The following is a 57,671-nucleotide window of genomic DNA, read 5'->3' on the forward strand; positions in this document are numbered from 1 at the left end:
GAATGATTGGTGGGGGCACGGTTGGTCTTGGGCATCATGGTTACGGCTGGCAGGTGGGTCCACGGGCCCTACCTTGGCCGGAGTTTTCGTTTTCTACTGAATATGTGGCGCCAAAACAAGCATCCTGCAGCAATTTCTGCAGTCGAAACGGAATCGTCGGGCCTCGGTCGGGCAGGTGGACGAACGTGCCTGCCGTACCCTTGATGCCGATGACGAACGGTGCCCCCTCGAATCATTCCCCCCGCCACGCCTCCGTCGACCCGATCGACGACTCCGCCGCCGCACGCCAGGTGCGCAGCGGCGAGGTGCCTGAAGCGCTGCGCGCAGATGTGCGCTTCCTCGGCGAGCTGCTCGGACGCGTTCTGGCCGAGTCCGGCGGACAGGATCTGCTCGATGATGTCGAAAAGTTACGCGCTCTGACGATCGATGCCTACGAGCGCAACGGTGAGGCATCCATCGAGGATGCCGAGGCTCTCGTGGAGAGCTTCAGCCTCGACCGTGCAGAGCAGGTGGCCCGTGCGTTCACGTGCTACTTCCACCTCGTCAACCTGGCCGAGGAGCGGCACCGCGTACGCGTTCTGCTCGCTCGCGACCCGTGGAGCACCGACGGGCACCGGCCGGCGGAATCGTTCGCGAGTGCGTTCGCCTCGCTCAGCGACGAGGTCGGCGACGCCGAAGCGCGCGAGCGCGTCGCGAACCTGGAGTTCCGTCCCGTGCTGACCGCGCATCCGACCGAGGCCCGCCGTCGTGCCATCGCGTACGCCATCCGCCGCATCAGCGAGCTCGTCGCCGAGCATGACGACCCGCGGCTCGGTGCGCTCGCGCAAGCGGAGAACGAGCGGCAGCTGCTGGCCGAGATCGACACCCTGTGGCGCACCGCGCCGCTGCGCTCCAACCGCCCGACGCCGCTCGACGAGGTGCGGACTGCGATGAACATCTTCGACCAGACCCTCTTCCAGGTGCTGCCGAGGGTGTACCGGCTGATCGACGAGCGGCTGGCGGGACCGGATGCCTCGCCGCGCGTTCCCGAATCCCATGCTTTCGTGCGCTTCGGCAGCTGGATTGGCGCCGACCGCGACGGCAACCCGTTCGTCACGTCGAAGATCACCCGCAAGGCCGCGGCCATCGCCTCCGAGCACGTACTGCTCGGCCTGGAGCGCGCCACCGACCGCATCGGACGCACGCTCACACTCGACGCGGGCGACACGCCGGCCAGCCAGGAACTGCAGGACCTCTGGCGCCGGCAGCGTGCGCTCAGCGAGGAGCTCACGGCAGATGTCGCCACCCGCTCCCCCAACGAACCGCACCGCCGGGTGCTGCTCGTGGTGGCCGAGCGCATCGGCGCCACTCGGAGGCGCAATGCCGACCTGGCGTATGACGGACCGGATGCCCTGCTCGAGGACCTGCGCATCGTGCAGCGGTCACTGGCTGAGGCGGGTGACCTGCGCAACGCGTACGGCGAGGTGCAGCACCTCATCTGGCAGGTGGAGACGTTCGGCTTCCATCTCGCGGAGCTCGAGGTGCGGCAGCACTCCAAGGTGCACCGCCAGACACTCGAGGCCATCGCCGCCGGGGCGCACGGCGACGAGGACCTCGACGACCAGAGCGCCGAGGTGCTCGAGGTGTTCCGCGTGATCGCGCACCTGCAGAGCCGCTACGGCGTGGATGCCGCCCGCCGCTACATCATCTCATTCACGCAGTCCGCCGACGACATCGCCAACGTGTACCGGCTGGCCGAGCACGCGCTCGGGTCGTCCGAAGCCGCTCCGGTGCTCGACGTCATCCCGCTGTTCGAGACGTTCGACGACCTCAACGCGTCCACGGACATCCTCGACCGCATGATCGAGATCCCCGAGGTGAAGAAGCGTCTCGAGCAGTCCGGGCGCCGCCTGGAGGTCATGCTCGGCTACTCGGACTCATCCAAGGATGTCGGTCCCGTCTCCGCCACGCTCGCCCTGTACGACGCGCAGGCCCGGATCGCGGACTGGGCGAAGCGCAATGACATCGTGCTGACACTGTTCCACGGTCGCGGCGGCTCGCTCGGTCGTGGCGGCGGCCCCGCCAACGAGGCGGTGCTGGCGCAGCCGCCGGGATCCGTCGACGGACGCTTCAAGCTCACCGAGCAGGGCGAGGTCATCTTCGCCCAGTACGGCGACCCGGTCATCGCGGTGCGGCACCTCGAGCAGATCGCGGCGGCCACGCTGATGGCATCCGCTCCCTCGATCGAGGAACGCAACGCCCGCGCCGCCACCGAGTTCTCCGAGCTCGCTGCACAGCTGGACCGGGTGAGCCGCGAACGCTTCTTCCGGCTCGTGCGCTCGGAGGGATTCGCCCCCTGGTTCGGGCTCGTCACCCCGCAAGAGGAGATCGGCCTGCTCGCACTCGGCTCCCGGCCGGCGCGGCGCGGTCTGTCGCTGGAGTCGCTCGAAGACCTCCGCGCGATCCCGTGGGTCTTCGCCTGGACGCAAGCACGCATCAACCTCACCGGATGGTTCGGCCTCGGCTCGGCGCTCGCCGCCGTCGGCGACGAGAAGCTGCTGAGGGATGCCTACGACCGCTGGCCCCTGTTCCGCACCATGATCGAGAACGTCGAGATGTCGCTCGCGAAGACCGACGAGCGGCTCGCCAGGCGCTACCTCGCTCTCGGCGACCGGCAGGACCTCGCCGACCTGGTCCTGGACGAGATGGCGCTGACGCGCGAGTGGGCGTTGAAGACGAGCGGGGCATCCGAGCTCCTGGCCGACCGCCCGGTGCTGCGCCGCGCCGTCCGGCTGCGCAGCCCGTACGTCGACGCTCTCTCTCTGCTGCAGCTGCGAGCACTCCGAGCGCTGCGCAGCGACGCGGACGCCTCCACCATCGACGACACCCAGCAGGACGAGCTGCGCCGCCTGCTGCTCCTCGCCGTGAACGGTGTGGCCGCCGGCCTGCAGAACACGGGCTGAGGTCGGTGGCGGCGTAAGCTCACCCTGGCGACGAAAGGGGACGGATGCGCGCAACGGTGAAAGACGTCGCAGCGCTCGCAGGCGTATCGCCCAAGACCGTCTCCAACGTGATCAATGGCGTCGTGTTCGTGCGTCCCGACACCCGCGCACGCGTCGAAAAGGCGCTGACCGAGCTCGACTACGTGCCGAACCTCAGCGCTCGCGGCCTCCGCAACGGCCGCACCGGTGTCATCGCGCTCGCGCTGCCCGACCTCGCCACCCCGTACTCGGCCGAGATGGCGCACCACTTCGTGGAGGCAGCGCACGAACGCGGCTGGGGAATCCAGATCGAGGAGACGGGTGCTCGCCCGGAACGCGAGGAGCAGCTGCTCTCCCGTGCGCGAGCGCAGATGGTCGACGGGCTGGTGCTCAACCCGATCGTCTCCGACGAGTTCGCACTGCCCGACGACTCGGCGCACCTCCCGCCCGCCGTGCTGATCGGCGAGGTGGAGCAGGACAGGCTCGACCAGGTGCGCGTCGACCCCGATCAGGCCGCGTACGACATGACCACCATGCTCATCGGCCTCGGCCACCGACGCATCGCGGTCCTCGGGTCGCCCGTGCGCACGAACACGTTCACGGCGCGACTGCGCACCGCGGGATACCGACGCGCACTGGCCGACGCGGGCATCCGCCACGATCCCGTCCTCGAGATCGGCTGCGACGACTGGGAACCGCACGGCGGCGCCTCGGCGATGGACGCGTTCCTCGACCGCTCCCCGCTCCCGGATGCCCTGTTCTGCTTCACCGACTCCCTCGCGATCGGTGCGCTGAGCGCGCTCTGGCGACGGGGCATCCAGGTGCCGCAGGGCATCTCGGTCGCCGGCTTCGACGACATCGCGCACGGTGAGTACGCGTCTCCCCCGCTGACCACGGTGTCGTTCGACAAGCGCGCGTTCACGGACGCCGCACTGGACCGGCTCGAGGCACGCATCACGGACCGCGCCCGGGATACGACGCTCATCACGGTGCAGCACCGCATCATCGTGCGGGAGAGCACCCGCGCGGTGTGACCCGCGCGGGTGCTCTCGGTCAGCCCTTCAGGCCGCTTCCCGTCACGCCCTCCACGATGCGGCGCTGGAAGATGAGATACAGGATGATCAGCGGCAGAGCGGCGAGGATCGCGCCGGCCTGGATGTCCGCATAGCGCTGCCCGAAGCTGCCCTGCACCGTGGCGAGTCCCACCGGGATCGTCATCAGGTTCGGGTTGGAGAGCACGAACAGGGGCAGCAGCAGGTTGTTCCAGACGCCGACGAACGTGAGGATCGTCACGGCCGCGACCACGGGTCGCGACAGCGGCATGATCACCGACCAGTAGATCTTCCACCGGCTCGCACCGTCGATCCGCGCGGCCTCCTCCAGCTCACGCGGGATGCCGTCGAAGAACTGCTTGAAGATGAACACCGCGATCACGGCGGGCACCTGCGGGAAGATCACCGACCAGTACGTGTTCAGCAGGCTGAGCGCGTTCAGCTCCTGGAAGATCGGCACGATGAGCACCTGGCTCGGAATCATGATGCCCAGGATGATCAGCAGCAGCACCAGGTTCGACCCGCGGAAGCGCAGACGCGACAGCGCGAACGCCGCCATCGAGGCGAAGAACACGGTGAGCACCGCGGTGACGACCGACGTGATGGCGCTGGCGATGTACCAGTTCCAGATGTCGCCGGATTGGAAGTACGACGCGTACGACGCCAGCGTGGGGTTCCAGTTGCTCAGGATCGCCGAGGCGCCGAGCGCCGCCGTTCCGTTGTCGGTGAGCGAGGTCTTCAGCGCGAACAGGCTCGGGATCAGCCAGATGATGGCGAAGACGATGAGCACGATCAACGCGACGATGTTGAACGTGCGTCCGCTCACCCGTGAGGTGGATGTCTGGCGCGCGGGCGCCGCACCGGAGACCGGGGACTTGAGACGCGGACGTGGGGTCGAGATCGCCATGTCAGGCCTCCTTCTTGGCTGCGGAACGGTCGGTGAGCTGGCGGATGATCGCGATCACGATGATCACGATGAACAGCAGCACGCTCGCCGCCGATGCCGCACCGAGCCGGTTGTCGGTGAACGCGGTGCCGGTGATGAGCTGCAGCGACACCTGGGTCGAGATGCCCGGCCCGCCTCCCGTCATCAGGTACACCTGGTCGAAGATCTTGAGGCTCGCGATGATCTGCAGCAGCACGACAAGGGTCGTGGTGCGACCGAGCATCGGGATCGTGATGAACCGGATCTGCGACCACGCGGAAGCACCATCGACCGCCGCCGCCTCGTACAGCTCGCGCGGAATCTCCTGGAGCCCCGCGAGGTAGAGCACGAAGTTGAAGCCGAGCGTCCACCAGACCGTGGCGATCGCCACGCCGATCATGGCCGTGTCCGGGCTGGAGAGCACCCCCGAGCCCGGAGCGATGCCGAACCACGTCTCGACCAGTGCCCAGAGCCCCGTCGTCGGCGTGAAGACGAAGACCCAGATCAGGGAGATCGTCGCCGACGGGAGGATGAACGGCAGGAAGAACGCGAGCCGGAAGAACCACTGACCCCGGTTGAACCGGTTGGTCAGCACCGCGAACACGAACGCGAGGATGACCAGCGGCGGTGTCGTGTAGAGCGTGAACTGCAGCGTGTGCAGCAGCGAGCTCCAGAAGTCCGGCCGGGTGAGCATCTCCACGTAGTTGGCGAATCCGGCGAACGAACCGAGCCCGGTGCGCACCATCGACGTGTTGAAGAAGCTCATGACGAGCATGTAGATGGTGGGGCCGAGCAGGAACGCCAGGTAGAAGATGCCGAACGGTGCGAGGAAGAGCCAGGCGCTGCGGCCATCCTTGCGTTGCAGCGGTGAACGATAGGTCAGGCCCGAGTTCCGTTCGGCGCGTGGCCGAGGTCGGGCGACGGTTGCGGTGGTCACGACGGTGGTACCTCCGAGAGAAAATGTGCGATCTAGAGCGGGCTTGGCGTGTTCAGATACACGCTCAACTGGGACTTGATGGCCTGCAAGGCATCTTGAGGGGACAGCGAGAGCTGCTGCACGAGCCCGAGCTGGGCGCCGACGATGTTCTCGAACGTCGAGCCCGAGCCGCCGTACCACGCCGGGTCGTCGTACACCGCGCTGGAGGCGACGGATGCGTAGTCCGACTGCGGCTTCAACGCCTTGTACGCAGCGCTGCGCGCTACCGGCTGGTACGCGGGGATGTGGCCACCCTTCGCCCAGGTGAGGCTCTGGTCGAGCATCGAGCGGATGAACAGCATCGCCTGCTTGCGCTGCTCCGGCGTGCGGTCCTTCCTCGGCAGCACGAACGTGTGCGAGTCCGCCTGGGTCGCCGCCCTGTCCCAGAGCGTCGGCACCGGCACGATGCCGAACTTGAGCCCCTTCACCGACTGGGCGGTCGTGATCTCCCACTCGCCCTCGAGGTAGAGACCCGACTTGCCGGTGAACATGTACGACTCCGCCGTCGCGTAGTCGAGTCCGCTGTTGACCCAGCCCTTCTTCACCCAGGACTGCAGCCGGCTCGTGACGTCGTTGTAGACATCCTCATTGACGGTGAGCTTCGACCCGTTGTCGGAGAGGAAGGGCGTCGCCGAGGAGTGCTGGTTGTAGAACGTCCAGAACACACGCCATGGCGTCGCCGTCTCGCCTGCCACGTTGGCGATCGTCATCGCCGGGCCCTTCGTGACCTTGCTGATCGCCGCGAGCGCCGCCTCGAACTCGTCCATGTTGTTGAGCTTCTTCAGCGTGCCGGTCGAGTCCATCAGGCCGGCCTTGCTGCAGACGTCGTCGTTGTAGAACATGACGAGCGGATGCGTGTCCAACGGCACCGCGATGTTGTGGCCGCCCGTGCGCTGTTCGTTCCACGGCCGGGTGCTGAAGTCGGAGGCGCTCAAGCCGACGGATGCCAGATCGTCGTCGGTGATCGGCTCCAGCAGACCGCCGTCCCACAGCGGTTTGGCTCGGGTGAGGTGCGAGACCGCGACGTCCGGCGGCTTGTTCCCGACCGTGGCGAGAGTGACCTTCGTGTAGTACGGATTGCCCCACGCGAACGTGGTCGCCTGGAGCGAATCGGGACCGTACTTGTCGCGGTAGCCGGCCTCCATCGCCTGCATGCGCGTGCCGTCGCCGCCGCCGAACAGGTTCCAGTACACGAGCGTCGAGGTGGGGAGCCTGGTGCCGAAGAGACCGGCGGCCACCGTCGTGCCGATGTTGCTGGAGCATCCTGCCAGGAGCGGTACCGTGGCGGCGCCCAGCCCAGCCGCGAGGAATGCCCGACGGCTCAGGCCTGTGCTGCTTCGTGCCATCTCGTTGACGACCTCCTTGTCGTGCGCCGCGTCGGCGGCGTTGGGGGTGAAGGGGAGCGCGAGCGCTCATTTCAACGTGGTAAAGGTAGCATTCGAATCGCGCAGCGCAAGCCCCTCGATTAACGCGAGTTCGCCGCGGTGCTGCGCACATCTTCGTGAGTCCTCCCCTCGTACGCGGGACACGATTGGATGACTGCGGACCCGGGCAGGACAATTTCCGCTTCGAGCGCGCCTTCCGGCTTCGCTCCGCCAGTTCAACGATGTAATGTGGGCGCTGGTTTGCGAACTGCGGGCGGTGCCCGCTCACGCTGACGACGCGCACACGACAGACGACGCACAACGACAAAGGAGTTCCATGTCCCGCGCCACCATCACCGTCGACCGCGACTTCACGGCCGGTCCCGTTCCGAGGCGGATCTTCGGCAACTTCGTCGAGCACATGGGCCGGTGCGTCTACACCGGCATCTACGAGCCTGGCCACCCGGATGCCGACGAGAACGGCTACCGCCTCGACGTGCTCGAGCTCGTCAAGGAGCTCGGCGTCACGGTCGTGCGCTACCCCGGCGGCAACTTCGTCTCCGGCTACAACTGGGAAGACGGGGTCGGCCCGGTCGACCAGCGTCCGCGCCGTCTCGACGGCGCATGGCACACCGTGGAGACCAACGCTTTCGGTCTGCACGAGTTCGCCGGCTGGGCGAAGAAGGCGGGCGTGGAGATCATGGAGGCCGTCAACCTCGGCACTCGAGGTGTGGAGGCGGCCCGTGAGCTGGTCGAGTACGCGAACCACCCCGGCGGCACGTATCTGAGCGATCTGCGGAAGAAGAACGGGGCATCCGAGCCCTTCGACATCAAGCTGTGGTGCCTGGGCAACGAGATGGACGGCCCGTGGCAGATCGGCCACAAGACGGCCGACGAGTACGGGCGCCTCGCCCAAGAGGCCGGCAAGGCCATGCGGCTGGTCGACCCGTCGATCGAGCTCGTCGCCAGCGGCAGCTCCAACCGCGGCATGCCCACCTTCGGCTCGTGGGAGCAGACCGTGCTCGGCCACACGTACGACGTCGTCGACTACGTCTCGCTGCACGCGTACTACGAGGAGAAGGAAGGCGACGCGGCGAGCTTCCTCGCCTCCGGCGTCGACATGGACCTCTTCATCGAGGGCGTCATCGCCACGGCCGACGCCGTGCGCGCCAAGGGCAAGCACTCCAAGCACATCAACCTGTCGTTCGACGAATGGAACGTCTGGTACCAGACCGCTCGACAAGGCGACGACATGCCCGCGACGATCGAGGCGCGCGGCGGGTGGTACGAGCATCCGCGGATCATCGAAGACGAGTACAACGTGACGGATGCCGTCGTGGTCGGCACCCTGCTCAACTCGCTGCTGAGGCACGGCGACCGTGTGTCGATCGCCAACCAGGCTCAGCTCGTCAACGTGATCGCACCGATCCGCAGCGAGGAGAACGGACCGGCCTGGCGGCAGTCGATCTTCTGGCCGTTCGCGCGGATGTCCGAGCTCGCGAACGGCGAGATCCTGCGGCTGTCCACCACGAGCGACCGTTTCGAGACGGCGAAGTACGGCGACGCCGACATCGTCGACGCGAGCGCGACGTGGGACGAGGAAAACGGCCGGGTCGCGTTCTTCCTGGCCAACCGCGGACTGGACGAGGCTGCCGAGGTCACCGCGACGCTGCGCGGTTTCGACACAGCGCGCATCACCCGTGCAGAGGTGCTGACCGTGCCGGAGGGCGCGGATCGCTTCACCAGCAACAACGAGCAGAACCAGGACCGGGTGGGCCTGAAGCCGCTGAGCGACGTGAGCGTCGACGGCGGAACCCTGCACGCGACGCTGCCGCCGCTCTCCTGGGCCGTCGTCGAGGTGGAGGTCACCAAGGCGTAGCGCGACGCATCCACGCCACTCCCGCGCGGTCCGCGAGGTCCGCGCCGCGGCCGCGAGACTGGGCGTATGAGCCGAGACCTGGCGCAGTGCGCCTAGGCTCGGCCCATACGCCCAGTCTCGTGTGTAGGCGGAGACGGCCTCAGCGGCTGGGCGCTCGGGGCGTCCCGGCGAGCACGGCGTAGGCGAGCGGAACCACGGAGACGCTCATGAGCACGATGCCGAGCGGCACGACGAACTGCAGCATCAGGATGCCGCCGACCAGGAACGCGGCGAACAACACCGCGCCGACGGCCCTGCGGATGAGCCGCTCGATGCGGCTCAGGCGTCGGTCGATCGCGGGCGTCGCCACCGAGACGGTGCCGGCATCGATGCGCGTGATCAGCTGATCGGCCCGCTGCGGCAGCCGCAGCACGATGCCGGCCGCCGCGAGCGCTTCCCGCGCGACGGAGCGCACGACGTTGCCGCTCTCCTCGCGCAACAGCCTCGTGGCGTACGGCTCGATGGCGTCCCAGATGTTGAACTCCGGGTCCAGTGAGCTGCAGACGCCCGACGTGAGCGACATCGAGCGGATGACGAGCAGGAAGTTCTCCGGCAGCTGGAACGGAAGCGAGCGCACCACAGCACCGAACTCCTGGCCGAAGTCGCGGAACTCGCGCTGATCCACCTTGCGCAGCTGTGCGAATCCCATGCCGCCGAATCGATCGAACAGCCGGGTCATCGCCCGCTCCAGCTCTGCGGTGTCGGCAGTGGGCAGCAGGATGCCCACCTCCTGGATGCTCGAGATCAGCAGTCGGCCATCGCGGGAGGCGACGGCGATGAGCAGCCGCCTCAATCCGTCGCGCAAGTCGTCGGTGACCTCGCCCATCATGCCGAAGTCGACGAACGTGAGCCGCCATTGCGGGCCGGTGCCGGCATCCGTGACGGGAGTGACGAAGATGTTGCCGGGGTGCGGGTCGGCGTGGAAGTAGCCGTGGCCGAAGAGCTGCTCGAACATGACCTCGGCGAACACGGCAGCCACCTCGGACGGATCGATGCCGGCGGCTCGCAGTCCGTCGACGTCGTTGATCTTGATGGCCGAGACGTCAGAGAGCGTGAGAACGCGGCGCGTGGTGCGCTCCCACACCACTTCCGGCACGTTCACCCGCGGGTCGTCGGCGAACATCTCCGCGAACCGTTCTGCGCCCATCGCCTCGTGCAGGTAGTCGATCTCCTCGAGGCTCGTCTTCGCGAACTCCGCGACCAGTGCACGAGGGTCGACGTGATCGGAGACGACGCGCAAGCGGCTGAGCCACCCGGCCACGCGGCGAAGGGCGGCGAGGTCGACATCGACGATGGTCTGGATGCCCGGGCGCTGCACCTTCACGACCACGGCGTCGAACCCGGTCTCGACGGCATCCCACTCCACGAGCCGTGCCGGATGCGCCTGCCCGAGCGAGGCCGCAGCCACCGCCTGCTCCCCGAACCACGAGTACGCCTGGTTCAACGGAACACCCAAATCGGCCTCCGCGAGCTCCCGGATCGCGGAGAAGGATGCCGGTGGCACCTCGTCTTGAAGCCCGGCCAGCTCCGCGGTGATCTCCGGCGGCAGCACATCCAGTCGCGACGACAGGAATTGCCCCACCTTGATCATGAGCCCGCCGAGCTCCACGGCGAGCACGTGGAAGCGCTGGGCGACCCTCGTCATCCGGGCCGAGCGACCGCGTTCGGCGACCCGCTCCAGACCGATGCGCACGAGGAACACCTCGTACCACCAGGTCTGCACGAGGTAGCGCAGCGCGAACCGCAGGATGCGACGGTAGCGGGAACGAGCGGCCCCGTTCTCGGTGGACGGGGCCGCTCGCGATCCGGATGCCGGCGGCATCCGTCTCAGTCCTGGGCGAGGATCGAGTAGAGCTTGCGCCGGGCGTCGTCGAGCACCGCGACGGCCTGGTCCACCTGCTCGCTCGTCCCGGTGCGACGCACCTGTGCGGCCGCATGCGCCAGGTCGACGACGGACTTGGGCAGAGGGCCGACACCGAGCAGATCGTGCAGGCCGAACGTGTCCCAGGGTGCCGCCTTGCCCGTGGAGGACTCGGTTGCGGCCCGCCCGCTCTCGGTGAGCGAATAGGTCTTACGGCCGTCCGCGACCTCCTGGGCGAGGAGTCCCTCGTCGACCAGGAGCTGCAGTGTCGGGTACACCGAGCCGGCGCTCGGCTTCCACGCGCCACCACTGCGCTTCTCGATCTCGGCCATGAGCTGATAGCCGTGCATCGGCTTCTCCGCCAGAAGCGCGAGCACGGCCGCTCTCACGTCGCCATGCGCGGCGCGCGGCATCCCGTGCTGTTTGAGCATCGAACGGAGCTGCTCGAACAGGTCGGACACGTTCGGGCCCGCTCCTGACTCTCCGCCGAAACCGCGTGCGGAGAAACCGCCGCTCATGTAGGAACCGACCATGATTTCCTCCGGGACACTTCGCATCACTCGACATATCGCGATATATCGCTCACCCTAGCCACTCCTGCTCCGGAATGGGCGGAAAGAGGCGCACTTCCAGGATGCCAGCGACCGCCGGGTGCAGCACAAGCACCCGGCGGTCGACTAACGCGAGTCAGTGACCCTTGGCCTTGCCGGCCGCCACCTTCATCACAGACCAGCCGATGACGGCTCCCGTGCTGTCCTGCACAGACAGGTCGTAGTCGCCCTTGGCGAGTGACGCCGGCAGTCGCAGGTGCAGAACGCCGTCCGCGGGCACCTTCACCCAACCATCGCCCACGAGCTTCGGCGCGCCGTACGCCCAGACCGAGACCCACTGGCCGGCGCGTCCGGCTCCGAGCGAGATGTCGATCGGATCGTCGGCGTGGTAGGCCTTGTCCTTGAAGTCGACCTTGCCCTTGAGCGGCTTGGTCAGCTTCGAGGCGGGTGCCGCCGCCGGATCGGTCGTCGGCTTGCCGTCGGTCGGTGCGGCCACCGTCAACGGGATCGTGACCGTGGTGCGCGACTCCTTCGCCGTGAGCACGAGGGTGCTCGGGCCGGAGGCTCCCGCTGGGACGGCGAAGCTCACCGTCGCGGCACCCGACGCGTCAACCGGCACCGATCCGAGGTCGACCGAACCGTTCCAGCTCAGCTGGAGCGAGGTGTTCGCCGGGCTGCCGAGGCTCGTCAGGTTGAGCTTCTGCACACCGAAGCTCACCTGCTGACCCGGCTGCAGGACATCCGTCGGAACGTCCGTGACCGACACGCCCCTGTGCGCGAAGCTCGGCGAAAGCGGGCTGTGGTCGGTGATGTAGCCGATCCAGGCATCCCGGTCGATGAGCCCGGAGTCCCGTGTGTCCGCACCGTCGGCGAACACCCGGAAGTTGTCCCCGCCCTGCAGGAGGAACGAGAACGATCCGATCCGGTACGACTTCGCGGGATCGATGGCGGCACCGTTCACGAGGATGCTCGTGATGCGGTCGCCCTCGGCCCTGGTCGCGTCGTAGGTGTAGCTGACGTTCTTCGACAGCCCGAGGTTGAGGAACGGGCGGCTCGGCACGGTGCCGTCCGCGTTCCGCTGCCACTGCTGTTCGAGAGCCTGCTTGAACTGCGCCCCTGTGAGGGTCGTGGTCCAGAGGTTGTTCACGAACGGCAGCACCGCGTTCGCCTGCGCGTACGTGACCGTCCCGTCGGTTCCGTAGAGCAGTTCGGCGCGAAGGCCGCCAGGGTTCACGACGCCGATCTCGGCGCCGCCCTTGTCGGCGGGCGAGAGGGTCGCCAGCAGCGAGTCCGCAACCAGATTGCCGAGCGTTGACTCGCTCATCCGGTCGTCCCGAGCGCCGTTCAGGTACGCGGTCGTGATGTCCTTCGTGACCGAACCGACCTTCTGGCTGCCGATCACGTCGGCTGCGGCGAGCGCCTTGTCGACGATCGTCTTCACCTTCGCGACCCGCGGATAGGCGGCGACGAGCGAGGCATCGCTGTCGGTCGTGCGAGCGACGTTGCGGTCGGTGTGGCTCGTGACCGCCTTGGTGTCGCCGTCGATCGTCAGGGTGATCTGACCGATGTTCTCGCCGTAGCTGCCGGTCTGAACGATCGGCCGGGTCGCCCCGTCGACGCCAGGCACCGCACCCTCCCACGCATACTGCTTGTGCGTGTGACCGGTGAAGATGGCCGAGACCTTCGCACTGGTCTTGGTCACGATGTCGGCGAAGGCGCCGCCTGCGGCGACCTCCTGATCGATCGTCGCACCCTCGGGCTGGCCGAAGCCGGCGCCCTCGTGGTATTCGGCGACGATCACGTCGGCTTCGCCGTTCGCGGTGTCACCGTCGGTGAGCTGGGCGGCGACGCGGTTCACCGCTTCCACGGGATCGCCGAAGTCGAGCGTGGAGATCCCGCCCGGCGAGACCAGGGTCGGGGTCTCCTCGGTCACGGCGCCGATCACGCCCACCTTGATGCCGTCGACCGTGAACACCTTGTACTCCGGCAGCGCAGGCGTCGTCGTGCCCTTCAGGTAGACGTTCGCACCGAGGTAGTCGAAGTCCGCCGCATCCTTCACGCGCCCGGTGAGGTCGCTGAAGCCCTTGTCGAACTCGTGGTTGCCCACGGTGCTCGTCTTCAGGCCCAGCGCATTCAGCACGTCCAGAGTGGGGATGTCACCCGCGGACGCCGAGGCGAAGAGGGAGGCACCGATGTTGTCGCCGGCCGAGAGGAAGAGCGTGTTGCTCTCTCCGCCCTCCGCGCGCAGCTTCTCGACCGTGCCGGCGAACTTCACCGTGTTGCCGTCGATGCGACCGTGGAAGTCGTTGATGTTCAGCAGGTTGAGCGTCACCGGCGCTGCCTTCAGACCGAGCCCGACGACGATCGGGTCGTGGTCGCTTGAGCGATACGGTCCCGATTCGTAGAAGTTCGTGGCGTTGTAGTTGTACCGGCTGTACTCCAGGGCGACCGACTCGACCGAGTTGATGTTCCAGACATCCGCGCCGGTGATCGTCGTGTTCGCGGCAGGTGAGGCGAGCACGTGATCGAGCGAGCCGACAGTGCCGTCGAACGCGTACGTGGCCTTGGCCGTTCTGGTGCTGACCTGGTCGACGTAGCCGGCATCCGTCAGGACCTTGATCGGGTCCTCGTTGAGGTAGGCGTTGAAGTCGCCGATCAGGAGCACCTTGTCGAGCCCGAGCGTCGACTTGCGCTCGTCGGCGAACGTCACGAGCGCCTGCGCCTGCTTGACGCGAGAGGCGTTGGATGCTCCCTGGCCGTCGCCCTGGTCGGCGTCGACGCCGGAGCCGGACCCCTTCGACTTGAAGTGGTTGACGATGGCGATGAACGCGGACGAGTCGGCACCGCCCACCTTCTTGAACGCCTGCGCGAGCGGCTGACGAGCATTCGAGAACGCCGCGTCGTCGAGGATCTTCGAGTCGCCGACCAGCGCTGCGATCGACTTCTTGTAGATGAAGGCGGTGCGGATGACGTCTTCCGTCGCAGGCAGCTTCGACGGCGACGGCACGAAGGCCCAGACCTGGCTGCCCGCCGCGGTGTTGAGAGCACCGACGAGCGTCTTCACTGCGTCGTCGCGGTCGAGACCGAAGCGCGCGGAGTTCTCGATCTCCTCGAGGGAGACGACGTCGGCGGTCAACGCGTTGATGGCCGCGACGATCTTGTCCTGCTGCCGCTTCAGGTTCGCCGCGTCAGCGGCACCACGAGCGTCGCAGCCGCTGTTGACCGTGATCTTGTTGCCATCCCGGTCGGTGTAGAACGTGCACCCGGTGAGCTGGTCGCCGGTCGTCGTGAAGTAGTTCAGCACGTTGAAGGTGGCCAGTCGCAGGTCACCGCCGACGTTCGCCGGTGCAGCCGTGCGTGTGTTGCCGAATGCGGCGGGCTGAGTCGTCGCCGCGTTCGCCGGGGTGAGCTCCGATGTCGGCTGGAACTTCCAGGCGTTGTTGCGGTAGTCGAGCACGACCGGCGCGGTGAACGTGACCGGGGCACCGACGCGGACCGGATCGGTCAGTGAGAGGTACGGCAACGGCTTCGACTTGTTCGCCGCGCTGAGGAAGTTGGTGGATGCTCCGTCGTCGAGCGTGACGGCTCGTGCCGCGTTCTCCGCTACGGCCGCGGTGTATTCCGGAGTGCCCGGCCGGGCGGTCTCCGTCGGCTGCACCAGCGGCTTGTCCCCCGCCGCGAGCCCGATCTCGCCGTACTGATTCGCCGAGTGCACGTCGGTGACGGTGAACGCCCCCTGGGGTGCCACGAGCATGCCTTCGAGGCTCTCGCGCTGTGCATCGGTGGCGGGAAGGCCCACGGATGCCGGCAGCGGCGCGGTCACGGAGCTCGCGTCGAGCTTGTCGACCTTGCTCGCCGTGATCTCGGTGAGGCCGTTGTACTCGCTCACGGCGCCTGTCACCTGCACGTAGTCGCCGGCAGCGACGCTCGACGCGGACAACGCTCCGAACACGAACACGGCGTCTGAGGCGGTGTGCGTCGCGAGATCGATCGCACCGCCGGTGCCCGGTGTCTGAATGTAGAAGCCGTTGAAACCGCCGGTCGGGTAGTTCGCCGTGACGACTCCCGCCGTGGTGACGGACTGTCCCGCCTTCGGGCTGACGTCGCCGGTGCCCTGGATCTCCGCGATGGCGATCGTGCCGGGCGGTCCAGGATCCGTTCCGGTGCCAGGGTCGGTTCCGTCGCCGGGATCAGTTCCGTCGCCGGGTCCTCCATCACCGGGCGCAGCCGCCGTGTTCTCCGGCGTGATCGTCGCGCTGAGCGAGAAGTCGACGCTGTTGTCGTCGGTATCGGCGAAGCCGGTGCGGTTCAGCGACTTGACATCGGTGTTGCCGCTCGGCGCCATCGCACCCTTGGCGCCCTCGAAGGTGTTCGACGTGCCGTACCCGAGGAGGTCGACCACGGCAGCGTTGCCGGTGACCGATCCGGTTGGCAGTGTGAGCGCCGTTGTGCCCTTGGCGAGGATGAGCGTTCCGGCGGTGCCGCTCGGGTTGAGGGCGGCTCCGGCCACGTCGGGCGCCGGAAGCGCCGCACCGTTCGCGCCGTTCGACGCTCCGGCCACCAGGTAGTGGCCCTTGGCTGCGATGCTGCCGGTCAACGCGACGACGCTGCTGGAAGCCCCGGTGCCGGTCGCCGAGCGATATTGCAGGCTCCAACCGCTCAACTGCACTGCCGAGTCACCCGGGTTGTACAGCTCCACGAACTTGTTCGCGTAGGCGGCGCCTGCGCTGCCACCCGACAGGTACGCCTCGTTGATGACGACACCCGCGCCGTCTGTGCTCGCGAACGCGGGGGTCGCCCCCAGCGATCCTGCCGCGAGCCCGGCTCCGACGGCGACCGCTGTGACAGCGCGCCACAGCTTGCCTGATCTGCTTGACATCTCACTCCTAGGGCGGGAACGAACTCGGTTGAGCCCGCGGCCACCTTAGGAATCGCAGAGAACGGCCGTCGGTCTCCTGAGTGAACATACAGACAACTCGGCTGCGTGCCCACGGCTGTTCGCGAGAAGGCTCACTTGAGCACGATCGTGCGCGCAGAGCGTCCGATCCGTTCCGGCGCCGGGCATGGCGCCATGCTCATCAGAGCACCTTGGACAGAAACGCCTTCGTCCGTTCGTGCTGCGGATTGGTCAGCACCTGCCGAGGGTCTCCCGCCTCGACGATGACACCGCCGTCCATGAAGACGAGCGAGTCGCCCACTTCGCGTGCGAATCCCATCTCGTGCGTCACGACGACCATCGTCATGCCGGTCTCGGCCAGCTCCCGCATCACATCGAGCACTTCTCCGACGAGCTCGGGATCGAGTGCGCTGGTCGGCTCGTCGAAGAGCATGAGCTTGGGCTCCATCGCCAGCGCCCGCGCGATCGCGACCCGCTGCTGCTGGCCGCCGGAGAGCTGCGACGGGTAGTGCGAGGCGTGGTTGCCGAGGCCTACTCGGGCGATCAGTTCGCGACCGCGTGCGACGGCATCCTGTTTGCGGATGCCCTTCACCCGCACCGGCGCCTCCGTCACGTTCTCGAGAGCCGTCATGTGCGGGAACAGGTTGAAGTGCTGGAACACCATGCCGATGTCGCGGCGCTGAAGGGCGGCCTCGCCTGGCTTCAGCTCGTAGAGCTTGTCGCCCTTCTGGCGGTACCCGACGAGCTGGCCGTCGACGTAGAGCCTTCCGGCGTCAATGCGCTCGAGGTGGTTGATGCAGCGCAGGAACGTGGACTTGCCGGAGCCGCTCGGCCCGATGACGCACATCACCTCGCCGCGGCGCACGTTCAGGGTGATGGACTTCAGCACCTCGTTGCTGCCGAAGCTCTTGGAGACCGCGCTCGCCTCGACCATCGGCGTCGATGCCTGCGCATCGGCGGACCCCGCGCTGGGGCGCGTCGTCGCGTCGCTCATCCCTTTCCTCCGATGTCGATGCCCACTCCTGCGACAGCGCCCGATGCGCTGACGCCGGCGTCCGCTGTTCCCACCGCGGGCCGGCCTCGCCCGGTACCGCGTGAGAACCGCTTCTCGAGGAAGTACTGCCCGATCATCAGGATCGAGGTGAAGAACAGGTACCACAGCGACGCCACGATGAGCAGCGGGATGGGCGTGAACGTCTCCGCGGAGATGTCGCGCGAGCGGCCGAACAGGTCGAGCGTGAACGGCACGGCCGCCACCAGGGTGGTGGTCTTCAGCATCGAGATGACCTCGTTGCCGGTCGGCGGGATGATGACGCGCATCGACTGCGGGATCACCACCCGGCGCATGGTCTGCCACCACGACATGCCCAACGCCTTCGCCGCCTCCTCCTGGCCCGGGTCGACGGAGAGCAGGCCGGCGCGCACGATCTCGGCCATGTACGCCGCCTCGTTGAGCGAGAGCCCCACCACGGAGATGAAGAACAGCGGCGGAACCCACGTGATCGGAATGGTCGCCCAGGTGTGCACGAACGGGATCCCGATCACGAACGTGTTGTAGATGAGCGTGATGAGACCCCAGAACACCAGCTGCACGTAGACAGGCGTGCCGCGGAAGATCCACAGGTACAGCCACGCGACGGCCTTCAGCACGGGGTTCGGCGAGAGTCGCATGACGGCGAGGATGAGCCCGAGGATGATGCCGATGATCATCGAGTAGACGGTGAGCTCGAGCGTGATGAGCGCCGCCTGGCTGATGCGGATGTCGAAGAGGTACTTGGCGACATCCGGCCATCCGAACGCCTTGCGCTGCGCGGCGTCGAGCACGAACAGCACCAGCAGCACGATGAGGATGACGGCGATGGCGATGCGCCATGGATGCCGCAGCTTCACCGCTTTGATCGCCTCCGGGCGCTCGGTGGGCACGGACGCGGTGGGAACGCCGGGCGAGGCGGACGTGGCGCCGTCCGCCTCGCCGCGCTGTTGCGAGTCGCTCATCGGCTTACGACGACGCCTTGGATGCCGCGTTGATCTCGATGGTCTTCACGCCGCCGTCGTCGACGCCCCACTTCTTGAGGATCGTCGTGTAGGTGCCGTCATCGACCAGCGACTGCAGCGTCTTCTGGATCACCTTCGTCAGCGGCGCGCCCTTGTCGACCGCGATGCCGTACGGAGCGATGTCGAAGGTCTTGCCCGCCTTCTGGATCTTGCCGCCCTGCTTGCTGATCGCGTACTCCGTGATCGGGGAGTCGGCGCTCATGGCGTCCACCTGGCCGAGCACCAGAGCGTTGGTCGCCTGGTCCTGACCGTCGTACTTGAGCACCTGGATGGCCGGCTTGCCGGCATCCGTGCACGCCTTCGACTTGGCGGGAACCTCGTCGGTGTCCTCGTAGGTGCCGGCCTCGACGGCGACCTTGAGCCCGCACGCGTTGTCGGGATCGACCGTCTTGCCCTTCAGCGACGCCCACAAGATGCCCGCGTTGTAGTAGTTGACGAAGTCCACCTGCTTCTCGCGCTCGGTGGTGTCGGTGAACGAGGAGACGCCGATGTCGTAGCGGCCGCCCGTGATGCTCGGGATGATGTTGTCGAACTTGGCGATCGTGTAGTTCATCTTGACGCCGAGCTTCGCTCCGATGGCGTTCGCGAGGTCGATGTCCCACCCGATGGGCTTGCCGTTCGCGTCCTTGTACTCGTTCGGTGCGTAGGTCGCGTCGACGCCAACGGTGATCTGGCCGGACTTGGAGATCGTCGACGGAAGCGTCTTCGCGAGCGCGTCGTCCTTCTTCACGCCGTACGGGTTGGACGCCCCGGAACCTGAGGTCGACCCGGAGCCGGAGCCGGAGTTGTCGACGCATCCGGTGAGCAGGAGCGCCGTGGCGATGGCGACCACCGGGAGCGCGTATCGAATTCGCATGGATGTACCTTTCCTCGTCTTTGAGGCGCGGCGCGTGCTGTGTGAACGCCGACGGGATCGTAAGAAGAGACGACTGACTGACGAGAGTCTACGTAAGTCAGAGGCCGGCTCTGGTCACGATCGGGTCCGAAGCGCCTCGCGAAAAGGCTATGGTGCCCGCATTTCACGAACGTTTCGCGTCCGGCACCCCGGACGCCAATTTCACGCGCCGACTGCAGGTTTCCTGCGCGGCCCCTGAGGTGCCCTACGTGTAGAGGCGCACGGGGCGCTGCGGCTCGTTCGGCGCGACGCTCGCGTCGAACTGCTCCCCCGTCTCCAGGGACTGCCGGATGCGCCGCTTCTCCTGCACGCTCGAGGTGATGAGCGGCAGCCCGCGCCGGATCGACGTCTTGATGCGCTCAACGAGAAGCGGCGACTCGATGCGGTAGCCGTCGAAATCGGACTCGTGCGCGTACACCCCGACCGGAAGCGTCAGTGCCTGGAAGAACCCGAACAGCGGGCGCAGCTGGTGCTCGACGATGAGCGAGTGACGCTCGCTTCCGCCGGTGGCAGCCAGCAGCACGGGGGTGTCCACGAGCGCGTACTGGTCGACGAAGTCGAAGAAGTGCTTGAAGAGGCCGGTGAAGGATGCCCGGTACACCGGAGAGGCCACCACCAGCAGGTCCGCGGTCTCGACGCGGCGCAGCTCGTCCTCGACGGAGCGCGGCAGCGCCTTGCGGTCGAGCACGCCCGCGAACTGCGGGCCGACATCCGTGATGCGGATCACGTGAGGCTCGACCGGCAGCTCCTCTCCGAGCTGTCGCAGGACCTCGTCGATGAGCACGTCGGTCTTCGACGGGTTGTGCAGGCTGCCGGAGACGGCGACGACGCGAAGCGGCTCGGTCATGTACGTCTCTCCTCTCGTCGGGCACGGCGGGTCCGGCCTTTGCCGGCGTCCAGGGCATCCGAGTGCTCGGCTCCGGATGCCCTACCGACGATAGGCGGCGACGTCGTGACGTGCAGAAGCGCACGTCACACGACGACACGCACGACCTGACCGCTACGACCCGGCGACGAGCTCCTGCAGCTGCTCTCGTCGCTTCGCCTGCTGCACGGGGTCGGGAACCGGCAGGGATGCCAGCAGTCGCTGCGTGTAGGCATCCTTCGGCGCCGACAGCACCTGCTCGCCCGTGCCCTCTTCGACCAGACGCCCGTGATGCATCACGGCGATGCGGTCGGCCACGATGTCGACCACCGCGAGATCGTGGCTGATGAACAGGCAGGCGAAGCCGAACTCCTTCTGCAGGCCGGCGAACACCTCGAGCACCTTCTGCTGCACGGAGACGTCCAGCGCGCTGGTCGGCTCATCCGCGATCAGGAGCGGCGGCTTCAGCGCGATGGCCCTCGCCAGGCTGGCACGCTGCCGCTGGCCGCCGGAGAGCTCGTGTGGGTAACGGTCGCCGAACGCGCGCGGCAGCTGCACCGCCTCGAGCAGCTCGTCGACCTTGTCGCGGACATCCGCAGCGTTGTCCGCCCTGCCGTGCACGATGAACGGCTCTGCCACGCACTGAGCGATCGTGAGGAGGGGATTGAAGCTCGACGCCGGGTCTTGGAAGACGAAGCCGATCCGGTCGCGAACCGGGCGGAAGCGGCGCTCGGAGACACCGTTCATCTCGTGGCCGAGCACCTTCAGGGAGCCGCCCGTCACCCTCGTGAGCCCGGCGATCGCGCGGCCTACGGTGGTCTTGCCGGAGCCCGACTCCCCCACCAGCCCGAGAACCTCGCCAGGACGGATCGCGAAGTCCACGCCGTCGACGGCGACGAAGCCCTTCTGGCCGATGCGACCCGGGTACTGGATGCGCAGACCGGATGCCTTCACCACCGGCTCGCTCTTCGCCCACTCCGCGGGCCGTGCCGCCAGCCTCTCTCGCGCCTGCACCGTGCCCTCGCCGATGCGGGGAACGGCGGCGAGCAGCTTCTTCGTGTACTCCTGCTTCGGATCGGCGAACAGGGTGGAGACATCCGCCTCCTCGACGAGCTTGCCGTTGTACATCACGGCCACACGGTCGGCGAGGTCGGCGACCACGCCCATGTTGTGCGTGATGAGCACGATCGCGGAGCCGAACTCCACCCGGCATCGGCGCAGCAGGTCGAGGATCTCCGCCTGCACCGTCACATCCAGCGCGGTGGTCGGCTCGTCGGCCACGATCAGGCGCGGCCCGAGCACAAGGGCCATCGCGATCACGATGCGCTGCTTCTGCCCGCCGGAGAACTGGTGCGGGTAGTAGTCCACCCGGGTCTCTGGGTCGGGGATGCCCACCTTGCGCAGGATCTCGATCGCCTGCTCGCGCCCCTCCTTTTTGGAGATCTTCCCGTGGGCTCGCAGCCCTTCGACGATCTGCCAGCCCACCTTGTAGACGGGATTCAGTGCCGTGGACGGCTCCTGGAACACCATCGAGACAGCGGGTCCGCGCACCTCGCGCATCTGCCGGTTGCTGAGCGCAACGACATCCGCGTGCCCCGTCTCCGTGCTCACCAGCACGGCGCCCGACGACGTCGCGGTCTCGGGGAGCAGACCGAGGATGGTGCGCGCCGTGACGGTCTTGCCGCTGCCGGATTCGCCGACGATGGCGAGCACTTCGCCGGGCGCCACGTGCAGGCTGACCCCGTCGACGGCCTTGACCGCTCCGGCGTCGGTCGCGAACGACACGTTCAGGTCGCGGATGCGCACCGCGTCGCCGGCACCGGATGTCTGCGACGCCTTCGCGGCGTTGGTCGCGTTCACTCGCGCACCTCGATTCCCTCTTCCTCGATGCCTGCGCCCGGTTCGAGCCCTTCGAGCCCGCCGGGAGCCTCGTTCGGCCCACCGGGAACGACGCTGATGTCCGCGGTCTCACCGGATGCGGCAGCGACGGCCCGCCGACCACGCAGCCTCGGGTCGGCGAGATCGTTGAGGCTCTCGCCGACGAGTGTGATGCCGAGCACGACGAGTACGATCGCGAGGCCCGGGTAGAGCGCGGTCCACCAGATGCCGCTGGTGACATCCGCGATCGCCTTGTTCAAGTCGTAGCCCCACTCGCTCGCGGACGACGGCTCGATGCCGAAGCCGAGGAAGCCGAGGCCCGCCAGGGTGAGGATGGCCTCAGACGCGTTCAGGGTGAAGATCAGTGGCAGCGTGCGGGTCGAATTGCGGAACACGTGCTTGAACATGATGCGGCCGCTGGACGCTCCGACCACCTTCGCGGACTCCACGTACGCCTCGGCCTTGATGCGCACCGCTTCGGCACGGATGACTCGGAAGTACTGCGGAATGTAGACGACGGTGATCGAGATGGCTGCGGCGAAGATGCCGGCCCACAATCCGGACTGGCCGCCGGAGATGACGATCGACATCACGATGGCCAGAAGCAGCGTCGGAAGCGCGTAGATCGCGTCGCAGATGACGACCAGCACGCGGTCGATCCAGCCGCCGATGTAGCCGGAGACGAGGCCGAGCAGCACGCCGGCGAAGATGGACAGCACGACGGCGATGATGATCACCAGTGCCGCCGTCTGGGCGCCCCAGAGCACTCGGGAGAAGACGTCGTAGCCGCCCACCGTGGTGCCCCAGATGTGTGCGGGGCTCGGTGGCTGCTGCGATCCGAAGTCCTTGCCGTCTGCTCCGTGCAGCTGAGCGAAGCCGTATGGCGCGATCACCGGCGCGAAGACCGCGACCAGGACGAACACCGCGGTGATGACGAGGCCGGCGATGAGCATCCCGCGCTGAATGCCGACGGACTGCCGCAGCTGGTGCACGACGGGCAGCCTCGACCAGATGCTGCGCTTCGCCGGACGGGAGACGGGCATGGTGGCGGTGGTGGCCATGTCAGTACCTCACCCTCGGGTCGATGAGCGCCGCGATGACGTCGACGATGAAGTTCGTGAACGCGACGATCACCGCCAGCATGACGACGATGCCCTGCACGGCGACGTAGTCGCGCGCCTGCAGGTACTGGGCGAGCTGGAAGCCGAGGCCCTTCCACTCGAAGGTCGTCTCGGTGAGTACCGCTCCGCCGAGCAGCATCGCGATCTGCAGGCCCATGACGGTGATGATCGGGATGAGCGCCGGGCGGTAGGCGTGCTTGCGCACCAGGCGGAACTCGCTGACGCCGCGGGCGCGGCCGGATGCCACGTAGTCGGTGGAGAGCGTGCTGATCACGTTCGTGCGCACCAGCCTGAGGAACACGCCGGCGGTGAGGAAGCCGAGCGCGATGCCAGGAAGCACGGCGTGCGCCAGAACGTCGCCCACAACGGCAGGGTCGCCGGTCTGGAACGAGTCGATGAGATAGATCCCGGTCGGATGATCGAGCGACTGCATCGTCAGCTCATCGCCGGTCGTCGCGCGGCCCGAGACGGGCAGCCAGCCGAGCCACACGGAGAAGATCAGCTTGAGCAGCAGGCCCGCGAAGAACACCGGGGTCGCATAGCAGAGGATCGCGAAGATGCGCAGGAGCGCATCCCACCCCTTGTCCCGGAAGTAGGCGGCGAGCATCCCGAGCGGGATGCCCACGATGAAGGCCACGATGAGCGCGTAGAACGCGAGCTCGAGGGTCGCGGTTCCGTACGTGACCAGAACAGTCGTGACCGGCTGGTGGTCGCTGAAGGTCGTGCCGAAGTCGCCTGTGACGATGCCGCCCAGGTACTGGAAGTACTGGACGATCAGCGGCTGGTCGTAGCCGGCCTCGTGGATGCGCCTGGCCAGCTCGTCCGGTGGGAGCCTGCCGCCCTGCGCAGCGGTGATGGGGTCTCCGGTCGTGCGCATCAGGAAGAAGACGACGGTGACCAGGATGAACACCGTCGGGATGATGAGCAGGAATCGGATGATGATGTAGCGGAGCAGTCCGCCGCCTGAGCGGCTCTTGCCTGGCGCTGATGCCGGTGCCGACGTCTGTGAAAGCGGGTCGGGCGCATCGAGCAGGGCTGTCATAACTTCCTCGTTGAACAGGTGGTTCTCAGGGCACGTGACCCGGGTGGTCCGGCTATTGAGGGCCGGACCACCCGTGTCAGTACTTCGATCTAGAGCTCTTCGACGCTACTTGTGCAGTGGTGCGTACCGGAACTTGAACGAGGCGTCGAGCGTCGTGCCCTTGACGTTCGAGCCGACGACCGCCACCTGAGAACCCTGCAAGTAGGGCAACGTCGACAGGTCGTTCGCCACCTTGTCCTGGATCTGCTCGATCAGCTTGGCCCGTGCGGCCTTGTCGGTCGTGCCCACCTGCTCGGTGATGAGCTTCTGCACCTCGGGGTTGTCGTAGTGGTTGGAGAGGAAGTTGTCCTTCGAGAAGAACGGCGTGAGGTAGTTGTCGGCGTCCGAGTAGTCCGGGAACCAGCCGAGCTGGTACGCGGGGTACACGTCGGCGACGCGGTCCTTCGAGTACTGCACGTACTCGGTCGAGGCGAGGTTCACCTTGAACAGGCCGCCGTTCTCCAGCTGATCCTTGATCATGGCGTACTCGTCGGCCGAGGACGGGCCGTAGTGGTCGGGCGTGTACTGCAGGCTCAGATTGATCGGAGTGGTGACTCCGGCGGCCTGCAGCGTCTGCTTCGCCTTGTCGAGCGACGGACCGCCGTTGCCGTCGCCGTACAGCGGCTTCAGCGACTCGGTGGCGCCGGTCAGGCCCTGCGCGACGTAGGAGTACAGCGGGGTGTAGGTGTTCTTGTACACCTGGCTCGCGATGGCCTTTCGGTCGATCAGGTCGGCAGCCGCCTGGCGAACGGCGAGTGCCTTCTTCGCGTCGGCATCCGGGGTGGTGGCACCGTACGGCATCGTGTTGAAGTTGAACACGATGTAGCGGATCTCACCGCCGGGGCCGTCGACGACCTTGACCTTCTTGTCCGAGCGCAGGCTGTCGATGTCGGTCGCCGACAGGGAGCGGAATGCGACGTCGATGTTGCCCTGCTGGATGTCCAGCTTCATGTTCGGGGCGCTCGCGTAGTACTTCACGTTGATGGTGCCGGTCTTCGCCGGGCCGAGAAGGCCCTGGTAGTCCGGGTTCGCCTTGTACTGGATCAGGCTGTTCACCTTGTAGCTCTTGATCGTGTACTGGCCGGCGAACGCGTCGCCCTTGACGATCGTGTTGTCGGGCGTGACCTTGTCTGCCGAGAACACCTGCTCGTCGACGATGGGACCGGCCGGGCTGGAGAGCACCTGCGGGAACGTCTGGTCGTTGGCGACCTTCAGGTGGAAGACCGCGGTCAGCTTGTCGGGCGTCGTAACGTCTTTCAGGTTGCCGAGCAGCGACGCCGGACCGTTCGGGTCGTTGATCTTGAGCTGCCGCTCGAACGTGAACTTCACGTCAGATGACGTCAGCGCGTGACCGTTCGCGAACTTCAGATCCTTCTTGAGCTTCACTGTGTAGTCGGTGGGCGAGGTGAAGGATGCCGACGCGGCGATGTCGGGCTTCACGTCCGGGCTGCCGTACGGGGTGTTCATGAGGAATGGGTAGACCTGGTTCATCACCGCGAACGAGCCGTTGTCGTACGAGCCCGCCGGGTCGATGCTGGTGATCTTGTCGGTGGTGCCGATCGTGAGCGATCCGCCACCGGTGCCGCCCGACCCGCCCGAGCCGGAGCATCCGGCCAGTGCCAGGGCGGAGACGGCGAGCGCGGATGCGCCCAGGAGCACGCGCGCGCGACGAGATGATGCCGATTTCATACGGGGAGAGCCTCTCTGCTGACCGATCAGTGCGATCTGGATCGCAAGTTCTGTGAGCGCGCACAGAAGCGGGTGCGCTTTCACGGGTTCTTATGTCCTAACACACCGCCGATCGAGACCTCGTCGCCAGTGTGGGAGCACGCGCAGGATCGTTATTCGATGGAAACGCATTGGGCACGAATTGCGCACGAAACTGCTCGTTCGCGCAACGATCGTGTGCGCCGTTCGGGTTTCCCGCGTCCTCTGCGAACATGGGGCACGATGAACGAGCAGTCTTCTTCAACGCCATCCTCCCGTCTCACCGCGCAGGAGCTCGTCATGCCCTCCGGCGACCTCGGCGAGGTGAACCCACTCCCGCCGATCGCCGGCTCCGGCGACCTTCACAAGGATGCCGGCGCCGACGACGTCGACGACGAGCTGCGGTTCGGCCTGGGCTACGGCAAGGTCGAGACGGTGCTGCCGTACCTGATGCAGGACGGATACTCCCGGGGGCTGCGTGAGGCGGCGCATCCGGTGGCGGTGCTGGAGAACTCGTCTGTGCGGGCCGAGTTCCTGCTCGACCTCGGCGGGCGCCTCTGGTCGCTCGTGGACAAGCGGACCGGGCGCGAGCTGCTGCATCGCAACCCGGTGTTCCGTCCAGCGAACCTCGCGCTGCGCAACGCGTGGTTCGCGGGCGGCGTGGAGTGGAACCTCGGCACGACCGGGCACTGGCCGCTGACGTGTTCGCCCGTGCACGCGGTGAGGGTGCGACGTGAGGACGGTACAGAGGCGCTGCGCATGTACGAGTACGAGCGGATGCGCGGACTCATCGTGAGCATCGACGCGTCGCTCGCGCAGGATGCCCCGCTGCTGGTGGTGACCGTGAGCATCCGCAATCCGCGCGACACCGAGGTGCCTGTCTACTGGTGGTCGAACATCGCGGTGCCTGAGCGGGAGGACGTGCGCGTCGTCGCCCCGGCCGACTCGGCCTACCGGTTCGGCTACGAGGGCACGCTGTCGACTGTGCCGTTCCCCGATGCCTACGCGGACGGTGTGGACCGCAGCTACACGACGCGGTCGCGCGACGCCGCCGACTACTTCTTCGAGCTGAACCGGGCGCCGACGCCGTGGATCGCCGCCCTGGACGGCGAGGGCAAGGGCCTGTTCCAGGCCTCGACCGCTCGGCTGCGCGGCCGCAAGCTCTTCCTCTGGGGCACCGCGCAGGGCAGCAGGCACTGGCAGCGGTGGCTGACGGATGGCGATCATCCGTACCTCGAGATCCAGGCGGGACTGGCGCGCACGCAGCTCGAGCACCTCCCCATGCCGGCCGGCGAGACCTGGCGCTGGAGCGAGGTGTACGGCCTCGCGGAGGCCGACGCCGAGGTGGTGCACGGGTCGTGGGAGCAGGCGGTCTCCGCGGCCGGTGACGCCGTGAGGCGGACACGGGCCGACGAGGTGCTCGCGCGGGAGGACGGCCGCGACACCCGGGCGGACGAGGTCGTGGAGGTGCTGCAGCGCGCGTCCGGCTGGGGTGCCCTCGAGGATGCCAGGCGCAAGCACGCGGGCGAGCCGCCGCTGTCGACCGCCGCGACGCCGTTCCCAGCGAGCGATCTGGGCGCGGAGCAGGCATGGTGGATCGACGCGCTCGAGCACGGTTCTGCCGCGGAGCCGGATCCGGCGTCGGACGCCGACGCGAGTGTCGGACCCCTCTCGTACCAGTCCGACCCGGCATGGGAGCCGGTCGTGGCGGCGCAGCCCGGCTGGACGGCGCGCCTGCACGAGGGCGTGCTGGCCGTGGCGCGGGGGCGGTGGGATTCCGCGGTCCAGGCGTGGCGGGCATCCGTGGCGCTGACCGACAACGGATGGGCGTGGCGCAACCTCGCCGTTGCGGCGTCCCGCGATGGCGACGTGGTCGCGGCGGCGGATGCCTACGCGAAGGCGCACGCGCTCCTCCCCCACCTGCTGCCCCTCAGCATCGAGGCGGTGCGCCAGCTGCTCGACAGCGGCCGCGCGGCCGATGCGCTGGCGCTCATCGAGTCGCTCGACGCCGCGCAGCGAGCCGATGGCCGCATCCGTTACGCCGAGGCCGCCGCCGCCCTCAAGGTGGGCGACCTCGACCGCTGCGAACGGCTTCTCGATGAGGGCATCGAGATCGCCGACCTCGAGGAGGGCGAGACCTCACTCGACGGGCTGTGGGTGGACTACCAGGCGGCCCGCGTGGCGGAACGCGACGGCGTCGAGGTGACGGACGCCGTGCGCGAGCACGCGGCGCGGGACTTTCCGCCGCCGGAGCGGTACGACTTCCGCATGCACGTGTGACGGATGCGCCACTTCCCTCTGTTCCGCAGTCGCAGATTGTGGGTCGCCTCAGGGGGACACCCGCAATTCGCGACAGCGGATGCGTCCACGCGAGGACTCTGCCGCCGCGCTACGATCGGCGCATGACCCGCCGACCGATGCCCGTTCTGCTGACCGCGCTCGTCGCGGTCACCGGGCTCGAGTCCCAGTCCGCTCCGATCGTGAGCATGGTGGTAGGCGCCGCTCTGATCGCGGTGGTGGCGGTGGCAGCGCTCGGTGTGCTGGCACGGGCGGTGGCGCGGCGGCGCCCGGTCAGGGCCCGGGTGGCACGAGCCGCCTGGCTCGCGGCGACGGCGACCGCGACACCGACGCACACGGATGTCCGTGCCCTCATGCGCGCACGACCGCCGTCGGCGACACCGTAGCGGCGCCCATTCCCGAGCTCCTCGGCTCGTGTCGGCGCTCGCGTCACGCGTTCACCGACCGATCACACGAGACCTTGAGGACACGTTCATGGACCCCTTCTCCTTCCCACCCTTTGCGGCGGTGCTCGACGGCGCCGCCGCCCTCATCACCGGGCTGACGAGCGCGTTCGCGACGGTCGCGCCGACAGGTGTGGCTGCTCTCGCAGCGATCGCGCTCGTCACGGTCGCGGTGCGCGCGGCCCTGCTGCCCGTGGGACTCGCGAACGCGCGGGCGCAGGTCGCGCGGGGCCGCCTCGCTCCGAGACTTCGCGAGTTGCAGCGCCGACACCGCAAAGACCCCACGACACTCAGCCGCAAGACGCAGGAGCTCTACGCCGCCGAAGGCGTGTCGCCGTTCGCCGGCGTGCTTCCGACGTTGCTGCAGATCCCCGTCGTCTCCGTCGTGTACGGCGTCTTCACCAGAACCACGGTGGCGGGACACGCCAACGCGCTGCTTGCGCACACCGTTCTCGGGACGCCGCTCGGGGCATCCTTCGGGCAGTTGATCGCTGCGGGAGCGTTCGCTCAGCTCGCGCTCCCGCTGGCCCTGCTGATGGCCATCGCTACTGTCGCCGTGGTGTCACGCCACCTCGCCCTGCGATCCGCCAGGCAGATCGACCCCGGCACCGGAGCCCACCCGCTTCGCGCGGGTGCTCAGCTGGCTCCCGCTGCTCAGCGTGGTGTTCGCGTCGGTAGCACCGATGGCGGCATCCGTCTATCTCGTGGTGTCGATGTCGTGGACGAGCGTCGAACGCACCTTCGCCGTGCGTCGCTACCTCACGGCTTGACGATGCTGCTCAGCTGCTGGCCTTCGCGTTCGACTCGTACGACGTGTTGATCGACTCGAAGAAGTTCACGAGCTCGAGCGTGTCGTTGGCCGCTGCCATCCACTTCGCCGGGTTCGTGACGTTGTACTCCGGGCCGAACCCGAGCTCCTCGAGCCGGCGGTCGGCGAGGTACTTCACGTACTGGTTGATGTAGTTCGCGTTCAGCCCGAGAATTCCGCCGGGCAACAGGTCGCGGTTGTACTCCTCTTCCATCTCTACGGCGTCGATGATCATCTTCTTGATCTCGGCGGCGAACTCCGGCGTCTGCAGGTCGGGGTTCTCCTCGAGCACCGTGAGGATGAGGTTCATGCCGAACTTGAGGTGCAGCGACTCGTCGCGCACGATCCAGTCCACCAGCGACCCGAAGTTGCGCAGCAGGTTCCGCTGGCGGAACGAGAGCGCGACCATGAACCCGGAGTAGAACCAGATGCCCTCGAGGATGATGTTGTACGCCACCAGGTTGCGGATGAAGTCCTGCTTGCCCGCGGTGGTCGTGATGTCGAGCTTGTCCTCCATCATGCGGCGGATGTACTTGACCTCGAACTCCTCCTTGCGCGCCATGGACGGCACGTCGATGTGGGAGCTGTACGCCTCGTCGCGGTCGATCGGGAACGTCTCGAGCACGTACTCGAACGACATCGAGTGGTTGGCCTCCTCCCACATCTGCTTCGCGAGATAGAGGTGGGCCTCCGCTGCACTGAGGTAGGGGTACACGCCGAACGCGAGCGCCTTGTTCACGAGCAGCTCGTTCGGGTTGAAGTAGCTGACCAGGAACGTCACGGCGTGCCGTTCCTCGTCGGTCATCTTCTTGAAGTCGGCGATGTCCTCGCCCAGCTGCACCTCGTTAGGGAACCACGTGTTCGCCACAGCCTGGTCGTACAGGTCCATCGCCCACTGGTACGTCACCGGCTTGAGCAGCAGCCCCTCTTTGATGCCGGTACCCAGAATTCCCATAGTTCTCTACGCCTCTATCTCGTTCTCGTCGTCGGTCGGGTCGTCGCGCATTACTGGCAGGAGTCGCACTGGAAGGCATCCATCGGATCCTCCGGCACGCCATATTCGCCGATGAACACCGTCTCGCCCACGAACTGCTCTGCGGTGCGCTGGTCGTCCATCACTTGTCACCACCAGCTACGCCGCCGAAGCCGAACCCGCGACGAGCGGGAGCCGGTGCGGATGTCTGACTGCCGGCATCCGCGGCGCTCGCGCCCGCTCCGACACCGGCCGGCACCGCGCCGAAGCCCTTGCGCGCACCGCCGATCTCCTCGGCCTTGTTCACCCGCACGGTCGTCTGCTCGGCCTGGTGGCGCGGCTTCATGTGCAGGTAATACGTCGTCTTCACGCCGCGCTCCCATGCCGCCGCGTAGATGTCGACCATGTCGCCGATGTCGCGCGTCTCGAGGTAGATGTTGCGGCTGATCGACTGGTCGATCCACTTCTGAGCGCGCGCCGCGACCTCCAGGAACGCGTATGGCGAGAGCTGGAAGCTCGTCTTGTACACGCGCTTGATCTCGTCGGGGATGTCGATGATGCCCTGGATGTCCCCCTGGCTGCGCAGCACCTGCTCGCGCACCTTCTCCCAGAGGCCGTGCTGCTGAAGAGCGCCGACCAGGTTGCGGTTCACCTCCAGGAACTTGCCGTTGGAGGTGGAGCGGCTGAAGATCTGCGAGAATTGCGGGTCGAAACCGGGCGTGGTGCCGGCGACGAGCCCGATGGATGCCGTCGGCGCGACCGCCATCAGCGTCGCGTTGCGCATGCCGCCCTTCACCCGCTGGCGCAGCGAGTCCCAGTCCATGCGCGTCTTGCGGTTCACCTTGATCTCGACGCCGCGGTCCTGCTCGGTGATCGCGATCGTGTCGAACGGCACCATTCCCTGCGACCAGCGGGAACCCTGGAAGTTCGGGTACGACCCGCGCTCGGCGGCCAGGTCGACCGACTCCTCGATCGCGTAGTAGGAGATGCGCTCGGCGACCTCATCGATGAGGTCGTACGCCTCTTCGGACTCGTAGCTGAGCCCGAGGCGCTCGACGACATCCGTGAAGCCCATGATGCCGAGGCCCACCGCGCGGTTGTTGATGTTGGCGTTGTCGGCCTCCGGCACGGACGACATCGTGATGTCGATCAGGTTGTCCAGCTGACGAATCGCCAGGCGTGCGCTGCGCTCGATCGTCGCCCAGTTGAATGTGCCGTCGTCCTGCAGATGGCGGGACAGGTTGATCGAGGCCAGGTTGCAGACCGCGATGTTGTCGATGTCCTGCGGCAGGCAGATCTCGGTGCACAGGTTCGAGAGGTGGATGGTGCCCGTGTTGTTGTTCAGGGCACGGTTGTTGATGGTGTCCTTCCAGGTCAGCCACGGGTGGCTGGTGGTCTGCAGGCTCATCAGCATGTCCTTGAACACGGAGCGGGCCGTGGTGCGCTTGAACATGCGAAGGCGCCCGGCCTCGGCCTCTTCGATGTAGTGCGCGTAGCGCTCGGAGAACGCCTTGCCGTAGAGCTCATTGAGGTCGGCGACCTCGAGCGGGTCGAAGTAGTACCACGGCTCGTCGTGCTGCACGCGCTTCATGAACTCGTCGCTGATCCACACCGCCGTGTTCGCCGTGCGGGTGCGGCGGTACGGGTCTCCCGAGTTCTGGCGCAGGTCGAGGAACTCCGGGAAGTCGAGGTGCCAGTTCTCCATGTAGAAGCACAGCGCACCGAACTTCTTGCCGCCGCGGCTCACGGCACGCAGCACGGAGTCGATCGTGTGCATGAACGGGATCGGGCCGGTCGAGGTGGTGTTGTTGGACCGGATCGGCGAGCCCTGGGAGCGCAGCTTGGTCACCGAGAGGCCGATGCCGCCGGTGCCCTTCGTGATCCACATGACGTCGCGCACGCTCTTGGCGATGTGCTCGATGTCGTCGTGCATCTCCATGACGAAGCAGTTGGAGAGCTGCGGGAACTTCGTGCCGGCGTTGACGAGGGTGGAGCCGGCCGCGAGGTAGTCGAGACGCGACATGGTCTCGTAGAACTCGATCGCGATGCCGGTCGGGTCCGTCTCGTTGAGGGACAGGCCCATGGCGATGCGCATCCAGAAGTACTGCGGAACCTCGAGCGGGTCGCCGTTGCGTGCCTTGATGCCGTAGCGGTTGTTCAGCGTGACGAGGCCGATGTACTTGAGCAGGCCGTCGTTGGCGGGCTCGAGCACGGACGCCAGGCGGTCGAGGTCGAAGAGGTCGGGAAAGCGCGGGTCGAGCAGTTCCTCGTTCACGCCCCGCTCGATGTAGGCGCGGAAGCCCTCTCGGTGGAGTCGCTTGAGCTCATCGTCGTTCTCGTAGTCGCCGAGGACGCGCTTGTAGATGGTCTTCAGCAGCAGGCGGGCGGCGACGGTGTCGAAAGCAGGGTCATCCTTGACGTTCTGCAGCGCCACCTGGATCACGGCCTCGTCGAGCTGCTGCGTGGTGATGCCGTCGAACAGGGTCAGTTCGAGTTCGCTCGCGATCTGGGTGACCCAGGTGATGTTCTCGTCGAGCCCCTCCGAGGCCTTCTCGATCGCCAGGTTGATCTTGTTCGCGTCGTACGGCTCCCTCTCGCCGTTGCGCTTCACGACCGTGATTGTCACTTCGCCTCTTCCTCCACTACTGCTCGTGGCCTCCGTGCGGAAGCCGTCGACCCGCACTGTCAAGCGGAGTCGCCGAAGCAGCCCGGCCGTTCGACGTGCCTCCGCACGCCTCTCGGCCCGACGCCCCATCTCCCCCGTGTTCTACCCCGGGCTCGTACCCGGATCCCCACGCCACCGTCGTCTTCACTCATCGTCCGGCAGACCGCCGACATCCGGTTCGTGCGCTCGTGGCGACGCTGCTCGGAAGCGATCTGCCGGCCTCGGGAGGCCCCGACTGGACCGGCGTGTGACCACTATATAGCGGGGTGCTCGGGAGCGCTCAACCCTAGATGTTGTGGGCGTGTCGTCCACAGAATGTGGATAAGTTCGCGGAGTTATCCCCAGTTTCCCCAGGCGCTTCGGGGCGTATCCACGCCGCGACGAGGGCGAGGAGAATGCCCGATCGGCACATAGTATTGACCGCTAGTGAGCGCATATTCGGACCTGCTGAAGACGCCCGGTGTCGGCCGGATCATCGCTGCGCAGCTCACCGCGAGATTCCCCAGCGGCATGCTCTCGCTCGCGCTTCTCACCCACATCGAGCGTGTGCATCACACGTACGGTGCCGCCGGCCTTGTGTTGGCCGCTGCGAGCATCGGTCAGGCGGTCGCCGGGCCGCTCACCAGCCGCCTGATGGGGCGAGTCGGCATGCGCCCCGTACTCATCGCGACCACAGCGGTGTGCGCCGCGACGATCACGCTGATCGCACTCGTGGTCATGCCCATCCCGGTCACGATGGCGGTCGCGCTCGTCGGTGGCCTCGCCACGCCGCCCGTGCAACCGGCCGTACGAACGATCTATCCGAAGCTCGTCAACTCGCGCCTCCTGACGCCGCTGTTCTCGCTGGATGCCTCGGCGCAGGAGATCATCTGGATCGCCGGTCCCGTGGTCATCACGTTCATCGCCACGCAGATCTCGACCACTATCGGGTTGCTGGTGTGCGCTGCGGTGATGCTCGCGGGTGGCGCGTGGTTCGTGGCGTCACCGGAGCTCGGGCGGGTGCGCATCCCTCGCAGCAAGCGCCGATTCGGCGCCGTGCTTCGACGGCCGACCGTGATGCTCGCCACCATCGTCGGATTCCTGCTCGTCGGCTCGTGCGCCGCAATAGAGGCCGGCGTGATCGCGAACTTCGGCGACAAGGGCCCGGAGGCCGGAATCGTTCTGGCGATCTGGTCGCTGGGCTCGCTCGCCGGCGGGTTCGCGCTCGGCGCTGTGCCGATCGGGCCGTGGGCGCTGGCCCGGCGCATGCTCATCGTGTTCGTCGGCATCGTGCTCGCGAGCCTCTGGATCACGAATATCTGGTGGCTGGCAGCGCTGCTGGTGATCGCGGGCGCCGGAATCGCGCCGGCGCTGGCGGTGATCTTCGCCATCGTCTCCTCGAGCGTGAAGTTCTCCGACACCGCCGAGGCGTACGGCTGGGTCGGCACCGGGCAGCTGATCGGTGCGGCGCTCGGAAGCGCCGTCGCCGGCTTCCTCATCGACCGCTACACCGCGATCGGGGCCTTCTGGGTGGCCGCCGTGCTCGCCGCGATCGGCGTGCTCGTCCCTTTGATCGGGAAGCGGTGGCATCCGGATCTGCGCGGCAAGGATGCCAGCCCGATCCCGGATACGGAGCCCGTGCCGCTGCCCCCGAGCTGACCGCGGCCCGGCGCCCGTTCCGCGCACGAGGAAAGCTCGGGCGCGCATCCGCTACGCCCATCGGCATCCGCTACACCTATCGGCATCCGCTACACCTATCGGCATCCGCTACACGAAATACCAGTAGCGGATGCCGATTTGTGTAGCGCCAAGCCCCCGAGTGCGTGGCCTGCGGGTGCCACGCCCACTGTTACCGCGTCCGAACAGCGACGGGGTCTTCTCGCTCTACTATCGGGGCCGTTCCGATCCGCGCGGCGTGCGAGTGCGCGCTGCGCGCGGCTCGCGGCCTGGGTCAGTGAGTGCCGGCCCGCAGAGGAGCTACCGCTCGAAGGAAGAGAGCCCGACGAAGCGACCGCGCCGCAAGCATCCGCTCACTGCACGTACTGAGCGATTCCATCACCGAACGACCAATCGGCCAGGTCGTTCTCGATCAGAGTGATCAGGATGTTGCGCGGCTCGACACCGATGGCGGCCGCCTTCTCAGCGACGGCAGCGTAGAACGCCTTCTTCTGCTCGACCGTGCGGCCGCCGCGCAGCACGACCTGGATCATGACTGCTCCTGAGTCCCGCCGGATACCCAGGTAGCCGGTATCGGCGACCACTCGCGACGCCCCGCCGGTGAGTACCTGGAAGTGATCGTCGGCCGGAATGCCGATGGCCTCCACGAGCGCTTCGTGGACGGCCAGACCGAGCCGATCGAGCAACTCCGGCGGGGTGCCCGTGCTATCGATGCGTACGAGTGGCATGAGTCGACACTATCGGGCAGCGTGCGAGCCTGATCGAGTCAGCGGGCGCGGGCCGCGCGCGACAGGGCAGGGCGTCGTTGACGTCGTCATCCGGTCTCCGTCAGCCTCCGTGTCGCTGACGGGATGCGCCGCCGACCCCCGTCACCACCTGTCGTGCACGCTCGCACGGAAGTACTCGTCGTAGATCTCGTGCACGGCCCGGTCGAACTCGGCGCCAAGCGGCGCGACGGAGCCGGCGGCGGCGTTGGAGCGTGCCTGATCCACGTTACGTGCGCCGGGTATGACGGAACTGACGGCAGGCTGCTGCGCCACCCAGGCGAGCGCCGCCTTCGCCGGAGTGAGCTTGTCGGCGCATTCGATGCCGAGCGACTCGCGTACGGATGTCACGACATCCGCGAATCGCCTCGCGGCCTCGACCCCGGTGTCGTAGTCCACACCCGAGAACGTCTCGCCCACGTCGAACGCCTCGCCGTGCCGGTTGAACGTGCGATGGTCCTGCGGGGCGAACGTCGTCTCCTTCGTGTAGCGGCCGCTGAGCAGGCCGCTCGCCAGCGGGACCCGAGCGATGATGCCGACACCGGCATCCTGTGCAGCGGGAAGCACGCGGTCGAGCGGCTTGAGCCGGAACGCGTTCAGGATGATCTGCACGGTCGCCACGTTCGGTCGCGCGATGGCGGTTAGCGCCTCGTCGCAACGTTCGACGCTCACGCCGTAGTTCGCGATCGCGCCCTCGTCGACGAGCGTGTCGAGCGCGTCGAAGACCTCGTCGCTGGAGTAGACGGCCGTCGGCGGGCAGTGCAGCTGCACGAGGTCGAGCGTGTCGGTGCGCAGGTTCGCGCGGGAGCGGTCGATCCACTCCCTGAAGTTCTTCAGCGTGTAGTTCTCCGGCACCTGATCGGCACGGCGTCCCATCTTGGTCGCGACCGTGACGCCAGCATCCGGATGCGCGGCGCGGAAACGGCCGATGATGCTCTCGCTGCGTCCGTCGCCGTACACGTCGGCCGTGTCGAAGAACGTCACGCCCGCCTCGGCGGATGCCTCAAGCACGGCGAGCGCGTCCGCCTCGCTCACGCTGCCCCAGTCGGCGCCCAGCTGCCAGGTTCCGAGTCCGATGACGGACACCGTGCGTCCGGTGCGGCCGAGCGTGCGGTTCTCCATAGTGCGCTCCTGCATGCGGGCCACCATAGCCGGGTGCGCGCGCTGGAGCGTGCAGCGAGCGATGTCAACCGGCCGCGGGCCGGGTCATGCAGCGTATCGCGGCTCCGCCGCTCACGCCCTCAATCGGCTCGGCACCGAGCGCGAGCGCTCGGTGCTCTCGCCTCAATCGGGCGTAACCTGAGAGACGTGAGCGAGTCTGCTGTGCGCGTGCTGTCGGACGAACTGCTGGAGCGCATCCGATCCCGGGCCGCAGGACACGACCGCGACAACACCTTCTTCACCGAGGATCTCGCCGAGCTCGCCGACGCGGGCTACCTGCGCGCTCTGGTGCCGGAGGAGTTCGGCGGCCTGGGGCTTTCGCTGCGCGAGGTGGCGCGCGAGCAGGTTCGACTGGCATCCGCTGCGCCGGCGACCGCGCTCGCCGTGAACATGCACCTGGTCTGGACGGGCGTGGCGAAGGTGCTGCGCGACCGCGGCGACGACTCGCTGGAGTTCGTGCAGCGCGAGGCGGGCGCGGGCGAGGTGTTCGGGTTCGGCATCAGCGAGGGCGGCAACGACCTCGTGCTCTTCGGCTCGCGAACGGATGCCCGCCCCGACGGTGAAGGCGGCTACACGTTCCACGGCACCAAGATCTTCACCTCCCTCTCACCCGCCTGGACACGGCTGGGCACGATGGGCCTCGACTCCACGAGCGAGGATGCCCCGAAGATCGTGTTTGGCTTCATCGACCGCTCCGAAGGCGGATTCGAGATCGCCAACGACTGGAACACGCTCGGAATGCGGGCAACGCAGTCGAACTCCACGCGTCTGAACGGTGCCCACGCTCCCGCCGACCGCATCGTGCGCAGACTGGACCCCGGACCCAACGCCGACCTGCTCACGTTCGGCATCTTCTCGAACTTCGAGCTTCTGCTGGCCGCCGTGTACACCGGAATCGGTGCGCGCGCGCTCGAGCTCGCGGTCGAGGCGGTGAACAAGCGCACCTCGATGAAGAACGACGGTCGCTCGTACGCGCAGGATCCGGACATCCGCTGGCGGATCGCCGACGCCGCGATCGCGCAGGATGCCCTGTACCCGCAGCTGGACGCCATCACGGGCGACGTCGACGCCCTCGTCGACCATGGCGGGCAGTGGTTCGCGAAGCTGGTCGGCATGAAGGTGCGGGCGACCGAGACCGCTCGCGACGTGGTCGACAAGGCGATCAGGGTCTCCGGTGGCGGCAGCTACTTCGCCGGCAGCGAGCTGGGGCGCCTGTACCGCGATGTGCTCGCCGGCATGTTCCATCCATCCGACGACGAGTCGGCCCACTCCACTGTGGCGACCGCCTGGCTTGGTCCGATCGAGGCCTGATCGTGGCCGGTCGGTCCTCGTCACGGCGGCCGGAGAAGGGCCGGCTGCGGGATGCCCGCACCCGCCGAGCGCGGTTCGGTGCGCGCCTGCGCCTGGACTGGTGGTGGATCGCCATCCTCCTGATCTGCGGATCGTTCCAGATCTACCGCGGTGCGCCCATCGACGGCGCGTTCTTCCTCGCGGCAGGTGTGGCACTGCTGGCGGATGCCGCGGGTTGGCTGCGCCGACTGGACCGCTATCCGCTTCCGCGCGTGAACCTGACGGTGCAGATAGTGCTCGGCGTGCTCGCCGTCGCGGTCATCACGCTCGCGCCGCAGTGGAGCGTCGCCGACCTCGTCGTGGTGTGCGTGATCGGGGCGACGGCCGTGATCGTGAGCTGGCGCGGGGACGACATCTACCCGGTAGACACCGAGGCTGAACGATCCGTCGAGCAGGCGGAGGCGCTGCGGCGTGCCGCCGTCAGGTCAGCCGTGCTGTGGGCGTGCGCCGGCGTCTTCCTCTGCCTGTGGGAACTGCTGCACTTCTTCCTCGCCATGCCGTCTCCGCAGGCCGAGTGGGACCATCCAGTGCTCTCCGACCTCATCGATCCGATCGTCGCCAACCCGATCGGCCGCGCGGTCTGCGCGACGCTGTGGATCCTGGGCGGGGCGGCGCTTCTGCGCAGAGGGAGGCATCCGTGACCCGCATCATCACGATCGCCGGCTTCGTCTCGGTCGGTGTCTTCGGCATCGTGCTCGCCTGGTACGCGTGGCGGGTGCCCGACCGGCTCGCGTCTTTCGGCACGCTGCTCGACCGGGTGATGACGTCGCGGGCCGTGCGCATCACGCTCGTGCTGTTCTGGTGGTGGCTGGGCTGGCACTTCTTCGCGGCGGCGCCTCTCCCGGCGTCGTCGTAACACCTTCAATGGCGCCCGCGGAGCCGCTCGAGTTCCCGGCGATCGCGTTTCGTGGGACGGCCGGCGCCGCGCTCGCGGATGACCGCTGCAGGCTGCTCGACTCGGGGCGGCAGCGCCGGCGTGCGGTCCAGGTACGCCGCCTGCGCGATGGGCGCGCCGACACGCTTGGTGAGGATGCCGCGCACCTGAACGATGTGCTCGCGATCGGTCGTCACGCGCACCTCGTCACCGACCCGCACGATCTGCGCGGGCTTCGCGCGCTCACCGTTGACCTTCACGTGTCCGGCCTTGCACGCGGCGGTCGCCAGCGACCTCGTCTTGTAGAAACGCACCGACCAGACCCAGATGTCGGCGCGTGTGGATCCCGTCGTCATCGGTTCGCTGCTGGTGCCACCGGCCATCGCCCCATCGTAGGCATGGCCACTGCAGAGCCGGCCGCTGGAGCAGTCTTAATCGGTTGCGCTACGCTCACGGCGTGCCCCTGGCAGGGCACACGCGACGCAGGAGAACACCCATGACCGACCCCAACCAGCATCAGACACCTCCGGCCTGGTATCCGGACCCCGACCCGAACAACCCGGGCGGGCAGCGGTGGTGGGACGGCGCGCGGTGGACAGAGCACTCCCGCCCTGCGGTTCCTGCGCCTCAGCCGCTGTACGACGCCGGGCAGGATGCCCGTCCGCCCGCGGCGCGGCACCCGACCAGCACGCAGCCCGGCTACGCTCGGCCCTCGCAGCCGGCATACCCGCCGTCGGCGACGCAACCGACCTACGCCCCGACCCCGGCTCCCGCGTACGCTTCGGGCGGCTACGCAGGGGCGACCCCGGACGCTGCGGCGTTCCCGCCCGTGAAGCCCGGGACATCCGCACACACCTGGGCCATCTGGCTCGTCGTCGGGCTTCCGCTGCTCACCGCGATCGCTTACATGTTCGTCGACTTCACGGCGTACTTCCGTGCGATCATCGCGCTGAGCGCCTCCGGATCGACCCCGGGCAGCGGTGACGTCTCCCGCTTCTCGTCCGCCTTGAGCGGATTCGTCATCGAGGTGCTCCTGATCGACGTGCTCGGCCTCGTGATCTACGGGCTCAGCGTGATGTTCGCCTACTTCGACTGGCGCGAGCTTCAGAGGCGCGGCTTCGTGCGCCCCTTCCACTGGGCCTGGACGTTCCTCGGCCAGCCGGTCTACGTGATCGGTCGCACCGTGGTGGCGCGTCGCCGAGGCGGGACGGACACGATGTGGCCGATCTGGGGCATGATCGCCGTGTTCGTCATCATCATCGTGCTGGTGGTCATCAAGGTGGTCATGGTGTTCAACGTCATCTACTCGACGGTGGGAACGTACGGACCCGGGGTGTCCTGAGCGCGCGACACGGCCCTGGCCCACGATAAGGTTGGGTTCGGGCACGACGAGAGGGAGCGTTCCGTGGAGTACTTGGTCTTCGCTGCAGGCGCGGTGATCTTCGGGCTGTTCTGCTTGTGGGCCTTCTACGACGCCGCGAAGGATGCTCACACGCGCAAGACGCACCCCGAGCGTGCCGCGATCGTCGACACCGAGCACCACGCGATCGAGGGCAGCCACTAGCCGCCCCGAGGCTCGCCTCGAGCGTCTCAGTCGTCGCTGCGAGCCAATTTGTCGTCGCTGCGAGCCAATTTCGCTCCGGCGGCGCGCAGCTCCTCCAGAGCGCGCTCGCTCGAGTCCGATGAGACGCCGGCCACGAGGTCGACGAGCACCCGGACATCCCGCCCGTCGGAAAGGGCGTCCAGCGCTGATGCCCGCACGCAGTAGTCCGTCGCGATTCCGACGACATCCAGTTCGCGCACGTCGGCGGCATCGAGCACGTCGCTGAGACCGGCGCCGTCGTCCGAGGTGCCCTCGTAGATGGAGTACGCCGGAACGCCCTGCCCCTTGCGGATGTGCACGTCGACGCGGCCGGCATCCAGGGCCGGGTGGTATTCGGCGCCCGACGTGCCGGCGACGCAGTGCACCGGCCAGGTGGTGACGAAGTCCGGTTCGGCGCCCGCCGCGGCGAAATGGCCGCCGTTGTCGTCGTCCGCGTTGTGCCAGTCCCTGGAGGCCACCACGAGGTCGTACCTGTCGCCGCTTCCGGCGAGCATCCGCGTGATTCCGGCCGCGACCGCGGCTCCCCCGGCCACACCGAGGGCGCCTCCCTCGGTGAAGTCGTTCTGCACGTCGATGATCAGAAGCCCGCGCGCCACTCCTTCATTGTGCCCGAGCATCCCTTGGTCCACCCCGAGCGCTGCCGGGCATGCGCGGGCAGACTGGACGGATGAGCCCTCGAGCGTTCGTCGGCACCTCCGGTTGGCGGTACCCGTCGTGGCGGGGCGACTTCTATCCGAAGGGCCTTCGGCAGAGGGACGAGCTCGCATACATCGCGACTCGGATGAACACGGTCGAGCTGAACGGGTCCTTCTACTCGCTGCAGTGGCCGACGTCGTACCGGCGCTGGCACGACGAGACGCCCGACGGCTTCGTGTTCGGGGTGAAGGGCGGCCGCTACATCACCCACATGCTGCGCCTGCGCGGCATCGAACAGGCGATGGCGAACTTCTTCGCGTCGGGAGTTCTGCTGCTCGGCGACAAGCTGGGTCCTGTGCTGTGGCAGCGGCCCGAGCGGGTCGAGTTCGACGCCGAGCTGCTCCTGGGTTTCTGCTCGCTGCTGCCGTCGACCATGCGCGAGGCGGCGGAGCTCGCCGTGAGGCACGACGAGAAGGTGAAGCGGGTGGAGGTGCCGTCGCTGAGCGACCTCGCAGCCGGGGCGGACGCACCGATACTGCACGCGCTGGAGCCTCGTCACTCCAGCTTTGCGGATGCTCGGGCTGCCGACATCCTTCGCCGTCACGGTGTCGCCATGGTGCTGGCGGACTCCGCCGGACGCTTCCCGGTGTTCGATGAGCCGACGGCCGGGTTCGTGTACGCGAGGCTGCACGGCGGTGAGGAGCTCTACACCAGCGGATACGACGAAACGTCGCTGAGGGTCTGGGCCGACCGGATGCTGCGGCAGTCCGCGGCGGATGACGCCGATCGCGACATCTACGTCTACTTCGACAACGACGCGAAGGGCTTCGCTCCATACGACGCGTTGGCGATGGCCGGTCTGCTGGGAAGCGTGTCGCCGGAAACGTGATGGATCGTCCCAGCCAGGTCGGAGCATTCGGGGGTTAGCCTGGCGCTCAGGGCCCACCCTCAAGGATTCCGCGAGGAGATTCGTGATGAAGAGACTTCTGAAGTGGCTGCCGGCCGTCGTGGCGCCGGTCGTGGTCGCGGGTGCCGTGGCGGCTCCCGCCTTCGCCAGCGGGCTGAGCGAGGCGCGCACGTCCACCCCGTCGGCGGCGCAGGTGCTCGCGCTGATGGCCAAGGCCAAGGATGCCCATTACTCCGGCAGCATCACCCAGTCGAGTGATCTCGGACTGCCCGAACTCCCGTCGGGTGCGATGGGCAGCGCGGGAAGCGGATCGTCGAACGCCCAGGCATCGAGCATTTTGGAGCTGCTGACGGCGTCGCACAAGGCGCAGGTCTACGTCGACGGTCAGAGCAAGCAGCGCATCCAGGTGCTGGACAGCCTCGCTGAGCGCGATGTCGTGCGCAACGGCACCGACCTGTGGACGTGGGACTCGAAGACGAACAAGGCCCTGCACGTGAAGCTGCCGTCGAAGACGGCGTCCCAAGACGGGGCCTCCGCGACACCGACCGCCACCCCGCAGAGCCTGGCCGACAAGCTCGTGCAGAACGCGAGCAAGACGTCGACGCTCACCGTCTCGAAGGGCTCGGTGGCCTCGCACGACGTGTGGCAGCTGACGATCACGCCGAAGACGACCGGCACGCTCGTCGGCAAGGCCGTTCTGTCCGTCGACACGAAGACCGGAGTGCCACTGGCCGCCGAGATCGACGCGCGTGGGCAGAAGACGTCAGCGGTGTCCGTCGCGTTCACGCGCGTCGACTTCGGCACGCCGGCCGCGTCGAACTTCACGTTCACTCCGCCGAAGGGTGCGAAGGTGACGCAGAAGTCGCTGCCGTCGCACGGCTCGCACGCCACGCATCCCGACAACCGCGTGCCCGGCTCGTTCGAGCGCCCGAACATCATCGGCTCCGGGTGGACCTCGATCGTGGCCGTTCCGGCCGGATCGCTCGGCGCCGGCATGTCCAGCCTCACTGCCGGTCAGTCGCACCTGCTGAACGAGCTCACCCAGTCCGTTGACGGTGGCCGAGGCCTTCAGACCTCGTTGTTCTCGGTGCTGATCACCTCGGACGGACGCGTGTACGCGGGCGCCGTTCCGCTCAGCGCGCTCGAGTCGGCGGCCAAGTGACGTCGGTCGGCGCGGCGCCCGGAACGACGGCCGCGCCGGCCAGCGGCGTTCCCGGCGGCGCGCCCGAACTCGCGATCGCCAGCACCGGGCTGACCAAGCGATTCGGACGTCAGGTCGCGGTCGACGGCCTCGAGCTGCGGGTTCCGCGCGGGTCGGTGTACGGCTTCCTCGGTCCGAACGGGTCGGGCAAGACGACCACGATCCGCATGCTGCTCGGGCTGACGGCGCCGAACGCAGGCGAGGTGGAGCTGCTCGGAGAACGGATGCCACGAGCATCCGCCACCGTGCTCCCCCGAGTCGGTGCTCTCGTCGAGGGTCCGGCGTTCTACCCGTTCCTCACCGGACGAGCGAACCTCAGCAGGCTCGACGCCGCCGACCCGAGGTCGGTCTCCAGCACGAGGCGCGATCGGGTCGCGGACGCGCTGGATCGTGTCGGACTGACGCACGCCGCGGACAAGAAGGCGCACGCCTACTCACTCGGCATGAAGCAACGGCTCGGCCTGGCCGGTGCGCTGCTGCGCGAGCGGGAGCTGCTCGTGCTCGACGAGCCCAGCAACGGGCTCGACCCGCAGGGCACGCGCGAGGTGCGCTCGCTCATCCGTCGGCTCGCCGACGAGGGTGCGACGGTCTTCGTCTCCAGCCACCTGCTGAGCGAGGTGGAGCAGCTGTGCAGCCACGTTGCGGTGATGCGCGCGGGCCGGCTGGTCGCATCCGGTTCCCTGGAGGAGCTGCGGGCCACCGGCGGCAGGGAGGCCGTGGTCCGAACTCCGGATGCCCGTGCGGCGGCGTCCGTACTCGCCGGGCGCGGGCTGGATCCGTCGGTTACCGGGGAGACTGTGACGGCGACTCTCGACGCGGACACCGCGGCCGAGGATCTGGTCGCCGCACTGGTCTCCGCCGGCGTTCGCGTGCGCGGGTTCGAGGTGACGTCGCCGTCGCTCGAGGACCGATTCGTGGCACTGACCGGGGAGGGGTTCGATGTCGCAGGGTGAGGCGACAGGGCTGGGGGCGCCGGCCGAGACGCCGGCGAGGGCGGAGCCCGCGGCGGAGACGGCGCACCTGCGTCCGTTCGCGCTTCTCGGGTCCGAGCTCGGCACGTTGTTCCGTCGGCGCCGCACGATCGCGATGCTCGTTGCGCTCGCCGCCGTTCCCGTCCTGATCGCCATCGTGGTGCGCATCACGCACGCCGGGTCCGGCGGACGGGGACCCGCCTTCCTCGGATCCATCACCGACAACGGGCTCTTCGTGGGATTCACCGCGCTCGTGGTGTGCATCCCGCTGTTCCTGCCGCTCACGCTCGGAGTCGTGGCCGGGGACACGATCGCCGGAGAGGCCGGGCTCGGCACCCTGCGCTACCTGCTTGTCGCGCCGGCCGGTCGCATCCGCCTCCTCGTCGTGAAGTACGCGGGCGTTGTCGCGTTCTCGCTCGCGGCCACCGTCGTGATCGTGCTGGCGGGCATCGGCATCGGAGCGCTCCTGTTCCCGATCGGACCGGTCACCCTGCTCTCCGGCGACACCGTCGACGCCGGCGGCTTCTTCGTGCGCACAGCGCTGATGGCCGGATACGTGACGATCTCCCTGCTCGGCCTCGGTGCCATCGGCCTGTTCATCTCGACACTGACGACCGTTCCGGTGGGCGCCATGGCGGCAACGGTCGTGCTCGCCGGAGTGTCGCAGATCCTCGACCAGCTCCCGCAACTCGACTGGCTGCATCCCTGGCTCTTCACGCACTACTGGCTCGGTTTCGGCGACCTGTTGCGCGATCCGATCGTGTGGGACTCGTACGGGCAGAACGCCGTGCTTCAGCTGGGATACATCGTGGTGTTCGGATGCCTGGCGTACGGCAGGTTCGCAACGAAGGACATCCTGAGCTGAGCGGTTCTCGCCCTGGGTCGCCAGTGCGGTGCAGATGTCGCCAGTGCGGTGCAGACTGGTCGGGTGCCCGAACTGCCCGAAGTGCATGCACTGGCCGCCGATCTCGAGAGCCGGTTGCACGGGCATGTCATCGACCGGCTCGACATCACCGCCTTCGCCGCGCTGAAGACCTTCGACCCGCCGGTATCGGCCCTGCACGGGATGCTCGTGGCCGGTGTCGGCCGGCACGGCAAGTTCCTCGACGTCACGGTGGTGCCTGAGGGCGAGGGCGGGTCGGCGCCTGACGAGCTGCACCTGATCGTCCACCTCGCCAGGGCGGGCTGGATCCGCTGGCGCGAGGCTGCGCCGGTGCCCGCCGCCCGCCCACGCGGTCGGAGCGCCGGCCCGCTCGCCGCACGACTCGTGCTCGACGACGGATCGGGCGTCGACATCACCGAGGCGGGAACGAAGAAGAGCCTCGCGATCTACCTGGTTCGCAGCCCCATTCAGGTGCCGGGCATCGCGCGGCTCGGACCCGACCCGCTGGCACCGGAGTTCACCGAGGAGGTCTTCGCGGGCATCCTCGCCGCCGCCGGCCGGGCTCAGATCAAGGGCGTGCTGCGCGACCAGGCGAGAATCGCCGGCATCGGCAACGCGTACTCCGACGAGATTCTGCACGCCGCGAAGATGTCGCCGTTCAAGCCGGCGAACATGCCGGCCGACGACGTGCACGCGTTGTACGAGGCGACCCAGTCGACACTCCGCGACGCGCTGGAGCGTGCGGACGGTCTGAAGGCATCCGAGCTGAAGGCCGAGAAGAAGTCGAACCTGCGCGTGCATGCCAGAACGGGCGAACCGTGCCCGGTGTGCGGCGACACCATCAGGCAGGTCATCTACGCGGACTCGACGTTCCAGTACTGCCCGACCTGCCAGACCGGCGGCAAGCCGCTCGCCGACCGGGTGCTGTCGCGGCTGCTGAAGTAGCGCGCTGACCTCCGGCCCTGGCGCGAGTTCAGTCTTCGGTCGTGGGCGTGAGCCGGAAGATGCGCAGCACTCGCCCGCTCGCGCGCTCGTAACCGCGGTACCCCGGCCACTGACGCTGAATATAGGCCCAGACGTCCTCACGCTCGTCGTCGCCGATGAGTTGCGCCTTCACGGGGATCGGCCTGCCGTGCACCACGGCGACCGCGTCGGGATGCGCGATCAGGTTCGCTGTCCAGGCCGGATGCGCGTCGCGGGCGAAGTTGCTGCCGGTCACGAGCATCCGTCCGTTCGGTTCCGGGCAGTACATCAGCGTCGTCTCCCGTTCGAGGCCGCTCTTCGCACCCGTCGTGCGCAGCACCAGCGACGGCACGAGGAGGCCGCTCAACTGCACTCTGCCGCGGCTGATGAACGCCATTGCGCGCTCGAGCGGCGGCATGACGCTCGGCCCGACGGCTCGGAAGAACCGGGTTCGCGAGAACCACGCAACGGATGCCCGCACGACGCGAACCGGGGACGACGTGCGCGGCGATGGCATGCGTCGATTCTGGCGCAGCCGTCTCCTCCCTCGCCTCGCATGTCACAACCGGCGCCGCTGTCTCGTCTCAGAGCATGAGGCAGGCAGAGCGCCGGGCCGAGAAGGGTGGATCATGCGGATCTTCGTGGCAGGTGGAAGCGGTGTGCTGGGCACGCGGTTGGTTCCGCTGCTGGTGGCGCGGGGACACGAGGTGGTCGCCTCCACCACGAGTGCGTCGAAGCTCGAGCTAGTGCAGAAGCTGGGCGCCGAGGGCGTCGTCATGGCCGGTCTCGATGCCGATGCCGTGCGAAAGGCGATCGTCGCCGCACGGCCCGATGCGATCGCACACGAGATGACCGCGATCTCGTTCGCGCACGCGGGCAAGCCGGACATCAAGCATCCCGACCGGTGGTTCGCCGGCACGAACCGGCTTCGCACGGAGGGCACGGACAATCTGCTCGCCGCAGCTCGGGCCGCCGGCGTGACCCGCATCGTGGCGCAGGGTTACGCGAGCTGGAACGGCGACCCGGCCGGTCCGCCCGTGCAGAGCGAGGAGACGACGCTGAACCTCATGCCGGGGACCGCGTCCGAGGCGGGACTGCGGGCGCTGCAGCACGTGGAGAACCGGGTTCTGGATGCCGGCGGCGCGGTGCTGCGCTACGGCGCGCTCTACGGGCCGGGCGCGACGGACGATCAGGTCGAGCTGATCCGCAAGCGGCAGTACCCGCTGGTCGGCGACGGCGGTGGTCACAGTTCCTGGATCCACCTCGACGACGCGGCGAGCGCCACCGCGCTCGCGATCGAGCGGGGCGTGGACGGCGTGTTCAATGTCGTGGACGATGAGCCGGCGCCCGCGCGCGACTGGCTGCCGTACCTGGCGGAGTGTGCCGGCGCCAAGCCGCCGATGCGGGTGCCGGTGTGGCTGGCGCGACTGCTCGCCGGGGACCAGGCTGTGGTCATGATGACCGAGGGCAGGGCGTTCTCGAACGCGAAGGCTAAGCGCGAGCTGGGCTGGGAGCTGAAGTACCCGTCGTGGCGGCAGGGATTCCGCGCCGAGCTCGCGTCGTCGAGTCTCGCGAAAGCTTCGCGGTGACCTCGGACGACCGCGTTCAGCAGTTCGAGTCGCTGCGTCCCCTGCTGTTCTCGATCGCGTACCGGCTACTGGGGAGCGTCTCGGAAGCGGAGGACGCCGTGCAGGAGACGTGGGTGAGGTTCCAGGCATCCGATGCGCGCCCGGACTCCGTGAAGGCGTACCTGTCGACCGTTGTGACCCGGCTGTGCCTCGACGAACTGCGCTCGGCGCGGGTTCAGCGAGAGTCGTACGTCGGCCCGTGGTTCCCGGAGCCGCTGCTGAGCGATCCGTACGAGGATCCGGAGCGGGCGGCGGAGCTCGCCGACTCGCTGTCGACCGCGGCCCTTCTGCTGCTCGAGAGGCTCAGTCCGCTGGAGCGTGCCGTGTTCGTGCTGCGCGAGGTGTTCGGCTTCGGCTTCGCCGAGGTCGCGTCGGCGGTCGGCCGTTCCGAGGCCGCCTGCCGTCAGGCGGCGGTGCGAGCCAGAGCGCACATGGATGCCGGTCGTCGCCGCTTCGAGACCGATCGCGTCGCCCGTGACGCCCTCGCCGACCGGTTCTTCGATGCGCTGCGCGACGGTGACGTCGACTCGCTGCGCGAGCTGCTCACCGCCGACGTGCAGCTCGTCAGCGACAGCGGAGGGAAGGCACCGAACTGGGGCCGCGGCATGTTCGGTGACGACAACGTGGCCAGGGCGCTGGTCGCCATCCATGAGGCTTTCCGCGGCATCGGAGGCGTCGTGGAACGGCGCGAGCTCAACGGCGGCCCTGGCGCGGTCTTCCGCGACCGGGAGGGCCGGGTGCTCAACACGTGGAGCCTTGACGTGCTCGGCGGCAGGGTGCAGGCGATCCGCACCGTGCTGAACCCGGACAAGCTCGGCCACGTAGGCGAGGTGGCGGATGCCTGGGCCGTCGTGCACGAGGCGATGGCGGCTCGGCGCACGCAGCAGCCTGATTGACTTGGGTTCCATGACCGATCTGCAGCGCGTGACCGTTCTGGCCGGCGGCGTGGGAGGCGCCCGCTTCACCCGCGGGCTCCTCGCCCACCTGAAGGATGCCTACCCCGACGGGGACGGCGGCTCGACCGTGGCCGTCACCGTCGTGGTGAACACCGGCGACGACATGACGCTGAACGGGCTGCGGGTGTGCCCCGATCTCGACACCGTGATGTACACCCTGGGCGGAGGCATCAGCGAGGAGCAGGGCTGGGGACGCGACGACGAGACGCGGCGGGTCTCCGGCGAGATCGCCGCATACGGCAAGGGCTGGGACTGGTTCACACTCGGCGACCTGGACCTCGGAACGCACATCGTCCGCACCGAGCTGCTCCGCGACGGCGCGACGCTCAGCGAGGCGACCGAGTACCTGTGCAGACGATGGCGGCCGCAGGCCCGCCTGCTGCCGATGAGCGACACCCCCGTGGAGACGCACGTGCGGCTGGGCGAGGCGGCTGACGAGCATCCGTCTGGCTCGCTCATCCACTTCGAGGAGTGGTGGGTGCGGTATCGGGCCGGCGTCCCGGCCACGGGGTTCGTGCAGGCCGGGCTCGAGTCGGCGACCGCCGCACCAGGGGTGATCGAGGCGATCGGCGACGCCGACGTCGTCATCCTGCCGCCGTCGAACCCCGTCGTGTCGGTCGGGACCATCCTGAACGTGCCCGGCGTGCGGGACGCGGTGCGCGAGACATCCGCCCGCGTCGTGGGTGTGTCGCCGATCATCGGCGGCGCCGCGGTGCGCGGCATGGCGAATGCCTGCCTCACCGTGATCGGCGTCGAGACCTCCGCCGAGGCGGTCGGCCTGCACTACGGCGCGCGCCGCTCCGGCGGTCTGCTCGACGGCTGGCTGGTCGACGAGGTGGATGCGGATGCCGTGCCGGCACTGGAGTCCGCCGGCCTCGCCGCCCGCGCCGTACCGCTGTGGATGCGGGACGTTGCGACGACCTCGCGGATGGCCGCAGCGGCGCTCGACCTCGCCATGAGCTGACACACCGGCCCCAGGGCGGGGCAGGGTCCCTACGATCGGCTGCATGGCAGACCCCAACGACTACAACCAGCCGATCATCGACGAGTTCCGCGCCAACGGCGGCACCGTCACTCATTTCGGACGCGGCCTCGTGCTGCTGCACCACACCGGCGCGAAGAGCGGCGTCGAGCGTGTCACACCGGTCGCCGCGTGGCGAACGGCGCCGGATGCCTGGCTGATCGCCGCATCCAAGGCCGGCGCCCCGGACAACCCCGCCTGGTACCACAATCTGCTCGCGCACCCCGATCTGACGATCGAGACGCCCGACGACGGCGAGGTGCAGGTGCACGCCACCGGGCTGACCGGCGATGAGCGGGACAGCGCATGGCAGGAGTTCACGAGCCACTACCCCGGATTCCTCGACTACGAGAAGAAGACGGACCGCGTGATCCCCGTGGTACGGCTCACCCGACGCTGAGCGCGGTCGTAACCGGGGCGGTGCGAGTAGGCTCGCCACGAATCAGCTGTATGGCCTTGGCTTTGGGCCGCATCTCTCTTTTCCCTTGTTCCTGTCAGCCGATCGGCTCCCACGACGGCTATGCATGCAGAGGATGTCCGTGGCCGCGCAGCAGCTGACCGTTACCGATGTCTCCTCCCGCGGCCGCGCATCCACGAGTGCCTCCCTGGCCACCTCGTCGATGCCGCAGGAGGACGGCTCGGCCGCGGCGCGTCCGTCGCAGGAACGCATGGCGCAGGCGCTGGATCGCGCGCGCGAAGCAGCGGAGGCCAGCATCGCACCCGCACACGACGACGCCGAGACACTGTTGTTCGCTCGCGGCACCGACCTCGACAACCTGCTCGACATCGCGTCCCGCCTTCGCGACGAGGGACTCGAGCGAGCAGGCCGAGCGGGTGTGATCACGTACTCCCGCAAGGTGTTCATCCCGCTGACGCACCTGTGCCAGGACCGGTGCCACTACTGCATCTTCGTGCAGACTCCGGGCAAGCTCGCCAAGGCGGGGATCTCGCCGTTCCTCTCCGAAGAGGAAGTGCTGGAGATCGCCAGGCAGGGCGCCGCGATGGGCTGCAAGGAGGCACTGTTCACGCTCGGCGACCGGCCGGAGAATCGCTGGCAGGTCGCCCGCGAGTGGCTCACCGAGCACGGGTACGCGTCGACGCTCGAGTACATGCGGGCGATGGCGATCCGGGTGCTCGAGGAGACCGGGCTGCTCCCCCACCTCAATCCGGGCGTGATGAGCTGGGCCGAGCTGCAGCGGTTGAAGCCCGTCGCACCCTCGATGGGCATGATGCTGGAGACCACGTCGGTGCGGCTGTGGGCGGAGAAGGGGCAGGCGCACTTCGGTTCGCCCGACAAGGATCCTGCGGTGCGGATGCGCGTCATCGACGACGCTGGGCGCTCCCAGATCCCGTTCACCACGGGTGTGCTCCTCGGCATCGGCGAGACCGTGCGCGACCGCGTCGACGCGACGTTCGCGCTGAGGGACTCGCACGCCAGGTGGGGGCACGTGCAGGAGGTGATCGTTCAGAACTTCCGGGCGAAGGATGCCACCGCCATGATGCACCGTCCCGACCTCGCGGCCGACGAGTACGCGGCCGCAGTCGCCGTCACCAAGCTCGTGCTCGGACCGGATGCCCGCGTGCAGGCACCCCCGAACCTCACCGACCACGACGAGTTGGCTCTGCTGATCCGCGCGGGCATCGACGACTGGGGAGGCGTCAGTCCGCTCACGCCGGATCACGTCAATCCGGAGCGGCCCTGGCCGCAGATCGACGAACTCGCCCGACTCACCGCCCTCGCCGGCTACGCGCTGCACGAGCGGCTCACGGCGCACCCGCACTTCGTGCGCCAGGGCGAGCCGTGGATCGACCCGGCCGTGCTCCCGCACCTGCGGGCGCTCGCAGACGACTACGGCCTCGCGGACGAGGCGGCACCGGTGGTCGGCCGCCCCTGGCGCCCCCAGCCGGAGCCCGCGGAGCCGACTGCGGGGGGCGGAGCTGGCCTCGGCGCCTTGCTCGAGGCGGCCCGGCGCGATCCGGCTGGGCTCGACGACGAGGACTACGTCGCGCTGCTGGCCGCGGACGGCGACGAGCTCGAGGCGCTGGCCGCTGTCGCGAACGGTGTGCGGCGCGAGCGCGTCGGCGACGAGATCACCTACGTCGTCAATCGCAACGTCGACGCGTCACTGCTCGACAGGACGCGTCCTGAGGGCACGCTCACGCTCGACCTGGTCACGGCGCTGGCGGACGAGGCCGCGGAGCTCGGGGCCACGGAGGTCTGCGTGCAGGGGCTGGTCTCCGACGAACTGCCGGCATCAGCGTATCCGGACCTGATCAGGGCGATCCATGCTCACCAGCCGCAGCTGCACGTGCACGCCTACCGCCCGGTCGAGCTGCTCGACGGGGCGGCGCGGTTCCATATGCGGTTGCCGGATTATCTCCGGATGCTTCGCGACGCTGGCGTGGGAACGGTGCCCGGCACGGGCGCGCGCATTCTCGACGACCGCATTCGGGCGATCCTCTCCGGCGGCAGCGAGCTGCCGGTCGCCGAGTGGATCTCGACGGTTGAGGCGGCACATCGAGCCGGGCTGCGCTCGACCGCGACGATGGTCTACGGACACATCGAGACGGCGACCGACCAGGTGGCGCACCTACGGATGCTCGCCGAACTTCAACGACGCACCGGCGGCTTCACGGAGTTCATCGCGATGCCGTTCGTGCCGCAGGACTCGCCCGTCGCGGTCGCGGGTGCGCGCCCGGGGCCGACGCTCCGGGAGTCGCGAGCGGTCCACGCCGTCGCCAGGCTCATGCTCGCCGGAACGATCGACCATCTGCAGGCGGCGTGGACGAAGCTCGGCTTCCACGGCACGCGCCTGGTGCTGCGCGGTGGCGTCGACGACTTGGGCGGCGTGCTGATCGACGGCGAGGTCGCGCCGTGGGCCGGCCCCGAGCAGGGCCGCGTGCTGACCGTGACGGACATGCGGCGCATCGCCGACGAGGTGGCACGTCCGCTGGTGCAGCGCACGACGACGTACGAGCGGGTCGGCGGATGACGGTCGAGGTCGACGTCGCGATCGTCGGTGCCGGGTTCGCCGGGTTGGGTCTCGGCATCCGGTTGAAGCGCCGCGCCGCAGACGAGCGCACGGCTGAGTCGTTCGTGATCCTCGAGCGTGCCGACGACGTCGGCGGTACCTGGCGTGACAACGTGTACCCGGGCGTGGCATGCGACATCCCCTCGCACCTGTACTCCTACTCGTTCCGCACGAAGCCGGACTGGTCGCACGTGTACCCGAGCGGCGCCGAGCTGCAGGAGTACCTGCGCGAGTGCGCACGCGAGGAGGGCCTGCTCCCCCACCTACGGTTCGGCGAGCCCGTCACGGATGCCCGCTGGCTGGCGAACGACGAGCGCTGGCTCGTCACCACACCCGTCGCCCAGTACCGCGCGCGCGTTCTGGTGAGCGCGGTGGGCAGGCTGAGCGAGCCGCGCATCCCTTCGATCGACGGTCTCGGCGGATTCCGCGGCCCCGTCATGCACACCGCGGCCTGGGACGACACGTTGCCGCTCGCGGACGCCCGGGTCGGGCTGGTCGGCACCGGCGCGTCGGCGGTGCAGCTGCTGCCGGAGCTTGCGCGTTGTGCCCGCCACGTCACGGTGTTCCAACGAAGCGCACCCTACGTGGTGCCACGCGGAGATCGCGCGTACTCTGCGGCCGAGCTCGACGAGCTGACGGATGCCGCCGCCCGCCAACGCCTGCGCGAACAGATCTTCTGGGACGCCGAGACGGCGTTCCCGCAGCGACTCGGCGTGCCGGAGGCCATCGGTGAGCTTCGTGATCGGGCGCGCACGCACCGCGAAACGCAGGTGCCGGACCCGGTGCTGCGCGCTGCACTGACCCCCGACTACGAGATCGGCTGCAAGCGCGTGCTGCTCTCCGACGACTTCTACCCCGCGTTGCAGCGTCCGAACGTGACGCTCGAGGCATCCGCTCTCAAGCGCATGGATGTCTCCACCGCCGTCGCCGAATCCGGCGCACGCCACGAGGTGGACGTACTCGTCTTCGCGACCGGATTCCACGCAACGCGCCCGCCGTTCGCCGACCTCGTGGCCGGGCGGGACGGCATCCGGCTCGCCGACCACTGGTCGGACGGCATGCGCGCCTACGCCTCCACCGTGGTGCACGGCTTCCCGAACCTGTTCGTGCTCGACGGGCCGAACGCCAGCCTCGGCCACAACTCGGCCGTCTACATGATCGAGGCGCAGCTGGACTACGTGCTCGGTGCGCTCGACCACCTCGGAGCGTCCGGCGATCCGCTCGAGATCCCACTCGACGCCGAGGATGCCTACGTCGCCGCGATCGATGCCGCCGCCCGCGACACGGTCTGGCTGAGCGGCTGCACGAGCTGGTACGTCGACGAGCGCAGCGGCCGCCTCGCCCTGCTGTGGCCCGGATACGCGCACACGTTCCGCGAGCGAAACGGCACGTTCGACCCCGCCGTCTACCGCGTTCCGGTCGCGAGCTGACCCCACGCTGCGGGGCGCGCTCGCTAACGTCGAGACATCCGATCCGCGAGCGCCCCCGTGCTCGCTCGAACACCAGGAGAACCGTGCCCAGTCAGGACGCCCCCGTTCGCATCGGCGTGCAGCTGCAACCGCAGCACGCCGAGTACCCGACCCTGCGCGACACCCTGCTGCGCCTCGAAGATCTCGGCGTCGACATCGCCTTCAACTGGGATCACTTCTACCCGCTCTCCGGCGAGCGGGACGGGCTGCACTTCGAGGGATGGACCATGCTCGCCGCCTGGGCGGAGCAGACCGAACGCGTCGAGATCGGCCCGCTCGTCACGTGCAACAGCTACCGCAATCCGGACCTGCTGGCCGACATGGCCCGCACCGTCGACCACATCAGCGCGAAGCCCGCGCCGGACGGGACGCCCGGAACCGGTCGGCTCATCTTCGGCATCGGCTCCGGCTGGTTCCGGCGCGACTACGACGAGTACGGCTATGAGTTCGGCACGGCAGGCTCGCGTCTGGACGCCCTCGCCGAAGCCATGCCGCGCATCAAGCGGCGCTGGCAGAAGCTTAATCCGGCGCCGACCCGCGACATCCCTGTGCTGATCGGCGGTGGCGGCGAGCGCAAGACCCTGCGCATCGTCGCCGAGCACGCGGATATCTGGCACAGCTTCTCCGATTCCGACACGCTGCGCCACAAACTCGGCGTGCTGGACGGCTGGTGCGAGACCGTCGGTCGCGACCGCGACGAGATCACGATCTCGGTGGAACCCAGCCGCACGGCATCCCGCTCAGAGCTCGACGAATTCCACTCGCTCGGCGCACGCCTCTACACGCTCTCCATCAGTGCCCCGCACTACGACTGGGACAGCGTGCACCGCCTGCTCCAGTGGCGCGACGCCGTGAACGGCTGAGATGCCCGTTCTCTGTGCGGCGGATGACGCCAGCCTGCGCGCACAGACTCGCGAGTCAGTTCGGCCCACGACCGCGCGCGAGGCGATCCAGGTCCTCCGTCGTGAGGCGGATGGCTGCGGCCGCGACGTTCTGCTCGAGGTGACTCATGTCGCCCGTGCCGGGAATGGCGAGAACGTTGGCTCCTTGGTGGAGGGTCCAGGCGAGTCGAATCTGCGACGCCGTCGCGCCGTGTTCGTTCGCGATCTCGGTCACGATCGGATCCGTCTCGTGAGGCCGCCCGCTCTCCCCTCCTGTACCGGCCAACGCGAAGTACGGCACGAAAGCGATGCCTCGGCGCGTCGTCTCCGCGAGCACGCCCAGGGTCTCAGGGCTCTGCTGATCCAGACCGAAGCGGTTCTGCACGCTGACCACCTGCGCAATGCCGAGGGCTTCGACCAGCTGTGCGGTCGAGACGTTCGAGACGCCGAGCTCACCGATCAAACCCTCGGTCCTCAGGTCCGCGAGAGCCTCGAAATGTTCCCCGATCGCGCCGGAGCCGAAGACTCGCAGGTAGACGAGGTCGAGCCGGTCTCTGCCGAGCTGACGCAAGTTCTCCTCGACCTGTCCGCGCAACTGCTCCGGTCGGGCCGGCTCGATCCATTCGCCCGAGGCGTTTCGCGCCGGGCCGACCTTGGTCGCAATGACGAGATCGTCGTCGTGGTCGGGGAACGCCGCGTTGATCAACTCGTTGGCGGAGCGGAGCGGCGAGAAGTAGAACGCGGCTGTGTCGTAGTGAGTGACGCCGAGCTCGCGCGCGCGACGCAGAACGGCGATGGATTCCGCGCGGTCGCGGCTCGGCCCCGCTCTGAACGGCGAAGCCGAAGCCAGTCGCATCGCCCCGAAGCCCATGCGACTCACGCACAGGCTCCCGAGCCGCGAGGTACCGCCCGCTTCCCGCATCCGGCCGTCATCCGCTGCCACTACGTCTCCTCACCACGCCGCCGCCATCATCGGATTCCTCGCATGGTATCGATCGGCCGAGTGGGCCCCGGCCTCTCAACGACGAGATCGCGGGTCGCCTCGCCCAGGCGGTCACGAGTCTCGTTCAGGGCCGACGCGTCGTCGACGTCGAGGCGCAGCGTGGAGCCCGCCGGAACGGCCAGCTCGCGGAAACCCGCCTCTGCATGACGGAGGCGGGAGTCGGCTCCGAAACGGGCGGAGACCGCGGCCCCCGGTGCCGCCGTGACCGCGGTGGTGCCGGTCCCGTCGTGGTCGGGCACGAACGCATACGGATGCCCGCCCTTCGCCGCATCCACCGCGAGCCGCAACGCGTCGTCGAGGTCATCGGCCAGAAGGGCCGGAAGGTCGCCGACCAGCACGGCGACGAACGATCCCGGCCAGCTCTCATGTGCGGCCGAGACTCCGGCCGCGACCGCCCCATTGAGGCCCATGCCAGGGTCCGGGACGACGGAATCGACCAGGTCGCCGAGCACGTCGCCCAGTCCCGCTTCCGCCGTGACGACGAGTACCCGGTCCACGGAACGCGCGCACCGAACGGCACGAAGAGTATCGGTCAGGAATGCGAGCGACAGTTGCCTCCTGTCGATCCCTGCCGCGTCCGCGAACCGGGATTTCGCGCTGTCTCCTCCCTTGAACGGGATGACGACCGTCCACCGCGGCTCCGCTCCCGCCGCGAGAGCGAGACCGGCCGCCAGGCCGCGCCGGTATCCCTCGGCGAGCCCCTCGTCGGTGCCCAACCGGAACATGTCGCCCTGACCGGTACGGGTCAATGAGCGACCCGTCGTGAACGGCGCTTCGTCATCCGTCACCAGGCGGGAGGCTCCGCGCACGACCGCAATCGGGCATCCGCTCGCCTTGCCCTTCACGAGGTCGCCGAGCGCCGCCAGCTCGTCGCCGACCGCCGGCTGCGTCACGGCGAGCGGCTTGCCCGAGGCATCCGTCTGGCCGCGAAGGTCGTCGACGACGCGCACCCCCGCAGCACCGATGGCGACATCCGTCTGACCGATGCGCCAGGTGCGGCCCAGGGTGTCGCTGACGATCACGCCGAGCTGCACGCCGAAGCGCGCGCTCCAGGCGTCGCGCAGGGCGCCTGCAGAGGCATCCGGATCCTCGGGCAGCAGCAGCACGACGCCGTCGGGGGCGTTGCTCGCGTCCACTCCCGCCGCGGCGCCCACGACGCCCTGCCTGTTCTCGACGATGCGGGTGAGTCCGCCGTCGTAGGCGCGTGTGGCGACGACGCGGACCGTCTCCGCACTGATGGCGTCCTCGCGGTCCGCGGCCGAGATGACACGGCCCTCGGCCTTGGAGACGACCTTGCTCGTCACGACGAGGACGTCGCCTGGCCGGAGGGTGTGTTCCGGATGCTCGTGGGCATCCGCTTCGAGAGCGTCACCGACCAACGCGGCGAGGTCGTCGCCCGGCACCACCTCGCGGATGCCC

General features: G+C 68.2%; 47 protein-coding genes (1 of these 47 running past the window's edge). 24 read left to right on the top strand and 23 right to left on the bottom strand.

Annotated features, from left to right (window positions below; genetic code table 11):
* The first annotated feature begins 209 nt into the window (after nucleotides 1–209).
* Together ACTHNC_RS18890 and ACTHNC_RS18895 are read left to right on the top strand one after the other, a co-directional pair.
* On the top strand, nucleotides 210–2,942 hold the full coding sequence (locus ACTHNC_RS18890; RefSeq protein WP_440296176.1) for a phosphoenolpyruvate carboxylase: 2,733 nt from the start codon (nucleotides 210–212) through the stop codon (nucleotides 2,940–2,942).
* A 44-nt stretch (nucleotides 2,943–2,986) separates the two neighbouring features.
* On the top strand, nucleotides 2,987–3,994 hold the full coding sequence (locus ACTHNC_RS18895; protein ID WP_440296177.1) for a LacI family DNA-binding transcriptional regulator: 1,008 nt from the start codon (nucleotides 2,987–2,989) through the stop codon (nucleotides 3,992–3,994).
* Nucleotides 3,995–4,013: 19 nt separating this feature from the next.
* Here the strand turns inward: ACTHNC_RS18895 and ACTHNC_RS18900 are convergent, their stop codons facing one another.
* From ACTHNC_RS18900 to ACTHNC_RS18910, 3 genes are read right to left on the bottom strand one after another with little or no spacing between them, the layout of a single operon-like run.
* A complete protein-coding gene (locus ACTHNC_RS18900) occupies nucleotides 4,014–4,919 on the bottom strand; it encodes a carbohydrate ABC transporter permease (RefSeq protein WP_440296178.1) in 906 nt (301 codons plus the stop codon).
* Nucleotide 4,920: 1 nt separating this feature from the next.
* Complete coding sequence (locus ACTHNC_RS18905) at nucleotides 4,921–5,874, bottom strand: carbohydrate ABC transporter permease (RefSeq protein ID WP_440296179.1); 954 nt, start codon at nucleotides 5,872–5,874, stop codon at nucleotides 4,921–4,923.
* Between the two features lie 32 nt (nucleotides 5,875–5,906).
* On the bottom strand, nucleotides 5,907–7,259 hold the full coding sequence (locus tag ACTHNC_RS18910) for an extracellular solute-binding protein (protein ID WP_440296180.1): 1,353 nt from the start codon (nucleotides 7,257–7,259) through the stop codon (nucleotides 5,907–5,909).
* Nucleotides 7,260–7,614: 355 nt separating this feature from the next.
* On the opposite strand from ACTHNC_RS18910, the gene arfA reads away from it, so the two are divergent.
* Nucleotides 7,615–9,156 carry an arabinosylfuranosidase ArfA gene (gene arfA / locus ACTHNC_RS18915; RefSeq protein WP_440296181.1) on the top strand — a complete coding sequence of 514 codons (1,542 nt, stop codon included), beginning with the start codon at nucleotides 7,615–7,617 and terminating at the stop codon, nucleotides 9,154–9,156.
* A 139-nt stretch (nucleotides 9,157–9,295) separates the two neighbouring features.
* On the opposite strand, the gene ACTHNC_RS18920 is transcribed toward arfA, so the two are convergent.
* The 11 genes from ACTHNC_RS18920 to ACTHNC_RS18970 form a co-directional block, all read right to left on the bottom strand.
* Nucleotides 9,296–11,017 (bottom strand): ABC1 kinase family protein, encoded by a 1,722-nt coding sequence (locus ACTHNC_RS18920; protein WP_440296182.1) that lies wholly within the window; start codon nucleotides 11,015–11,017, stop codon nucleotides 9,296–9,298.
* A gap of 5 nt (nucleotides 11,018–11,022) precedes the next feature.
* On the bottom strand, nucleotides 11,023–11,589 hold the full coding sequence (locus tag ACTHNC_RS18925) for a PadR family transcriptional regulator (RefSeq protein WP_440296183.1): 567 nt from the start codon (nucleotides 11,587–11,589) through the stop codon (nucleotides 11,023–11,025).
* Nucleotides 11,590–11,743: 154 nt separating this feature from the next.
* Nucleotides 11,744–16,486 carry an ExeM/NucH family extracellular endonuclease gene (locus ACTHNC_RS18930; protein WP_440296184.1) on the bottom strand — a complete coding sequence of 1,581 codons (4,743 nt, stop codon included), beginning with the start codon at nucleotides 16,484–16,486 and terminating at the stop codon, nucleotides 11,744–11,746.
* Between the two features lie 199 nt (nucleotides 16,487–16,685).
* On the bottom strand, nucleotides 16,686–17,498 hold the full coding sequence (locus tag ACTHNC_RS18935) for an amino acid ABC transporter ATP-binding protein (RefSeq protein ID WP_440296185.1): 813 nt from the start codon (nucleotides 17,496–17,498) through the stop codon (nucleotides 16,686–16,688).
* Nucleotides 17,495–18,499 (bottom strand): amino acid ABC transporter permease, encoded by a 1,005-nt coding sequence (locus ACTHNC_RS18940; RefSeq protein ID WP_440296186.1) that lies wholly within the window; start codon nucleotides 18,497–18,499, stop codon nucleotides 17,495–17,497. The genes ACTHNC_RS18935 and ACTHNC_RS18940 overlap by 4 nt, the downstream gene beginning before the upstream one ends.
* A gap of 4 nt (nucleotides 18,500–18,503) precedes the next feature.
* A complete protein-coding gene (locus ACTHNC_RS18945; protein WP_440296187.1) occupies nucleotides 18,504–19,415 on the bottom strand; it encodes an ABC transporter substrate-binding protein in 912 nt (303 codons plus the stop codon).
* A gap of 244 nt (nucleotides 19,416–19,659) precedes the next feature.
* Nucleotides 19,660–20,301, bottom strand: coding sequence for an FMN reductase (gene msuE / locus ACTHNC_RS18950; protein WP_440296188.1), 642 nt, complete (start codon nucleotides 20,299–20,301; stop codon nucleotides 19,660–19,662).
* Nucleotides 20,302–20,454: 153 nt separating this feature from the next.
* Nucleotides 20,455–22,179 carry a dipeptide ABC transporter ATP-binding protein gene (locus tag ACTHNC_RS18955; RefSeq protein ID WP_440296189.1) on the bottom strand — a complete coding sequence of 575 codons (1,725 nt, stop codon included), beginning with the start codon at nucleotides 22,177–22,179 and terminating at the stop codon, nucleotides 20,455–20,457.
* Complete coding sequence (locus ACTHNC_RS18960) at nucleotides 22,176–23,258, bottom strand: ABC transporter permease (RefSeq protein WP_440296190.1); 1,083 nt, start codon at nucleotides 23,256–23,258, stop codon at nucleotides 22,176–22,178. The genes ACTHNC_RS18955 and ACTHNC_RS18960 overlap by 4 nt, the downstream gene beginning before the upstream one ends.
* Before the next feature lies 1 nt (nucleotide 23,259).
* On the bottom strand, nucleotides 23,260–24,360 hold the full coding sequence (locus ACTHNC_RS18965) for an ABC transporter permease (RefSeq protein ID WP_440296191.1): 1,101 nt from the start codon (nucleotides 24,358–24,360) through the stop codon (nucleotides 23,260–23,262).
* A 105-nt stretch (nucleotides 24,361–24,465) separates the two neighbouring features.
* Complete coding sequence (locus ACTHNC_RS18970) at nucleotides 24,466–26,088, bottom strand: ABC transporter substrate-binding protein (RefSeq protein ID WP_440296192.1); 1,623 nt, start codon at nucleotides 26,086–26,088, stop codon at nucleotides 24,466–24,468.
* A gap of 318 nt (nucleotides 26,089–26,406) precedes the next feature.
* On the opposite strand from ACTHNC_RS18970, the gene ACTHNC_RS18975 reads away from it, so the two are divergent.
* The 3 genes from ACTHNC_RS18975 (at nucleotide 26,407) to ACTHNC_RS18985 (ending at nucleotide 29,667) form a co-directional block, all read left to right on the top strand.
* The gene (locus tag ACTHNC_RS18975) at nucleotides 26,407–28,386 is read left to right on the top strand and encodes a DUF5107 domain-containing protein (protein ID WP_440296193.1); all 1,980 of its coding nucleotides are present in this window, start codon (nucleotides 26,407–26,409) and stop codon (nucleotides 28,384–28,386) included.
* A 122-nt stretch (nucleotides 28,387–28,508) separates the two neighbouring features.
* On the top strand, nucleotides 28,509–28,790 hold the full coding sequence (locus ACTHNC_RS18980) for a hypothetical protein (protein ID WP_440296194.1): 282 nt from the start codon (nucleotides 28,509–28,511) through the stop codon (nucleotides 28,788–28,790).
* Between the two features lie 88 nt (nucleotides 28,791–28,878).
* The gene (locus tag ACTHNC_RS18985) at nucleotides 28,879–29,667 is read left to right on the top strand and encodes a YidC/Oxa1 family membrane protein insertase (RefSeq protein WP_440296195.1); all 789 of its coding nucleotides are present in this window, start codon (nucleotides 28,879–28,881) and stop codon (nucleotides 29,665–29,667) included.
* On the opposite strand, the gene ACTHNC_RS18990 is transcribed toward ACTHNC_RS18985, so the two are convergent.
* Both ACTHNC_RS18990 and ACTHNC_RS18995 read right to left on the bottom strand, forming a co-directional pair.
* A complete protein-coding gene (locus tag ACTHNC_RS18990) occupies nucleotides 29,627–30,610 on the bottom strand; it encodes a ribonucleotide-diphosphate reductase subunit beta (protein ID WP_440296196.1) in 984 nt (327 codons plus the stop codon). The genes ACTHNC_RS18985 and ACTHNC_RS18990 overlap by 41 nt on opposite strands.
* A 160-nt stretch (nucleotides 30,611–30,770) precedes the next feature.
* Nucleotides 30,771–33,254 (bottom strand): ribonucleoside-diphosphate reductase subunit alpha, encoded by a 2,484-nt coding sequence (locus ACTHNC_RS18995; RefSeq protein ID WP_440296197.1) that lies wholly within the window; start codon nucleotides 33,252–33,254, stop codon nucleotides 30,771–30,773.
* A 465-nt stretch (nucleotides 33,255–33,719) separates the two neighbouring features.
* On the opposite strand from ACTHNC_RS18995, the gene ACTHNC_RS19000 reads away from it, so the two are divergent.
* Nucleotides 33,720–34,931: an MFS transporter gene (locus ACTHNC_RS19000; RefSeq protein ID WP_440296198.1), complete on the top strand. Its 1,212-nt coding sequence runs from the start codon at nucleotides 33,720–33,722 to the stop codon at nucleotides 34,929–34,931.
* Between the two features lie 371 nt (nucleotides 34,932–35,302).
* Here ACTHNC_RS19000 and ACTHNC_RS19005 read toward each other — a convergent pair whose 3' ends face one another.
* Together ACTHNC_RS19005 and ACTHNC_RS19010 are read right to left on the bottom strand one after the other, a co-directional pair.
* Nucleotides 35,303–35,677 (bottom strand): tautomerase family protein, encoded by a 375-nt coding sequence (locus ACTHNC_RS19005; RefSeq protein ID WP_440296199.1) that lies wholly within the window; start codon nucleotides 35,675–35,677, stop codon nucleotides 35,303–35,305.
* Between the two features lie 141 nt (nucleotides 35,678–35,818).
* Entirely contained in the window at nucleotides 35,819–36,835 is a 1,017-nt protein-coding gene (locus ACTHNC_RS19010; protein WP_440296254.1) for an aldo/keto reductase, read from the bottom strand.
* A gap of 186 nt (nucleotides 36,836–37,021) precedes the next feature.
* On the opposite strand from ACTHNC_RS19010, the gene ACTHNC_RS19015 reads away from it, so the two are divergent.
* Genes ACTHNC_RS19015 through ACTHNC_RS19025 form a run of 3 tightly spaced genes read left to right on the top strand, consistent with a single transcriptional unit; the run spans nucleotide 37,022 to nucleotide 39,080 of the window.
* On the top strand, nucleotides 37,022–38,185 hold the full coding sequence (locus ACTHNC_RS19015; protein ID WP_440296200.1) for an acyl-CoA dehydrogenase family protein: 1,164 nt from the start codon (nucleotides 37,022–37,024) through the stop codon (nucleotides 38,183–38,185).
* Nucleotides 38,186–38,187: 2 nt separating this feature from the next.
* Nucleotides 38,188–38,865: a hypothetical protein gene (locus ACTHNC_RS19020; protein WP_440296201.1), complete on the top strand. Its 678-nt coding sequence runs from the start codon at nucleotides 38,188–38,190 to the stop codon at nucleotides 38,863–38,865.
* On the top strand, nucleotides 38,862–39,080 hold the full coding sequence (locus ACTHNC_RS19025; RefSeq protein WP_440296202.1) for a DUF6186 family protein: 219 nt from the start codon (nucleotides 38,862–38,864) through the stop codon (nucleotides 39,078–39,080). The genes ACTHNC_RS19020 and ACTHNC_RS19025 overlap by 4 nt, the downstream gene beginning before the upstream one ends.
* Nucleotides 39,081–39,085: 5 nt before the next feature.
* On the opposite strand, the gene ACTHNC_RS19030 is transcribed toward ACTHNC_RS19025, so the two are convergent.
* Nucleotides 39,086–39,481, bottom strand: a complete 396-nt coding sequence (locus ACTHNC_RS19030; protein WP_440296203.1) for an RNA-binding S4 domain-containing protein — start codon at nucleotides 39,479–39,481, stop codon at nucleotides 39,086–39,088.
* Between the two features lie 113 nt (nucleotides 39,482–39,594).
* Here ACTHNC_RS19030 and ACTHNC_RS19035 point away from each other — a divergent pair, with 113 nt between their 5' ends.
* Nucleotides 39,595–40,440 (top strand): DUF2510 domain-containing protein, encoded by an 846-nt coding sequence (locus tag ACTHNC_RS19035; protein WP_440296204.1) that lies wholly within the window; start codon nucleotides 39,595–39,597, stop codon nucleotides 40,438–40,440.
* A 63-nt stretch (nucleotides 40,441–40,503) separates the two neighbouring features.
* On the top strand, nucleotides 40,504–40,662 hold the full coding sequence (locus ACTHNC_RS19040) for a hypothetical protein (RefSeq protein WP_440296205.1): 159 nt from the start codon (nucleotides 40,504–40,506) through the stop codon (nucleotides 40,660–40,662).
* A gap of 26 nt (nucleotides 40,663–40,688) precedes the next feature.
* On the opposite strand, the gene ACTHNC_RS19045 is transcribed toward ACTHNC_RS19040, so the two are convergent.
* Nucleotides 40,689–41,297, bottom strand: a complete 609-nt coding sequence (locus ACTHNC_RS19045) for an isochorismatase family protein (RefSeq protein WP_440296206.1) — start codon at nucleotides 41,295–41,297, stop codon at nucleotides 40,689–40,691.
* 71 nt (nucleotides 41,298–41,368) lie between these two features.
* On the opposite strand from ACTHNC_RS19045, the gene ACTHNC_RS19050 reads away from it, so the two are divergent.
* From ACTHNC_RS19050 to ACTHNC_RS19070, 5 genes are all read left to right on the top strand, one after another.
* Nucleotides 41,369–42,226: a DUF72 domain-containing protein gene (locus tag ACTHNC_RS19050; RefSeq protein ID WP_440296207.1), complete on the top strand. Its 858-nt coding sequence runs from the start codon at nucleotides 41,369–41,371 to the stop codon at nucleotides 42,224–42,226.
* Nucleotides 42,227–42,311: 85 nt separating this feature from the next.
* On the top strand, nucleotides 42,312–43,406 hold the full coding sequence (locus ACTHNC_RS19055) for a LolA family protein (protein ID WP_440296208.1): 1,095 nt from the start codon (nucleotides 42,312–42,314) through the stop codon (nucleotides 43,404–43,406).
* Complete coding sequence (locus ACTHNC_RS19060) at nucleotides 43,403–44,398, top strand: ABC transporter ATP-binding protein (RefSeq protein ID WP_440296209.1); 996 nt, start codon at nucleotides 43,403–43,405, stop codon at nucleotides 44,396–44,398. Before ACTHNC_RS19055 ends, ACTHNC_RS19060 begins: the two co-directional genes overlap by 4 nt.
* Nucleotides 44,385–45,281, top strand: coding sequence for an ABC transporter permease (locus tag ACTHNC_RS19065; protein ID WP_440296210.1), 897 nt, complete (start codon nucleotides 44,385–44,387; stop codon nucleotides 45,279–45,281). The genes ACTHNC_RS19060 and ACTHNC_RS19065 overlap by 14 nt, the downstream gene beginning before the upstream one ends.
* Before the next feature lie 63 nt (nucleotides 45,282–45,344).
* Nucleotides 45,345–46,244, top strand: coding sequence for a DNA-formamidopyrimidine glycosylase family protein (locus tag ACTHNC_RS19070; protein ID WP_440296211.1), 900 nt, complete (start codon nucleotides 45,345–45,347; stop codon nucleotides 46,242–46,244).
* Nucleotides 46,245–46,272: 28 nt separating this feature from the next.
* Here the strand turns inward: ACTHNC_RS19070 and ACTHNC_RS19075 are convergent, their stop codons facing one another.
* On the bottom strand, nucleotides 46,273–46,779 hold the full coding sequence (locus ACTHNC_RS19075; protein ID WP_440296212.1) for a nitroreductase family deazaflavin-dependent oxidoreductase: 507 nt from the start codon (nucleotides 46,777–46,779) through the stop codon (nucleotides 46,273–46,275).
* Between the two features lie 112 nt (nucleotides 46,780–46,891).
* Here ACTHNC_RS19075 and ACTHNC_RS19080 point away from each other — a divergent pair, with 112 nt between their 5' ends.
* The 7 genes from ACTHNC_RS19080 (at nucleotide 46,892) to ACTHNC_RS19110 (ending at nucleotide 55,231) form a co-directional block, all read left to right on the top strand.
* Complete coding sequence (locus ACTHNC_RS19080) at nucleotides 46,892–47,851, top strand: NAD-dependent epimerase/dehydratase family protein (protein WP_440296213.1); 960 nt, start codon at nucleotides 46,892–46,894, stop codon at nucleotides 47,849–47,851.
* On the top strand, nucleotides 47,848–48,786 hold the full coding sequence (locus tag ACTHNC_RS19085; RefSeq protein ID WP_440296214.1) for an RNA polymerase sigma-70 factor: 939 nt from the start codon (nucleotides 47,848–47,850) through the stop codon (nucleotides 48,784–48,786). The genes ACTHNC_RS19080 and ACTHNC_RS19085 overlap by 4 nt, the downstream gene beginning before the upstream one ends.
* Before the next feature lie 10 nt (nucleotides 48,787–48,796).
* Nucleotides 48,797–49,810, top strand: coding sequence for a 2-phospho-L-lactate transferase (gene cofD, locus ACTHNC_RS19090; protein WP_440296215.1), 1,014 nt, complete (start codon nucleotides 48,797–48,799; stop codon nucleotides 49,808–49,810).
* A 43-nt stretch (nucleotides 49,811–49,853) separates the two neighbouring features.
* Entirely contained in the window at nucleotides 49,854–50,267 is a 414-nt protein-coding gene (locus tag ACTHNC_RS19095; protein ID WP_440296216.1) for a nitroreductase/quinone reductase family protein, read from the top strand.
* A 139-nt stretch (nucleotides 50,268–50,406) separates the two neighbouring features.
* Nucleotides 50,407–52,860, top strand: a complete 2,454-nt coding sequence (cofG, locus tag ACTHNC_RS19100; RefSeq protein WP_440296217.1) for a 7,8-didemethyl-8-hydroxy-5-deazariboflavin synthase CofG — start codon at nucleotides 50,407–50,409, stop codon at nucleotides 52,858–52,860.
* On the top strand, nucleotides 52,857–54,329 hold the full coding sequence (locus tag ACTHNC_RS19105; protein ID WP_440296218.1) for a flavin-containing monooxygenase: 1,473 nt from the start codon (nucleotides 52,857–52,859) through the stop codon (nucleotides 54,327–54,329). The genes cofG and ACTHNC_RS19105 overlap by 4 nt, the downstream gene beginning before the upstream one ends.
* 83 nt (nucleotides 54,330–54,412) lie before the next feature.
* Nucleotides 54,413–55,231 (top strand): LLM class F420-dependent oxidoreductase, encoded by an 819-nt coding sequence (locus tag ACTHNC_RS19110; RefSeq protein WP_440296219.1) that lies wholly within the window; start codon nucleotides 54,413–54,415, stop codon nucleotides 55,229–55,231.
* A gap of 55 nt (nucleotides 55,232–55,286) precedes the next feature.
* Here the strand turns inward: ACTHNC_RS19110 and ACTHNC_RS19115 are convergent, their stop codons facing one another.
* Nucleotides 55,287–56,192, bottom strand: a complete 906-nt coding sequence (locus ACTHNC_RS19115) for an aldo/keto reductase (protein WP_440296220.1) — start codon at nucleotides 56,190–56,192, stop codon at nucleotides 55,287–55,289.
* A gap of 26 nt (nucleotides 56,193–56,218) precedes the next feature.
* Nucleotides 56,219–57,671, bottom strand: the 3' portion of a protein-coding gene (gene cofE, locus ACTHNC_RS19120; RefSeq protein WP_440296221.1) for a coenzyme F420-0:L-glutamate ligase. The gene runs 32 nt beyond the window's last position; the window shows 1,453 of its 1,485 coding nt (coding positions 33–1,485); its start codon lies off the right edge, out of view; its stop codon occupies nucleotides 56,219–56,221.

It is taken from the genome of Humibacter sp., from assembly GCF_051954055.1.
Classification (GTDB): Bacteria; Actinomycetota; Actinomycetes; order Actinomycetales; family Microbacteriaceae; genus Humibacter.

Coding starts and splice junctions, on each gene's coding strand:
- cofD (WP_440296215.1), top strand. CDS start 48,797: ATGACCGATCTGCAGCGCGTGACCGTTCTGGCCGGCGGCGTGGGAGGC.
- ACTHNC_RS19010 (WP_440296254.1), bottom strand. CDS start 36,835: ATGGAGAACCGCACGCTCGGCCGCACCGGACGCACGGTGTCCGTCATC.
- ACTHNC_RS19035 (WP_440296204.1), top strand. CDS start 39,595: ATGACCGACCCCAACCAGCATCAGACACCTCCGGCCTGGTATCCGGAC.
- ACTHNC_RS18895 (WP_440296177.1), top strand. CDS start 2,987: ATGCGCGCAACGGTGAAAGACGTCGCAGCGCTCGCAGGCGTATCGCCC.
- ACTHNC_RS19030 (WP_440296203.1), bottom strand. CDS start 39,481: ATGGCCGGTGGCACCAGCAGCGAACCGATGACGACGGGATCCACACGC.
- ACTHNC_RS18975 (WP_440296193.1), top strand. CDS start 26,407: ATGCCCTCCGGCGACCTCGGCGAGGTGAACCCACTCCCGCCGATCGCC.
- ACTHNC_RS18930 (WP_440296184.1), bottom strand. CDS start 16,486: ATGTCAAGCAGATCAGGCAAGCTGTGGCGCGCTGTCACAGCGGTCGCC.
- ACTHNC_RS18980 (WP_440296194.1), top strand. CDS start 28,509: ATGACCCGCCGACCGATGCCCGTTCTGCTGACCGCGCTCGTCGCGGTC.
- ACTHNC_RS18925 (WP_440296183.1), bottom strand. CDS start 11,589: ATGGTCGGTTCCTACATGAGCGGCGGTTTCTCCGCACGCGGTTTCGGC.
- ACTHNC_RS19105 (WP_440296218.1), top strand. CDS start 52,857: ATGACGGTCGAGGTCGACGTCGCGATCGTCGGTGCCGGGTTCGCCGGG.
- arfA (WP_440296181.1), top strand. CDS start 7,615: ATGTCCCGCGCCACCATCACCGTCGACCGCGACTTCACGGCCGGTCCC.
- ACTHNC_RS18965 (WP_440296191.1), bottom strand. CDS start 24,360: ATGACAGCCCTGCTCGATGCGCCCGACCCGCTTTCACAGACGTCGGCA.
- ACTHNC_RS19095 (WP_440296216.1), top strand. CDS start 49,854: ATGGCAGACCCCAACGACTACAACCAGCCGATCATCGACGAGTTCCGC.
- ACTHNC_RS18910 (WP_440296180.1), bottom strand. CDS start 7,259: ATGGCACGAAGCAGCACAGGCCTGAGCCGTCGGGCATTCCTCGCGGCT.
- ACTHNC_RS19005 (WP_440296199.1), bottom strand. CDS start 35,677: ATGCCACTCGTACGCATCGATAGCACGGGCACCCCGCCGGAGTTGCTC.
- ACTHNC_RS18940 (WP_440296186.1), bottom strand. CDS start 18,499: ATGAGCGACTCGCAACAGCGCGGCGAGGCGGACGGCGCCACGTCCGCC.
- ACTHNC_RS18945 (WP_440296187.1), bottom strand. CDS start 19,415: ATGCGAATTCGATACGCGCTCCCGGTGGTCGCCATCGCCACGGCGCTC.
- ACTHNC_RS18960 (WP_440296190.1), bottom strand. CDS start 23,258: ATGGCCACCACCGCCACCATGCCCGTCTCCCGTCCGGCGAAGCGCAGC.
- ACTHNC_RS19055 (WP_440296208.1), top strand. CDS start 42,312: ATGAAGAGACTTCTGAAGTGGCTGCCGGCCGTCGTGGCGCCGGTCGTG.
- ACTHNC_RS19065 (WP_440296210.1), top strand. CDS start 44,385: ATGTCGCAGGGTGAGGCGACAGGGCTGGGGGCGCCGGCCGAGACGCCG.
- ACTHNC_RS18890 (WP_440296176.1), top strand. CDS start 210: ATGACGAACGGTGCCCCCTCGAATCATTCCCCCCGCCACGCCTCCGTC.
- ACTHNC_RS18970 (WP_440296192.1), bottom strand. CDS start 26,088: ATGAAATCGGCATCATCTCGTCGCGCGCGCGTGCTCCTGGGCGCATCC.
- ACTHNC_RS18935 (WP_440296185.1), bottom strand. CDS start 17,498: ATGAGCGACGCGACGACGCGCCCCAGCGCGGGGTCCGCCGATGCGCAG.
- msuE (WP_440296188.1), bottom strand. CDS start 20,301: ATGACCGAGCCGCTTCGCGTCGTCGCCGTCTCCGGCAGCCTGCACAAC.
- ACTHNC_RS18985 (WP_440296195.1), top strand. CDS start 28,879: ATGGACCCCTTCTCCTTCCCACCCTTTGCGGCGGTGCTCGACGGCGCC.
- ACTHNC_RS18900 (WP_440296178.1), bottom strand. CDS start 4,919: ATGGCGATCTCGACCCCACGTCCGCGTCTCAAGTCCCCGGTCTCCGGT.
- ACTHNC_RS19075 (WP_440296212.1), bottom strand. CDS start 46,779: ATGCCATCGCCGCGCACGTCGTCCCCGGTTCGCGTCGTGCGGGCATCC.
- ACTHNC_RS18990 (WP_440296196.1), bottom strand. CDS start 30,610: ATGGGAATTCTGGGTACCGGCATCAAAGAGGGGCTGCTGCTCAAGCCG.
- ACTHNC_RS18920 (WP_440296182.1), bottom strand. CDS start 11,017: ATGCCGCCGGCATCCGGATCGCGAGCGGCCCCGTCCACCGAGAACGGG.
- ACTHNC_RS19080 (WP_440296213.1), top strand. CDS start 46,892: ATGCGGATCTTCGTGGCAGGTGGAAGCGGTGTGCTGGGCACGCGGTTG.
- ACTHNC_RS19050 (WP_440296207.1), top strand. CDS start 41,369: ATGAGCCCTCGAGCGTTCGTCGGCACCTCCGGTTGGCGGTACCCGTCG.